The 57,671-nt window shown below is 53.9% G+C and carries 53 protein-coding genes and 1 riboswitch (2 of these 54 running past the window's edge); of the genes, 17 read left to right on the top strand and 36 right to left on the bottom strand.

The features are described 5' to 3' along the window. The 6 genes from ade to MHH82_RS30870 all read right to left on the bottom strand — a co-directional run. Positions 1-629, bottom strand: the beginning of a protein-coding gene (gene ade, locus MHH82_RS30845; protein WP_251501191.1) for an adenine deaminase. The gene continues 1,174 nt to the left of window position 1, outside the view; only the first 629 of its 1,803 coding nucleotides appear in the window; it begins with the start codon at positions 627-629; its stop codon lies beyond the left edge, outside the window. A gap of 350 nt (positions 630-979) precedes the next feature. After that, positions 980-1,081: riboswitch (purine riboswitch) on the bottom strand. 106 nt (positions 1,082-1,187) lie between these two features. Next, positions 1,188-1,766 (bottom strand): NAD(P)H-dependent oxidoreductase, encoded by a 579-nt coding sequence (locus MHH82_RS30850; RefSeq protein ID WP_036659300.1) that lies wholly within the window; start codon positions 1,764-1,766, stop codon positions 1,188-1,190. Positions 1,767-1,826: 60 nt separating this feature from the next. Beyond that, positions 1,827-2,417, bottom strand: a complete 591-nt coding sequence (locus tag MHH82_RS30855) for a TetR/AcrR family transcriptional regulator (protein ID WP_186326503.1) — start codon at positions 2,415-2,417, stop codon at positions 1,827-1,829. Positions 2,418-2,571: 154 nt separating this feature from the next. Then, positions 2,572-3,816, bottom strand: coding sequence for an MFS transporter (locus MHH82_RS30860; RefSeq protein WP_015737845.1), 1,245 nt, complete (start codon positions 3,814-3,816; stop codon positions 2,572-2,574). 128 nt (positions 3,817-3,944) lie between these two features. After that, positions 3,945-5,711, bottom strand: a complete 1,767-nt coding sequence (locus MHH82_RS30865) for a sensor histidine kinase (RefSeq protein WP_251501188.1) — start codon at positions 5,709-5,711, stop codon at positions 3,945-3,947. Continuing rightward, complete coding sequence (locus MHH82_RS30870; protein WP_015737847.1) at positions 5,708-6,427, bottom strand: response regulator transcription factor; 720 nt, start codon at positions 6,425-6,427, stop codon at positions 5,708-5,710. The genes MHH82_RS30865 and MHH82_RS30870 overlap by 4 nt, the downstream gene beginning before the upstream one ends. Positions 6,428-6,568: 141 nt before the next feature. Between MHH82_RS30870 and MHH82_RS30875 the strand changes: the two genes are divergently transcribed. Both MHH82_RS30875 and MHH82_RS30880 read left to right on the top strand, forming a co-directional pair. After that, positions 6,569-7,798 (top strand): DUF418 domain-containing protein, encoded by a 1,230-nt coding sequence (locus MHH82_RS30875; protein ID WP_340969333.1) that lies wholly within the window; start codon positions 6,569-6,571, stop codon positions 7,796-7,798. Positions 7,799-7,945: 147 nt separating this feature from the next. Continuing rightward, the gene (locus MHH82_RS30880) at positions 7,946-8,251 is read left to right on the top strand and encodes an antibiotic biosynthesis monooxygenase (protein WP_036659302.1); all 306 of its coding nucleotides are present in this window, start codon (positions 7,946-7,948) and stop codon (positions 8,249-8,251) included. A gap of 164 nt (positions 8,252-8,415) precedes the next feature. Here the strand turns inward: MHH82_RS30880 and MHH82_RS30885 are convergent, their stop codons facing one another. Beyond that, positions 8,416-8,874 (bottom strand): hypothetical protein, encoded by a 459-nt coding sequence (locus MHH82_RS30885; protein ID WP_340969335.1) that lies wholly within the window; start codon positions 8,872-8,874, stop codon positions 8,416-8,418. Positions 8,875-9,014: 140 nt separating this feature from the next. On the opposite strand from MHH82_RS30885, the gene MHH82_RS30890 reads away from it, so the two are divergent. Continuing rightward, positions 9,015-9,146, top strand: coding sequence for a DUF4023 domain-containing protein (locus MHH82_RS30890; protein WP_009590359.1), 132 nt, complete (start codon positions 9,015-9,017; stop codon positions 9,144-9,146). 99 nt (positions 9,147-9,245) lie between these two features. Here the strand turns inward: MHH82_RS30890 and MHH82_RS30895 are convergent, their stop codons facing one another. From MHH82_RS30895 to MHH82_RS30915, 5 genes are all read right to left on the bottom strand, one after another. After that, a complete protein-coding gene (locus MHH82_RS30895) occupies positions 9,246-9,587 on the bottom strand; it encodes a DUF1801 domain-containing protein (RefSeq protein ID WP_015737851.1) in 342 nt (113 codons plus the stop codon). An 89-nt stretch (positions 9,588-9,676) separates the two neighbouring features. Further along, positions 9,677-10,075 carry a VOC family protein gene (locus MHH82_RS30900; RefSeq protein WP_015737852.1) on the bottom strand — a complete coding sequence of 133 codons (399 nt, stop codon included), beginning with the start codon at positions 10,073-10,075 and terminating at the stop codon, positions 9,677-9,679. Between the two features lie 122 nt (positions 10,076-10,197). Then, positions 10,198-11,460, bottom strand: coding sequence for an RNA polymerase sigma factor (locus tag MHH82_RS30905; protein WP_340969338.1), 1,263 nt, complete (start codon positions 11,458-11,460; stop codon positions 10,198-10,200). Further along, positions 11,460-11,891: a YciI family protein gene (locus MHH82_RS30910; RefSeq protein ID WP_145039404.1), complete on the bottom strand. Its 432-nt coding sequence runs from the start codon at positions 11,889-11,891 to the stop codon at positions 11,460-11,462. The genes MHH82_RS30905 and MHH82_RS30910 overlap by 1 nt, the downstream gene beginning before the upstream one ends. 262 nt (positions 11,892-12,153) lie before the next feature. After that, positions 12,154-12,711, bottom strand: coding sequence for a CGNR zinc finger domain-containing protein (locus MHH82_RS30915; protein ID WP_015737855.1), 558 nt, complete (start codon positions 12,709-12,711; stop codon positions 12,154-12,156). A 191-nt stretch (positions 12,712-12,902) separates the two neighbouring features. Here MHH82_RS30915 and MHH82_RS30920 point away from each other — a divergent pair, with 191 nt between their 5' ends. After that, positions 12,903-14,072: an epoxide hydrolase family protein gene (locus MHH82_RS30920; RefSeq protein ID WP_340969341.1), complete on the top strand. Its 1,170-nt coding sequence runs from the start codon at positions 12,903-12,905 to the stop codon at positions 14,070-14,072. A gap of 83 nt (positions 14,073-14,155) precedes the next feature. Continuing rightward, positions 14,156-14,710, top strand: coding sequence for a DNA topology modulation protein FlaR (locus tag MHH82_RS30925; RefSeq protein ID WP_015737857.1), 555 nt, complete (start codon positions 14,156-14,158; stop codon positions 14,708-14,710). 17 nt (positions 14,711-14,727) lie between these two features. On the opposite strand, the gene cysK is transcribed toward MHH82_RS30925, so the two are convergent. Continuing rightward, the gene (cysK, locus tag MHH82_RS30930; RefSeq protein ID WP_036659312.1) at positions 14,728-15,642 is read right to left on the bottom strand and encodes a cysteine synthase A; all 915 of its coding nucleotides are present in this window, start codon (positions 15,640-15,642) and stop codon (positions 14,728-14,730) included. 364 nt (positions 15,643-16,006) lie between these two features. Here cysK and MHH82_RS30935 point away from each other — a divergent pair, with 364 nt between their 5' ends. Then, positions 16,007-16,858 carry a lipoate--protein ligase family protein gene (locus tag MHH82_RS30935; protein WP_051425262.1) on the top strand — a complete coding sequence of 284 codons (852 nt, stop codon included), beginning with the start codon at positions 16,007-16,009 and terminating at the stop codon, positions 16,856-16,858. Between the two features lie 148 nt (positions 16,859-17,006). Here the strand turns inward: MHH82_RS30935 and MHH82_RS30940 are convergent, their stop codons facing one another. After that, on the bottom strand, positions 17,007-17,156 hold the full coding sequence (locus MHH82_RS30940) for a hypothetical protein (RefSeq protein ID WP_340969344.1): 150 nt from the start codon (positions 17,154-17,156) through the stop codon (positions 17,007-17,009). A 595-nt stretch (positions 17,157-17,751) separates the two neighbouring features. Here MHH82_RS30940 and MHH82_RS30945 point away from each other — a divergent pair. The 5 genes from MHH82_RS30945 (at position 17,752) to MHH82_RS30965 (ending at position 25,028) form a co-directional block, all read left to right on the top strand. After that, positions 17,752-19,377 carry a PhoX family protein gene (locus MHH82_RS30945; protein ID WP_036659597.1) on the top strand — a complete coding sequence of 542 codons (1,626 nt, stop codon included), beginning with the start codon at positions 17,752-17,754 and terminating at the stop codon, positions 19,375-19,377. Between the two features lie 24 nt (positions 19,378-19,401). After that, positions 19,402-19,623, top strand: a complete 222-nt coding sequence (tatA, locus tag MHH82_RS30950) for a twin-arginine translocase TatA/TatE family subunit (protein WP_015737862.1) — start codon at positions 19,402-19,404, stop codon at positions 19,621-19,623. Next, positions 19,580-20,353 carry a twin-arginine translocase subunit TatC gene (gene tatC, locus MHH82_RS30955; RefSeq protein WP_340970210.1) on the top strand — a complete coding sequence of 258 codons (774 nt, stop codon included), beginning with the start codon at positions 19,580-19,582 and terminating at the stop codon, positions 20,351-20,353. Before tatA ends, tatC begins: the two co-directional genes overlap by 44 nt. A gap of 361 nt (positions 20,354-20,714) precedes the next feature. Next, a complete protein-coding gene (locus MHH82_RS30960; RefSeq protein ID WP_015737864.1) occupies positions 20,715-22,292 on the top strand; it encodes an amidase in 1,578 nt (525 codons plus the stop codon). Positions 22,293-22,730: 438 nt separating this feature from the next. After that, positions 22,731-25,028, top strand: a complete 2,298-nt coding sequence (locus tag MHH82_RS30965; RefSeq protein WP_015737865.1) for a helix-turn-helix domain-containing protein — start codon at positions 22,731-22,733, stop codon at positions 25,026-25,028. Between the two features lie 107 nt (positions 25,029-25,135). Here MHH82_RS30965 and MHH82_RS30970 read toward each other — a convergent pair whose 3' ends face one another. The 8 genes from MHH82_RS30970 to MHH82_RS31005 form a co-directional block, all read right to left on the bottom strand. Next, positions 25,136-26,182 (bottom strand): glycoside hydrolase family 18 protein, encoded by a 1,047-nt coding sequence (locus MHH82_RS30970; RefSeq protein WP_015737866.1) that lies wholly within the window; start codon positions 26,180-26,182, stop codon positions 25,136-25,138. Between the two features lie 21 nt (positions 26,183-26,203). After that, positions 26,204-28,822: a transglutaminase domain-containing protein gene (locus MHH82_RS30975; RefSeq protein WP_036659313.1), complete on the bottom strand. Its 2,619-nt coding sequence runs from the start codon at positions 28,820-28,822 to the stop codon at positions 26,204-26,206. Positions 28,823-28,829: 7 nt separating this feature from the next. After that, positions 28,830-29,855: a carbohydrate-binding family 9-like protein gene (locus MHH82_RS30980; RefSeq protein WP_340969349.1), complete on the bottom strand. Its 1,026-nt coding sequence runs from the start codon at positions 29,853-29,855 to the stop codon at positions 28,830-28,832. A gap of 65 nt (positions 29,856-29,920) precedes the next feature. Continuing rightward, positions 29,921-31,207 carry an alpha-L-fucosidase gene (locus MHH82_RS30985; protein WP_340969351.1) on the bottom strand — a complete coding sequence of 429 codons (1,287 nt, stop codon included), beginning with the start codon at positions 31,205-31,207 and terminating at the stop codon, positions 29,921-29,923. A gap of 64 nt (positions 31,208-31,271) precedes the next feature. Continuing rightward, on the bottom strand, positions 31,272-32,657 hold the full coding sequence (locus MHH82_RS30990; protein WP_340969353.1) for an alpha-L-fucosidase: 1,386 nt from the start codon (positions 32,655-32,657) through the stop codon (positions 31,272-31,274). A gap of 146 nt (positions 32,658-32,803) precedes the next feature. Further along, entirely contained in the window at positions 32,804-34,414 is a 1,611-nt protein-coding gene (locus tag MHH82_RS30995) for an extracellular solute-binding protein (RefSeq protein ID WP_015737871.1), read from the bottom strand. Positions 34,415-34,457: 43 nt separating this feature from the next. Beyond that, positions 34,458-35,366, bottom strand: a complete 909-nt coding sequence (locus tag MHH82_RS31000) for a carbohydrate ABC transporter permease (protein WP_015737872.1) — start codon at positions 35,364-35,366, stop codon at positions 34,458-34,460. 15 nt (positions 35,367-35,381) lie between these two features. Then, on the bottom strand, positions 35,382-36,353 hold the full coding sequence (locus MHH82_RS31005; protein WP_009593016.1) for an ABC transporter permease: 972 nt from the start codon (positions 36,351-36,353) through the stop codon (positions 35,382-35,384). A 422-nt stretch (positions 36,354-36,775) separates the two neighbouring features. On the opposite strand from MHH82_RS31005, the gene MHH82_RS31010 reads away from it, so the two are divergent. Next, on the top strand, positions 36,776-37,810 hold the full coding sequence (locus MHH82_RS31010; protein WP_015737874.1) for a glycoside hydrolase family 18 protein: 1,035 nt from the start codon (positions 36,776-36,778) through the stop codon (positions 37,808-37,810). Positions 37,811-38,206: 396 nt separating this feature from the next. Here MHH82_RS31010 and MHH82_RS31015 read toward each other — a convergent pair whose 3' ends face one another. Together MHH82_RS31015 and MHH82_RS31020 are read right to left on the bottom strand one after the other, a co-directional pair. Continuing rightward, a complete protein-coding gene (locus MHH82_RS31015) occupies positions 38,207-38,425 on the bottom strand; it encodes a DUF378 domain-containing protein (RefSeq protein ID WP_009593023.1) in 219 nt (72 codons plus the stop codon). A gap of 168 nt (positions 38,426-38,593) precedes the next feature. Beyond that, positions 38,594-39,490: a LysR family transcriptional regulator gene (locus tag MHH82_RS31020; RefSeq protein WP_036659317.1), complete on the bottom strand. Its 897-nt coding sequence runs from the start codon at positions 39,488-39,490 to the stop codon at positions 38,594-38,596. Positions 39,491-39,647: 157 nt separating this feature from the next. On the opposite strand from MHH82_RS31020, the gene MHH82_RS31025 reads away from it, so the two are divergent. Together MHH82_RS31025 and MHH82_RS31030 are read left to right on the top strand one after the other, a co-directional pair. Further along, positions 39,648-40,691 carry a YeiH family protein gene (locus MHH82_RS31025; protein WP_096775758.1) on the top strand — a complete coding sequence of 348 codons (1,044 nt, stop codon included), beginning with the start codon at positions 39,648-39,650 and terminating at the stop codon, positions 40,689-40,691. Positions 40,692-40,985: 294 nt separating this feature from the next. Then, positions 40,986-42,455 (top strand): alpha-amylase, encoded by a 1,470-nt coding sequence (locus MHH82_RS31030; RefSeq protein ID WP_036659320.1) that lies wholly within the window; start codon positions 40,986-40,988, stop codon positions 42,453-42,455. Between the two features lie 119 nt (positions 42,456-42,574). On the opposite strand, the gene MHH82_RS31035 is transcribed toward MHH82_RS31030, so the two are convergent. Continuing rightward, complete coding sequence (locus tag MHH82_RS31035) at positions 42,575-43,474, bottom strand: ABC transporter permease subunit (protein WP_015737878.1); 900 nt, start codon at positions 43,472-43,474, stop codon at positions 42,575-42,577. Positions 43,475-43,493: 19 nt separating this feature from the next. After that, positions 43,494-44,402 carry an ABC transporter permease subunit gene (locus MHH82_RS31040; RefSeq protein ID WP_036659323.1) on the bottom strand — a complete coding sequence of 303 codons (909 nt, stop codon included), beginning with the start codon at positions 44,400-44,402 and terminating at the stop codon, positions 43,494-43,496. A gap of 266 nt (positions 44,403-44,668) precedes the next feature. Here MHH82_RS31040 and MHH82_RS31045 point away from each other — a divergent pair, with 266 nt between their 5' ends. Beyond that, complete coding sequence (locus MHH82_RS31045) at positions 44,669-45,145, top strand: glutathione peroxidase (protein ID WP_009592987.1); 477 nt, start codon at positions 44,669-44,671, stop codon at positions 45,143-45,145. 185 nt (positions 45,146-45,330) lie between these two features. On the opposite strand, the gene MHH82_RS31050 is transcribed toward MHH82_RS31045, so the two are convergent. Then, entirely contained in the window at positions 45,331-47,307 is a 1,977-nt protein-coding gene (locus MHH82_RS31050; RefSeq protein ID WP_015737879.1) for a glycoside hydrolase family 127 protein, read from the bottom strand. A 139-nt stretch (positions 47,308-47,446) separates the two neighbouring features. Between MHH82_RS31050 and MHH82_RS31055 the strand changes: the two genes are divergently transcribed. Further along, positions 47,447-48,271 (top strand): helix-turn-helix transcriptional regulator, encoded by an 825-nt coding sequence (locus MHH82_RS31055; RefSeq protein ID WP_340969362.1) that lies wholly within the window; start codon positions 47,447-47,449, stop codon positions 48,269-48,271. A 185-nt stretch (positions 48,272-48,456) separates the two neighbouring features. On the opposite strand, the gene MHH82_RS31060 is transcribed toward MHH82_RS31055, so the two are convergent. From MHH82_RS31060 to MHH82_RS31075, 4 genes are all read right to left on the bottom strand, one after another. Next, entirely contained in the window at positions 48,457-48,858 is a 402-nt protein-coding gene (locus tag MHH82_RS31060) for a VOC family protein (protein WP_015737882.1), read from the bottom strand. A 29-nt stretch (positions 48,859-48,887) separates the two neighbouring features. Beyond that, the gene (locus MHH82_RS31065) at positions 48,888-49,385 is read right to left on the bottom strand and encodes an SRPBCC family protein (RefSeq protein WP_015737883.1); all 498 of its coding nucleotides are present in this window, start codon (positions 49,383-49,385) and stop codon (positions 48,888-48,890) included. 98 nt (positions 49,386-49,483) lie between these two features. After that, positions 49,484-49,849: an ArsR/SmtB family transcription factor gene (locus MHH82_RS31070; protein WP_340969366.1), complete on the bottom strand. Its 366-nt coding sequence runs from the start codon at positions 49,847-49,849 to the stop codon at positions 49,484-49,486. Positions 49,850-49,986: 137 nt separating this feature from the next. Next, positions 49,987-50,727: an HAD family hydrolase gene (locus MHH82_RS31075; RefSeq protein ID WP_340969368.1), complete on the bottom strand. Its 741-nt coding sequence runs from the start codon at positions 50,725-50,727 to the stop codon at positions 49,987-49,989. A gap of 212 nt (positions 50,728-50,939) precedes the next feature. Here MHH82_RS31075 and MHH82_RS31080 point away from each other — a divergent pair, with 212 nt between their 5' ends. Continuing rightward, on the top strand, positions 50,940-51,821 hold the full coding sequence (locus tag MHH82_RS31080; RefSeq protein ID WP_015737886.1) for a class I SAM-dependent methyltransferase: 882 nt from the start codon (positions 50,940-50,942) through the stop codon (positions 51,819-51,821). Positions 51,822-51,950: 129 nt separating this feature from the next. Here the strand turns inward: MHH82_RS31080 and MHH82_RS31085 are convergent, their stop codons facing one another. From MHH82_RS31085 to MHH82_RS31105, 5 genes are all read right to left on the bottom strand, one after another. Beyond that, the gene (locus MHH82_RS31085; protein ID WP_015737887.1) at positions 51,951-52,985 is read right to left on the bottom strand and encodes a CdaR family transcriptional regulator; all 1,035 of its coding nucleotides are present in this window, start codon (positions 52,983-52,985) and stop codon (positions 51,951-51,953) included. 186 nt (positions 52,986-53,171) lie between these two features. Then, the gene (locus MHH82_RS31090; RefSeq protein WP_145039427.1) at positions 53,172-54,320 is read right to left on the bottom strand and encodes a glycerate kinase family protein; all 1,149 of its coding nucleotides are present in this window, start codon (positions 54,318-54,320) and stop codon (positions 53,172-53,174) included. A gap of 47 nt (positions 54,321-54,367) precedes the next feature. After that, positions 54,368-55,663, bottom strand: coding sequence for a GntP family permease (locus MHH82_RS31095; RefSeq protein ID WP_036659327.1), 1,296 nt, complete (start codon positions 55,661-55,663; stop codon positions 54,368-54,370). Between the two features lie 208 nt (positions 55,664-55,871). Beyond that, on the bottom strand, positions 55,872-57,410 hold the full coding sequence (locus MHH82_RS31100) for a solute symporter family protein (protein ID WP_340969371.1): 1,539 nt from the start codon (positions 57,408-57,410) through the stop codon (positions 55,872-55,874). A gap of 136 nt (positions 57,411-57,546) precedes the next feature. Beyond that, a protein-coding gene (locus MHH82_RS31105; protein ID WP_015737891.1) for a solute symporter family protein crosses the window boundary here: on the bottom strand, positions 57,547-57,671 show its 3' end. 1,387 nt of this gene lie beyond the right edge of the window; only the last 125 of its 1,512 coding nucleotides appear in the window; its start codon lies beyond the right edge, outside the window; its stop codon occupies positions 57,547-57,549.

The following is a 57,671-nucleotide window of genomic DNA, read 5'->3' on the forward strand; positions in this document are numbered from 1 at the left end:
GTCTTGCCCGCACGCAGCGTGGCTTCGATCTCTCCGCTCATGGTCGGATCGCCGTATACGACGCCCGGGAAGTTCATCACTTCGCCAAGCCCCGCGACGCCGGGCCAGGTCAGCCCTTCCTCGATATCGGCTACGCCCAACTGCGCCCCGGCATCCTCCAGATCGAACGTCGCCGGTACGCAGGAAGGAATGGTGGTGAACACCTTCATCGGCAGCTGCTGCCCTTCCTCGTGCATCCAGCGCACGCCCTCCATGCCGAACACGTTGGCGATCTCATGGGGATCCATATAAACCCCGGTCGTTCCCGTAACGATGGCCGCTTTGGCAAACTCCGTTACGGTCAGCATCGTGCTCTCCACATGCATATGGCCGTCCAGCAGACCCGGCGAGATGAAGCGCCCATTCGCTTCGATCACCTGCGTCCCCTCTCCGATCGTATGATCGGCGCTGCCGATATAAGCGATGCGCCCGCACGCCATCGCCACGTCTATCCGTTCCTGAAGCTCGCCCGTAAACACATTGATCAGCGTGCCGTTTTTGATGACCAGATCGGCTGGCTCTTGTCCTAAAGCAACCTTCCCCAGCTGCCGGCTGACCTCGTATCGTTTCTGTCTCTGGATTGAACTCATGATGATTGCACGCTCCCCTTTTTTTAGATATCAGAAAGTATAAACTCGGAAGCTTGTGACTTCCTAATCTCGCAATAAAAACTTCTTCTTACTGCGGTCGTCGGTAGACGTTTTTCTTATAATGAACCTGTAAAAGCACAAAATCGATCTTGCGTAACACGCCAAACAACCCGGACAGCGTATCTGCCCGGGTTGCCTGCAACTATATCCATTGAGGAAGAGAAGTCCGCGCGGCAGCCATGCATTGCTAATAGTCTGCACATCACCCCATCCGTTAAAACGTGCTTAGATCCCATTTCAGGCGATCTTGCAGCCCGGCTTCGATGTTTATGCAAAGCCGGGCTTGGGGAGCGGATTCTCAACCTTCATGTAGTCAAGTCATTTACGGTAACCTGGTAGAAACGCCTGGGCCCTATTCCCCGGCATATACATCAAGATTTGATTTTGAACCATGACCCATTCAATTCTTTGGTCGTTTCATTTGTTGTATGAATTATAATCCTCCTGCCCGAGAAGTCAAGCCATTGGAAGGAACTGCACATCGCCCCTACTACCCGATCACGCCAATTTCCGTCCCATTCTCTGCACGCGCTCGAGCCATTGGCTTCTTGCCGTCTCGGGCATTTTGCGAAGCTGGGTAATGTTCGTGGCACGGACGGTGCCCACGCCGCAGAACTTCAGAATGGAATGCTTCATCATCTGATGTCCCGGCTGTCCGAGATAGAACCGGTAGTAAACGTACGGCGAATCCATCGTGACGATCAGACGAGCCGTCTTCCCTTTGAGCAGCTGCTCCGGCAAAGGCGAGTTCCGGCGGTACTTAAAGGCGAATCCGGGGAGAAAAACCCTATCGATGAACCCTTTGAGCAGCGCCGGCATGCCGCCCCACCAATTCGGGTACACAAACACCAGATGGTCCGCCCAGGCAATCAGCTCCTGTGCTTCTTGCAGATCGGGCTCGAGCGGTTGCTTGCCCTTATAACCGCCGGACAGGTTCAGGTCAAACTCCATCTCCGCAAGCACCAGCTGCCGCACCTCCGCACCGGATTCGGCCGCCCCTCTCGCATAGGCCTCTGCCAGCTGACGGCCATAGCTGTTTTCAATGGGATTGCCTTGGATGATTAAAATCTTTTTCATATGCGTCTTCCCCCTCATAATTTGGTTAACAATCACTAACCTGATGGCAAAAAGAAAAGGTCACGCCTGACCTTTTCCCAAACCGGTTAATGCCAATAAATGCGCCGTCACTTCAGATGCCAGCGGCGACAGCGGTTCTTCCAGCTCCCCCTGCATCGTGGAAATCGCAAGCTGACTGAATGCACCGATGATCAGCACAGCGGTTAACCGCGTATTCTGCGGCGGAATATCCCGCTGCAGCACCGCTTGCTCGAGTAGCTCCTCCAAAGCATCAAGCGGCTGCCGTCCCCTGCTCTTGACCACCTCCGTAAACAGCTCGTGATGCTGGGACAATAGCAGCAAGCCGTATTTATCTTCGTCATACGATTCCAATACGCGGGTTACGAGAGCCGATAGCCTCATTGCAAACGGTCCGGGCCGGGTAGCGTACTCATCCACCAAGCGCGTATAACTGCCGCAATATTCGTTGAACGCCTCCGCGGCAACGGCATCCTTATTCGTAAAATGCTTATAAATCGCCGCGTCCGTCACGCCTGCCGCCGCGCCGATCTCCTTCACCGATACGCCGTCCACGCCCTTCTCGGCAAAGAGCTTCATGGCTGCCTGCAAAATTTCCTTCTTCTTGCTGTCGAAATGAGGTTTCTTTTTCATGCTCATATCATAAGTGAACACTAACCAAATTGCAATAAGAGGCACAAAAAAGGCCCCCCAAGACTTAGGGCGCCTCTCTTCGTGCGTACTCTTTACGTTTCGTATATATCGCTAAAGACGCATGCCCGTCTTGGGCTTGGCCCTCCTATCCAAGCTAAACCCCCGCTTCGATGGGAGCGGCCTTTACCTTGTTGCTGTACAGCAGCATGAGCGGAATGCTGATGACAAATGCGCCGGCCACAAGCAGGAACGGTATTCTCGGATCGATGCCGTACGCCCAGCCGCCAATGATGCCGGAAGGCGAAATGACGATGAGGATGAGCACCTGGAGCAGCGCGAATATTTTGGCGCGGTTCTCGTCGTCGATGGCATTGGCCACCGCCGTCTCCAGATACGGATATGTCATCATCGTGCCGAATGCGGCAATGACGGTGCTCAGGCTCAGCACCAGCAGATCTCCTTGCGGTGCAAACACCAGCATGACATTGGACAATACCGAGATGACAAAGCCCCATACCATCGTCCGGTGCACGTGCCGCTCCCCGATCCGGGGCATGATCCACCGCATGAATATCAGCATAATGACGGAGGAGAAGGCTGGAAAAACGGAGATCAGGCCGCTGCCCAAATGCAAATATTCCACCATGAAGATGGAGACGTAGGTTGTCTTCACCGTCATCTGAAAATTAAACAGGATATAAACGCCGAAGATCATCAGCAGCAGCGGGTTTCCCAGCATGCTCTTCATCACCTGGACATAGTCGGACATCCCTTCCCGCAGGCCCATCGCCTTCGTTTCCTTCATTTTGCGGTATCCGATCTCCGTCTCCCTTGTCGCATAATGGCGTCCGATGAACTGGATCGTCATCAGGATGCAGGCAAGGACGAACATGATGCGCACCCCGGGCACAAGCGAGAAATGATACACCAGCAGCCCGCCGAGCGGTGCAAACAATCCGCCGACGACGCTAATCAGCTGCAGCAGCGTAAAGACATAGGTACGCTCCTTCGGCGCCGTATCCTCCACCAGCAAACAGTAAAAGGCGGTATGCGGCACCTTTTGAAAGCCGTTGATGACGGCGGCGATCACAAAAAACCAGAAGTTCTGGGAGACTGCCCAGAGCAGCGTGGCCACGCTCCAGCTCAGCACATCGAAGTAAAGGAGCGCTTTTTTTCGGCCCAAACGGTCCGTTAAATACCCGCTGAGAAACGAGGACAGCACCTGCACAAGCAGACCGATCGAGGTAATCCAGCCGATCCCCGTCTCGGTTACCCCCAGTTGGTACATGTAGATGGAGGTGTACGTCGTGAACATGCTGTAAGGGATTAGAAACAGCGGCTCGTAGACGAGACAGCCCCGCGCATTACCGGTCAATTGCCGAAACGAAGTTGAACCCATAATATCCTCCGGACATGAAGTATAATCGTTGCCTAGCCATTATAGCGCACCCGGGGCGGGAGCAGGAAAGGAAAGTTGCAGGATTTTTGAAGCGATTGGAAATCTGCGGATCCAAGCCCCAGGCTACGCTACCCGCGCGAACTCGGCCCCTCATCTTCTTGCGCCGCAGCCTCAGGCAAAAGAACGGTAATGGTGGTTCCCCTGCCCACCTCCGACCATACGCTTACACGGCCCCGATGCGCCTCGACAATCGCTTTCGCAATGCTCATCCCGAGTCCCGAGCCGTCCATGCTCTCTTCGGTATTCGTTCCCCGGTAGTAACGCTCGAACAGATTGCAGCGGGTCTCTTCATCCATCCCCACGCCTTGGTCCGCAACCACGATCGCCGCGCCGCGGGGACGCCTTTCCACCCGGACCTCAACATTTACCCCATCCGGATTATGCTTCACGGCATTCGTGATCAGGTTATCCATTAACCGCTGCAGCCACTTGGCATTGCCGTCGACGGGCAGCTCCTCCTCGCCGCCGATATAGTTGAAGTTGGCATCCAGCGTGGCATCGTTGACGTATTTCAGCACGCAGCGGCGCACCAGCTCATTCAGGTCAAGCCGGATCAGCTCTTGCGGCTGGATTTCGCTTCTCAGACGGAAGACGAGCGAGAAGTCATTGATCAGCTCCAGCATGTAGTCGCCTTTCTCCCGGATCACGGTTCCCATCTCCCGCAATTCTTCCTGGCTCCAATCCTGCGGCGCGCTCTCCAGCATATAACCGTAGCCCTGAATGGAGGATAACGGCGTGCGCAGGTCATGCGATATCCCGGACATCCATTCTTCCCGATTTCGATCGAGCCGCTCCCGTTCCCGTTCGGTTTCAGCCAGCTGCTCCGCCATTTTATAAAAGGAATGGATGACTTCCTTGTACAGCTTGTAGCGCATGCGCAGCTTTCCACTCTTGCGGAATACCCGCTTCCGGTCCTTCGGCGTCAGCACTTCCTCATAAGCTCCGCTGCCCATCCGCTCGAACCATCCGGTAAACAGCAGCAGCGGACGGCTGTACCGGTATCCATGCCATATCGCCACCCCAAGCGACAGCACAAGCACGCAGATCATCGTCCAGAGCGCCACGCGGATCAGCTCGTTCATCATTGGCCGTTTCTCCAGCGCCCCGTCCTGAGGCGTGTGATATACCCAGGTGTTGCCGCTGTCCGCATCGCGGTAAACCGCGATATGCGTGGAATACGTGCCCGGCTGCTCCTGCATGGTGATGATCTCCAGCGGGTGGTAGCTCGCCTTATTGTCGGAACCCGTCCCAATCGCTTGGACAACGCGTCCGTCCCGATCAATCACATGCAAATAACCGCCTAGATCGGCCAATTCGCGTCCCAGCTCGGCCTCATCCTCCGGTCTCACCTTTCCGCCGTCCTGAAAACGGGCAACCCATTCCCGAAGATGATCCGAGCTCTCATCGATGCGTCCGATCAGAAACAATAGCGGCTCCTCATAGGTCAGATCCATCTGCCAATCCATCGTGTACTCGCCGAGGCGGCGTTTCTCCTTGATCTCAAGCAAGGTGCTCACCGAGTACGCCAACGGAACATCCGAAGCCGTGTTGGTGGAGTGAATCACGTTTCCCTCCATATCCACCACCTGAAGCCACATATCCTTCTCCTGGAGCAGAAGCTTCCAATATTCCTCCAGCTGCACCTCGCCATTCTCCGTCACCGTCTCGGTCACGATGCTGTTCAAGACGCCTGTCGGAAAGTTGCGCTTGATCTCATCGTCGCTGATATGTTTGATCAGGAAGAATAAGAGCACGATTAGAAAGCAAAACATAAACGCCGAGAATGCAATTAATTGGTATGTAAAATGGAAGGCAAGCCTTCTGCGCAGCCTCATCGCGCTTTCTCCTTGATCAGCTTGTAGCCAAGTCCCCGGACCGTCAGCAGATACTGCGGGTTGCTCGGATCCTCCTCGATGCGCTCGCGGATGCGGCGGATATGCACCATGACGGTGTTGTCCTCGCCCATGCCGTCGATGCCCCACACCGCTTCGTACAGCTGCGACTTGGAGAATACGACCCCGGGATGCTTGCAAAAATACAGCAGCAGCTGAAAGACCTGCGCCGGACAAGGCACGGGCTCTCCCAGCACCGTCAGTTCGCCTGCGGATTCGTCGACTTTGAACCGGCCGAAATCCCATGCGCGCTGAATCGCCTGCTGCTCTGCCGCAGCAGCCGGTCCAAAGCCGCCCCGGCGCAGACGCGCCTTGATCCTTGCAGCGATCTCCAGCGGATTAAAGGGCTTGGTGACATAATCGTCCCCGCCCATCGCAAAACCGGTCAGCACATCCAGATCCGACGCCTTGGCAGTCAGGAACAGGATGTGCGGACTGCCATAGGAACGGATCTGCGGACAGAGGTCAAATCCCGTGCCGTCCGGCAGCATGACATCCAGCAGCACGATATCCGCTCCGTGCGCAGCGATTTCGCTGAGCGCTTCCTTGCAGCTGGAAGCCGTGTATATTCGGTTAAAGCCTTCCTTGCGCAGCACCATCTGCAGCATTTTCACAATGGAAGGTTCGTCGTCTACGATTAGAATTCGCGTTTGATCCATTTTATCCTCACCCGACATTTATGCTAGCACAGCAACCTTAACAGGAGTTAAACAAATGCTGGAAGTGTTAAGAAAAAGTTAGGATGCCGTTTCCGAGTTATTTCGTTTGGAGCTTTATACTTGGTGTCAGAGGTGATTGACATGAATTCAAATAAACGTTCGACCGCCGTGGATGCGATTCGCGGCTTGAGCTTGCTCGGCATCCTGATGGCCAATATGCTTATTTTCCAGTACGGCATGTTCGGCAAAGACGAGCTGCATTTCTTCCAGCCTTCCACGCTGGACCTGATCAGTCATGACATGCTCAAGGTGTTCATAGAGGGCAGCTTCATGCCTATCTTTACGTTCCTGTTCGGCTACAGCATGATCAAGATGCGGGAAAGCCTGATCGGCAAGGGGCTTAAATACGGACGCAGCTTCTTCCGCAGGTCGGTTCTTCTGATCGTACTCGGCCTGCTGCATTCCATATTCATCTGGGAAGGCGATATTCTGCTGTTCTATGGGGGGATCGGCCTCTTCCTGGTGCTGTTTGTGAAACGGAAGGCCAAAACGATTTTGATCTGGGGCATTCTCTTGCTCGCGCTGATGGCCGTCTTGGGGTACGGCTCCATGGAGCCTGCGGCAGGCGAAGCGGAGCGCATGGAGAACTATGTGAAGCAGTCCATCGAAGTCTACGGCAGCGGCACGTATAGCGAGATCCTAAACTTCCGGTCAACCGAGGAAATGCCCATCGACCTCCCGGACTGGCTGATGCTGCTGGTGATCCTGATTGCCCCTCTCATGAGCGCGCCGATGTTCCTGTTTGGCATGGTCGCCGCGAAACGCGGGCGCTTCCTCCATCCGTCCATGGAGATCAAGCTGTATTTAAGATGGTCGCTGCTCATTCCGGTCGGGCTTGGACTGAAAACCGCAGGCGTTATGCTCGAATCCACGAACAACTGGAGCGGCGTCCTGATGATGCTCGGCGGCCCCCTGCTCGCGCTGGGGTATCTCCACCTGTTCGCGTCCTTATACGCCTTCTCGTCCAAACAATCGGTGGTGATCCGGGCGTTCGAAGCGGTGGGGCGAATGTCGTTAACGAACTATCTGACGCAAAGCGTTGTATGCGTATTGATATTTTACGGTTTCGGATTGGGCATGTTCGGCAAACTCGGCGTGCTGCAGGGAGCGCTGCTGGCGATCCTCATCTATGCCGTACTGGCAACGGCCAGCCTGATCTGGTTGAAACGGTTCCGCAGCGGACCGGTTGAACGGCTGCTCCGTATAGGCACCTACTGGTCGTGGAGCGGAAGGGCAAAACCTAAAGCGGCCGCCCCGGCTTCCGCCGTACCTGCGGCAGAGCTCTCGGCTGAAGGTCCCCCCGCGACCTGAGTTTTCCTTCTCTTCGGGCATGAAGCCAGGGTTATCCCGGTACCCTGAGATGAAATCGGTTCTTTCGTTCATGTATAATGGACGTACAAGAAAGAACAAGACATGTCGGGAATTATTCCGCTCATAAACCGAAGGAGGATCACGTATATGCTGGTTGTTACAAACTCGATCAAGGTCAAACCGGGCTTCGGACAAGAAATCGCGCAGCGCTTCGCTGAAGCGAAGGGCGTTCAGGAGATTGAAGGATTCGTGCGGATGGAAGTATGGCATGAAGCCAAGGAAGGCGCAGAGGCCGAGGAACTGAAGATCTCTACGGTATGGGAAGACGAGGAGGCGTTCAAGCGCTGGACTTCCAGCGAATCGTTCCGGCAATCCCACGGTCAGGGCCGCAACGAGAATATTTTGGGTGCATCCTTGAACAAATACGAGCTGCTGATCAGTCACAAGAAGTAAGCGAGACGTTGGATCCGGCAGCCGGATTCAGGCTGTCTTTAGACCCCTGCGAACAAGATGCAGCCCGGGCATTGGCCCGGCTGGATCTTTTTTTTGCGCATAATTGACCGTTTGGCATCCATTCCGCAAGCTGACGATTCGCGGCAAAGCTCCCCACGGGGAAGTTATTCGTTAAACGTTAATCCCGGCAGCAATTCGGGGTTATGGGAGCGTCCCAGCTCCACCATGTACGCGTTCAGTTCGGGCAGCTCCGGGCCTGCCAATATATACGACTCCCCATCCACCTCAAACTCGCTCGCCACGCGAATCTGCTGCTCGCCCTGCACGACATCCATAAAGAACAGAAACCCCGGTTCCTCGTTACCCGCCATCCGTTTGGCTTGAAGGGTATCCACCCGCTTCATGATCGGCTCAATGTCCTGTTCCTGGTCGAGCACCATCCGCGTGCCATCCCCATACACGACTTGAATGGCTGTTACCTTCGCTGCGTCCAGCTTCATCAGTTTCTTGACCGAATACAGTCGTTGGTCCGCGGATCCGGTATCCTCGTTAATTCCGCTGCAGCCGGCGATACCCAGAACAACGAGCATTCCCACCATGATCAACACGAGTTTACTGGACATCCTTCATCCCCCCAATACGAAAATCTCACAATCCCTACCCGTTCCAGAGTCTTCAAAATCTTCAAATAGGATCACAACGAAATGGTTATATTAAGCACGATCAGGCAAGCAACATTCTATATGAAAGGAGTCTATATCCTATGGAAAGCACGCATGATTTCGTGGAAAAAATGAATGAGAACGCGGAGAAAGCCCGTCGCAACAAAGAGAATCACGGCAAAGGAACGCCAAGCGACAAGCTGCCAACCAAACAGCACGGCACCAAGAAATAGAATGACGTTTACCGCGATCCTCCTAGGATCGCGGCTTTAGATGCCGGGGCGCTCCTGCGGTACGGTTACTACCCGTGTCGCACCCCTACTACATATGGATTACAGGCCTACGGATGCCTGCTTCAGCAAGGAAGCCAGCGCTGCATAGTCGACCTGCTGCCCGGCCGATATTTTGATGGTCTTCCGCTCAGGCGGCCCCTCGAACAGCGTCTCGGGCCATTCCAGCCCTTCCGCATTGAAAATCGTAAAGCTCACGGCGCTCTTGGCGACGCTGATCACCGCCGCGTATTTTCCGTTTTTCAGAAAATGCGGCTTTTTATATTGAAGCCGTTCCGCGACGTCCGGGATCGTATTGTGCACGAGCTCCCGAAGCCGCTCGCTGACTTCGACCTTCCAGGTATCGCTGATGGCTGCCATGTAATCCGTTACCTCTTGATTCATCTTATTGGCTCCTTCTGTATCGTAGTATGGTATTTTTCAAATGGATATGGATTTCCGTTTCGGATTGCTGCTTCCGGGAGCTCTAGTACTCAAGCCCGATGAACCATCTGCCAGGTCATGCCGTACCGGTCTACCACTTCGCCGTAATAGGCTCCCCAAGGCTGCAGGGCAAAAGGATACTTCTCGGTCCCCCCGTCGCTGAGATTGCGATAAGCTGCGCGGGCTTCTTCCTCGTTATCGAACGTGATGGCCAGCCCCATGCTCGTGCTCTTGCCGGTTTCTTGAAAAGCGTCGGAGAGAATCAGCTGATTGCCGCCGGCCAGCGTTAACGACATATGCATGACTTTATCCTGATGGGCTTCCGGTATTCCCGGCATGTCTTTGAATGTAGTCAATAAACCGATCTCTCCGCCAATCGCCTGCATGTAGAATTCGGCCTGGCCTCTTGCATCCTCGGAAATAATAAAAGGTACCATTTGTGCTTGCATGTTCATCTTCCTCTCGGTTCGATTTTTTTGTTTTATATCTAAATGACGAACGGGATTTGACGTAATCGACATGAATTTCATATTTTTTTCGGAATTTTTTAAAAATTTTTCTGAAGCGCATCTTAAGAGCCTGCTGACAGGCATTCTGCCGCTCGGTCAAGGAGCAGCGCCCGCTCCCTCTGGTTATCCGTCAGCGATGCGGCCAGCTTGAACTCCGCGCCGGCTTCGTTCAGGCGACCCAGCTTAAAGAGCAAGTCACCCCTCACGCTCGGGAGAAGATGATACCCCTTCAAGGCAGGCTCGCTTCGCAAAACGTCCACGATCTCAAGCCCGATCTCCGGGCCGAAAGCCATGGAGAGGGCCACGGCCCGGTTCAATTCCACGATCGGCGAGGGAGAAACCTGCGCCAATGCCTCGTACAGCGCGGAGATCCGAATCCAGTCGGTCTCTGCGGCACTGGGCGCACCGGCATGACATGCGGAGATGGCTGCCTGAATAGCGTAAGGACCGGTCATTCCACCCAACCGCTCGATTCGCTCCAGAGCGGCAAAACCGCGCCGGATCAATAAATAATCCCATAATGCCCGATTCTGGTCCATGAGCAGCACAGGTTCGCCCTGCGCATTGACCCGTGACTTGAACCGGGAGGACTGAAATTCCATCAACGCGACCAATCCGTGCACCTCGGCCTCCGTCGGCGCGATCTCCGCCAGAACCCGTCCGATCCGAAGCGCTTCCTGGCACAGCAGCGGACGAATCCACTGGCTGCCTGATGAAGCGGCGTATCCCTCATTAAACATAAGGTAGATGACCTCGAGGACGGATGATAATCGCGGCTTCAGTTCGGTTCCCTGAGGAATCTCGAATGCAACCCGGGTCGCGGACAGCGTCCGTTTGGCACGAACGATTCGCTGCGCGATCGTCGGTTCCGGCACAAGATAAGCGCGGGCGATCTCCGATGTCGTCAATCCGCCGAGCAGACGCAGCGTCAGGGCTACGCGCGCCTCGGGGGACAGAACCGGATGGCAGGTCATAAAGATCAGCCGCAGAAGATCGTCGTTCACTTCTCCCGCCTCCGGCACCTCCATATCCGAATCCATTCGGGAATCCATTTCGCGTCCCAACAGCTCATACTTCCGATCGCGCACCTTATTCCGGCGCAGCAGGTCCAGCGCTTTGCGCTTTGCCGCGGTCATAAGCCATCCGCCGGGGTTATCCGGTATTCCGTCATTCGGCCACCGTTCCAGCGCGGCAATGAGCGCATCCTGAGCCAGATCCTCGGCGAGGCCGATGTCACGGACCATCCGGGTCAGGTAGGCAATGATTTTGGAAGATTCGATTCTCCAGATGGCCTCGATCGTACGATGGGTATCGGCCGCCGACATTACGGATTCTGCCTTTGGATGTGTTCGCGCATTTCAAATTGTTTGGCCTGCGCTTCCGGGTCCTGCGTTAACTCTGTCGGTTCGAATACCTGACGGAGCTCGATCTGCCCCGCGCCGAAGCCGTGCGGATCGGGCATGCGTTTGGCCCACTCGATCGCCTCTTCCCTCGTTTTCACTTCGATCAAGGTGTACCCCGCGATCAGTTCCTTCGCTTCCGTAAAGGGACCATCGGTGATTTTCGGCTTGCCTCCCGGCTCCGGATAAGAAATCCGGATGGCGCCCGAGCTTGGATGGAGCCCATCCGCAGCAAGCAGCACGCCGGCCCTCGCCAGCTCCATGTTGTACCTCATCATGGCATCCAATTGCTCTGCGCTTGGCAGCACGCCGGCCTCGGAATCCTCGGTTGCTTTCACGATCATCATAAATCTCATGTTTCTTCCCCTCCTGGTTATCGTTGCTTTCGCTTAAATTTTTCGTCCTATGTTTAACCAACGAATAGAGTTTCCCCTAATCGACAAACGCTTCACATTTTTCAATAAAAAAAATAATAAGTAACAACCATTTCGTTATTGGACCGTGTATTCCTGTTGAAAACGTTCGGCTCCACGAAAAAAAGACCGATCAAGACAAACGCTTGATTGGTCGATGGAGGGGCGATGATCCTTATCCAAGCCCGTTCCTATGGCAGGCAGTTCATCCCATGGACTTCGCCCGCTCCCGATACGTCTTATTTTTTGCCCGATTGCCGCAGGCCTTCATTGAGCACCACTTGCCCGTTCCCGGCCTGGAGCGGTCAACGAATACCCACTGGCAATCCGCGGCTGTGCACACTCTCAATCTGTTCCACACGTTGTTCTCACGAAGCCGGAATACCAGAATCAGCAGCCGGGCCAAGCCCCCTCTTCCTTGTGCATCCACTGGCTCAATGGCGTCAGAGGCTTCACTGAAGCGATAGGCGAACCGGAATCGGCCGGCTGCACGGTTTAACGCTTGAAAGCCGGCTTCCTTATGGTCATGTATATTATTCGGAATGGCTGCCCTTAAGCCGCCACGCAGATCGCGGGCCAAAGCCAGATCCTCTTCGGATATGGTGTCCCGTTTCAGAATAAAGCCGTTTTTTAACAGCCATGTACGCAGATCGTCCGCGGTAGAAAGCAGCTCCAAACCCGGGTCCCCCTCATACCGCATCCGTTTATCATGGGTGTTGATAAAATCGGCGATGATTTCGAGCTGCTCAAATTCATTTCCCACAACAAACAAACCTCCTATTGATTTCCCTATAACAAACCAGTAAAGTGTATTTATCGGTTAGCTAACCATTTATAATATTTTAATGGTCATCACATTAAAAGAAAGCACCCCTGCTCCATTTTTATCTATTCTGCTGCAAGTCTGCTGGTATCAGTATACCAGACTCCCATTCTTCCTAAGAGGTGAAGCGAATGAATATCCAACCGTTTTCTTTTCAAATCGAGTCCGCTGCCATCGACGATTTATATCGGCGCCTGGACATGACCCGGTGGCCTGACGAAATCCCCGGCGGAAATTGGAATTATGGCATCCCCCTTGATTTCATGAAGGACATGGTCGCCTACTGGAGGCATGAATTCGATTGGGGAGCCTTCCGGCGCTCCATTCAGGCTTATCCGAATTATATCGCCCAAATCGATGGAATCGATATTCACTTTATACATATCAAAGGCAGCGGCGAACACTCCGTCCCGCTCCTCATTGCTCATGGTTGGCCGAGCTCCTTCTATGAAATGCTGGAACTTATCCCATATCTTATGAATCCTGGGCAATTCGGCGGTCATGCGGAAATTTCCTTTGACGTTGTCATACCGTCTATCCCGGGCCATGGGTTCTCCGGCATTCCTCTGCGTCCGGGCTTTGAGGACCGTCAGGCCGGGGAACTGCTCATGAAATTAATGACAGGGCTTGGTTATGAACGATTCGGCGCACATGGCTACGATATCGGTGCCAGCATCCTCGGACTTATGTGTCTTGACCATCCCGACCGGTTCATCGGCTATCATACCACCTCGCCTGGGAACCCAAGTCCCTATGCGGATTCGTCTTCCACGCTGTCCGACGAGGAGACCGCGTTCCTCGAATATCAGAAGCAATGGGAACGCGAGGAGGGCGCTTACGCCCATATCCTGGGCACACGTCCGCAGACCGCGGCCTATGGTTTGCATGATTCGCCCGTAGCGCTGGCCGCGTTCATTCTGGAAAAATGGCACTACTGGACCTCTCCCGAGGATGATAACGTCTTGCAGCATTTCAGCAAGGAGCAGCTCATGGCCAACGTCTCCATTTACTGGCTGACCCAGAACATCAATGCCTCGAACCGTTATTATTATGAAGGCAAGCATACGAGATGGCCGGGGCCCGAAGAGTTTTCGCCTGTACCGCACGGAGTCACCTTAACCGCTCAGCGGAATGAGCGTCCGCCCCGGACATTCGTGGAGCGGATATTTCCGAATGTGATCCACTGGAAGGACCTGAATGCGGGTGGGCATTTCATTGCCGCGGAACAACCCTCCTGGATTGCCGAGCAAATCACAGCCTTCTTCAAGCAGATTTGCGATACGCCGCAGGAGGCACTATAATTTTACGACTAACGAAACAAGGACATCCCCGCTCCGGTACCGAAATGATTAACTACCATTTCTCATGAATGCGGTGATCTCTTATGGACACTAAGATCCCGAACCGGATCCATATTATCGGCTCCGTCGGCAGCGGCAAGACAACGCTTGCCCGGAAGCTGTCCGCCCAGTTTAATCTCCCTTATTACGAGCTCGACAATGTCTTATGGGAGCGGGCCCAGCCGGACGATATCAGGAGGAGTGAGGCGGATCGGGACGCGCTATTGCTAAGCATCGTGAACACGAATGGCTGGATCATCGAGGGCGCTCATCTGAAATGGGTCAGCCCCAGCTTCCGCCATGCGGATCTCATCGTTTTTCTGAACCCGTCCTACTCCACCATAACCTACCGGATCATCACAAGGTTCATCAAGCAACGACTGCGACTTGAACAAGCGCACTATACTCCTACTTGGGACATGCTCAAAAAAATGTTCGATTGGAGCGCCTCCTATCAGCGGGAGGGCAGATATCAGATCCAGGACACGCTTGCGGATTATCCCGGCAAAGTGGTCGTCGTGAGGAGCCATGAACAACTCATGCAGGAGCTTAAGCAGCGGATGCCCTCCATAGAACACCAAGAAAGGACCTCCGGTTAACCGGAGGTCCTTCCCGCTTAGAAAATATCCATGCTGAGATACCGTTCTCCCGTATCCGGGGCAATGCAGACAACCCGCTTCCCTTCCCCCAGCCGCTTCGCTACGCGAAGGGCCGCGAATACCGATGCGCCGGAGGATGGGCCTACCAGTATTCCTTCCTTGCGGGCCAAATTCCGAGCGGTCTGCAATGCATCCTCGTCGGCGATCTGGATAATCTCGTCATATACGCTTGTATTCAGGATCTTTGGTACGAAGCCCGGGCTTGTGCCCACGAGCTTGTGCGGTCCCGGCTGTCCGCCGGAGAGCACAGGCGAGCCCTGCGGCTCGACCACCGCGATATGGAGGTTCGGCAAAGACTTCCTCAGCTCTTCCCCGGTTCCGGTTACGGTGCCGCCCGTTCCCGCCGTCGCCACGAAGGCGTCCAGCCGCCCTTCCATCTGTTCCATTATTTCCGGTGCTGTCGTCACCCTGTGAATGTCCGGGTTGGCCGCATTCTCGAACTGCTGCGGAATGAAGCTGCCCGGAATCTGCTCCCTAAGCTCGAGCGCCTTGGCAATCGAGCCCGGCATGCGTTCGCTGCTCGGTGTCAGCACGACCTCCGCACCGTAGGCCTTCAAGATATTAATCCGTTCCTTGGACATGTTGTCCGGCATAATCAAGATGGCCCGATAGCCCTTGGCGGCTGCAATCATCGCCAAGCCGATGCCGGTATTCCCGCTCGTCGGCTCGATAATGGTGCCCCCCGGTTGGAGCAGGCCCTGCTCCTCCGCGGTATGAATCAGATTGTAGGCCGCACGGTCCTTCACGCTGCCGGAAGGATTGAATCTCTCAAGCTTTACATAGACGTCGGCTGATCCTACTGGCACTAGCCGCCGAAGTTTCACCATTGGCGTCTGGCCGATCATATCAACCACACTATTATAGATCTCCATGATGTTGATCTTCTCCTTTTATATATGAAGTGAAGTCATTCTCCGTTATACCATATGACTCATAAAGACAATAAGCTTACTCGGATTATAACAAAAACGTTGATCGACGTACATTCGCAGATGACAGACTGCGGTTAGATGAAGTTTTTCTTGCGATATCAGGAAGAACATGCTTTTGAAGTTTATACGCTCTGATATCTAAACAAAAACGTTGATCGACGTACATTCGCAGATGACAGACCGCGGTTAGATGAAGTTTTTCTTGCGATATCAGGAAGAACATGAATTTATGGTATGCTGTTCATGGAACAAGATTTGATCGGGCTTTACTTTACCCTTTCCCTATTAAGGAGGCGCAACAAGCGTGAACATTCCGCTGATACTACCAGAAGACCAACCCGTCCTGCTGCTTGACCGGACCGATAATTTAGCGCATCAGGACGTGCTGTATCATTTTGCGCTGGACGAGCTTTTATGCAGGCTGACCGGAGAAGGCCGGCCCGCAATCTGCCATCTGTGGCGGCATCCGCGCGCCTTTGTCATGGGCGTGCGCGACAGCCGCCTGCCCCAGGCGCTGCAAGGGGAGGCCCACCTTCGTTACCTCGGCTATGACACCGCCGTTCGCCATTCGGGCGGTGCCGCGGTACCCTTGGACGCGGGCGTGGTGAACCTCTCCCTCATCCTCCCCTTTGCCTCCGCCGGACCGGCGCCTGATTTCCATCAGGACTTTGAAATTATGGTGGAGCTGATCCGGGAAGCCCTCCACGGTACGGGCCAAAACGTCGATACCGGCGAAATTGCCGGCGCTTTCTGCCCCGGTACGTTTGATCTCAGCATCGGCGGCCTCAAATTTTGCGGCATTGCACAGCGGCGGCAGCGGAGAGCCTTCATTATCCAGGCTTTTATCATTGCCGAAGGTTCGGGCAGCGAACGCGCCCGGCTGGTTCGTTCCTTCTATGATATCGCAGCTGAGGGAGCCGATCCCAAGCATTATCCTCTAGTAGAAGCTGACAGCACCGCGAGCCTCGAGGAACTGACCAACATCGGCATCGGCTTCGACGCGGTGCGTCAATTCACCGCAGCCGTTAAAGGGGTCATTCGAGGATGGCAGGCAGGCAAGGATTTTGCCGAAGCGGCTTCCAGGTTTACGATGCCTGGGGCCGAGGATATCCGCATTATGGCTGATCAGATGCGTCAGCGGTATAACCTTAATTAAACATAATAAAGAACCATATAAGCTGATTAATCAGTCTATATGGTTCTTTATACTGAAAGGGGAACCCCTTTCTTACTATATCTTGATCCGCACTAAGTGTGGATCCTCCGTCCTTAAAACGTTGCACCAGTCCAACACAAGCCCGTACCTATAACTCCGCTTGTATTGCAGTACTGCCGGAAGCACGCAACAGTTCTTGCAGTTCTTGCAGTTCTTGCAGTTCTTGCAGTTCTTGCAGTTCTTGCAGTTCTTGCAGTTCTTGCAGTTCTTGCAGATATCCAAAGAGACGAATAAACAAACTAATGGACACTAGATCCGTTATTTCGAAAAAAAAGCAACTTTCCCCGTACTTCCGGACTCAGAATCCGCTATCTACTATAAATACCACGATTAACAGCCATATTCTATGTAATAACGGATCTGGTGTCCTCATTTAACCCCAAACCAACCAATCGAGACGTAATAGCGGAACCTCTGTCCTCAAATCATTACAACAGTCAACACGCTCATGCAGCGCCTGGTATTCCGCGGACAAACAAACCTCGCCCTATCGATACAATACGTCCATCAATCCATTCGCGTCCTTCGATTCATTCTATCCGTTCGACACAGTAGGTTAATCGTTACAAATCGGTCGGACGGTCGGTCGACCCACACAATCCATCAATTTAATCCATCAATTCACCCTAAAGCCCAAATAACTGAATCTGTTCATTTTGGCACCATCAACTGGTAGTTAGGCCAAGTTATTAAAGCTAGAATCGTGCACCATACCTAATTTACTTCATTTTTACATTTCCACCATTCACCGATGATATTCCCATAACATTTCCCCTATAAACTTGTCCTGATGGCAATTTATACATTAGGGGTGGATAAGCTTGAATAAAACGATGGATCGCAAAACGTTTCTGTCTTATCTGGGTACGGGCGCAACCGCATTGGCAGCCGCTTCCGCTGGCTTAGGCGTATTGGAAGGAAAAGCCTCCGCCATGTCCGGAACCGCAAATCATCTGTTCGGATTCAAAACGAATCGGGTCAGCGGCTACTTCGAGCCAATCGAACCAACCAAAGCAGACCAGCTCGTCCTGCCTAAAAATTTTAAATATGATGTCATTGCGGCATTCGACGACGTAATCAATCCGGCTGGCGAAAAATTCGGCTCCGGCTGCGATTACAACGCATTTTTCCCGCTCAAGGGCTCCAATGTCCGCGGCCTCCTGGTCAACAATCATGAGTATTCCACCATCTTCTCGATCGGACCTGTGAAGGACGGGAAAATGACGGCGGATCAAATCCATAAAAACCTGTATTACCAAGGCATGTCGGTCATTGAGGTATACCGCGACGAGAAGGGCGTATGGAAAATGGACACCACCTCCACCCATGCCCGCCGCATCAACGGCTTCAGCAAATTCGACATCACCGGTCCGGCCAAGGGCATCCCTGCGCTGAAAGGCGCCACGACGGCGACCGGCACGTTTGCCAACTGCTCCGGCGGCGTAACGCTGTGGAACACGGTTTTGTCCTGCGAAGAGAATTTCGAAGACACGGCGGCAGTCTCGAACCTGCCGGATACGCACTACGGCTGGGTCGTCGAGGTGGACCCGTTCGATAAATCCTTCTTGAAGAAGCACACCGCCCTCGGCAGATTCAATCATGAGAACACCGCCATGGGCCTTGCCGCAGACGGCCGGGTCGTTGTCTATATGGGCGACGACAAGAAGGATGCCTGCGTCTATAAATTCATCAGCAAGCACAAATACGATAAGAGCAAAGGGCGCGCCAACTCTGCGCTTCTGGAAGACGGAACCCTGTACGTTGCCAACCTGAAATCGGGTAAGTGGCAGCCGGTCACCCTTGAAGCCGTAGCCAAGGCCACTGCAGAAGATAAAGAGCTCCAGGCCAAATTCAAGTCCCAAGGCGATGTGGTGACTTACTGTCAGGAAGCTGCCCGTCTTGTCGGCGGAACGCCGACGGACCGTCCGGAAGACATCGAAATCTCGCCGTTCGACAACACCGTGTTTGTCTGCCATACGAACAACGACAATCACGGCAACATCCACGGTCACATCACGCGTATCTTTGAAGCGGGCAACGATCTGGCCGCCATGGAGTTCGACTTTGAGATCTTTGCTGCCGGCGGACGCCAATCCGGCTTCAGCTCGCCGGACAACCTGGCGTTCGACTCGAACGGCGACCTGTGGGTCGTGACGGACATCTCCAGCAGCAGCCAGAACAAAGGCGTTCATAAATCCTTTATGAACAACGGACTGTTCGTGATTCCAACCAGCGGGCCGGAACAAGGAGTTGCGCTGCAATTCGCTTCCGGACCGGTAGAGTCCGAGCTTACAGGTCCTTTCTTCACTCCCGACGAGCAGACGCTCTTCCTGTCCGTTCAACACCCGGGCGAGAATACGGAAGACCTCAGCAAACCAACCAGTACATGGCCTCACCGCTCCGGCGAAAAGATGGCACGCTGCGCGGTCGTGGCGATTAGCGGCTTCAAACTGGAATAATACCAATCGAAAGGAGCGAGGATCATGCCGTTTGGCAACATTGGAATCGGTGGTTTAATTCTTATTTTGATTATCGCACTCATCATATTCGGTCCCTCCAAGCTTCCCGAGCTCGGTCGCGCTTTCGGGCGAACCTTAAGCGAATTTAAGGGCGCAACCCGCGGCTTAATGAACGGAGACGACGAGAATGGGAAAAAAGACGATGCTCCGCAGACTGCTGCAGCGGTCGATAAGCAGCACAGCTAATCCGAACGACCAAAGCGCGATCGAACATCTGGAAGAAATGCGGAAGCGCCTGATCCGCACGTTGATTGCGTTTCTGGTCGCGATGGTGGCCGCCTTCATCTACGTCGAGAAGATCTATCACTGGCTGGTACGCGGGATGGACGAGCAGCTCGTTCTGCTCGGTCCCTCCGAAGTGATGTGGGTGTATATGATCATTGCAGGCGTGGTGGCCGTCACCGTCACGCTTCCCATTGCCGCTTACCAAATATGGCGGTTCGTGCAGCCGGCGCTGCCGGACGGAACCCACCGCTCCGCCATGCTGCTCATTCCCGTCATCAGCGTGTTATTCATTACCGGCATCTGCTTCGGATACTTCGTGCTGTTCCCGATGGTGCTGCAGTTCATGCAGCGCATGGCCGAAGGGGCCTTCCAAACGATGTATACCGCGCAAAAATACTTCACGTTCATGATTCATATGACCGTACCGTTCGGATTTCTGTTCGAAATGCCCGCCATCGTCGTTTTTCTGACGAAGCTCGGCATCGTGAATCCGCACCGGCTGGCCAAGATGCGCAAATCAGCCTACTTCCTGCTCTGCATCGTGGCCGTGACCATTACGCCGCCAGATATCATGTCCGATCTGATCGTGATCGTCCCGCTGTTCCTGCTGTACGAAATCAGCGTTTCGATTTCCAGATTCATCTATCGCAAGCAGCTGCAGCTCACTCAAGCGGAGGGCAGCGCAACCTAATTCCACGTCCGTTTCCCCCGAAGTTGGACGGAACCTTCAAGAACCCGTGACTATACAGCCTAAGCAAGCAGGTTGTCTAGTCACGGGTTTTATTATGTGTAAGATTATCTTACATTATTTTTTATCGGAATCTCATAAAATGATTGACACCTTCAAAAAAAACCATTAACTTTACTAATTAACAAAGAATCCAACACCACTTCGTCATTAAATGTTATGAATCAGGAGGTGAAATGTTCTAAATCACTTAGAGATTGTCATATTCATGTTATTAATACTTACATTATTGCAGTTCAGTTCCTTGATAGTCTCTAAGATCGCATGGGAGATGCGAAAAAACGACGAATGGGGGAAATGATGAATGATGAAAAAACAAACCAAGATATTCAAACGCGTGTTGTCCATGGCACTCCTGCTTGGATTGGCCATGAACAGCATAACCGCTGCGGCAGCTGAACGGTTTCCCTATGAGGAAATTACATTGAAGGAGCTTGAGAAGGGTTACGCGGAAGGAACGTTCAAAACCGAAGAGGTTGTGAAGGCCTACCTCGACCGGATCGGCATCTATGAATCCAATTACAATGCGTTTACCATGATGAATGCGGGCGCGCTTCAGGAAGCCCGCGAGGCTGACCGGCGCCGGGCGGCCGGCGAGAAGCTCGGCCCCCTTGCAGGTGTGCCGATTGTCATCAAGGAAGCCGTCGACGTCGCCGGCTTCCCGTCCACCTTCGGCTGGGGCCCGCTCAGCAAAGAGCTCGGCGGAATCGAGCTGATTCCGGAGAAGGACGCCCCCGTCGTTGCCCGCTTGAAGGCGGCCGGCGCCATTATACTGGGCAAGACCAATATCCCGGCATTCAGCTCCGACGGTACGCGCGCCAGCTCCAGCTGGGCCGGCGACACCTATAACGCCATCGACCGGAAGCTGGTCCCGGGCGCCAGCAGCTCCGGAACGGCGATGTCCATATCAGGCAACTTTGCCGTGCTCGGCATTGCCGAAGAAACCGGCGGATCGATCCAGAATCCGGCGGCTGCCCAAGCGCTGGTCGGCATCAAGCCAACCTTCGGATTGGTGCCGAATGCCGGGGTCGTGCCTCTCGCCGGAAGCACCAGAGACGTTGTCGGCCCGCATGCCCGTACGGTTCACGACGCCGCCGTCATGCTGGACGTCATCGCAGGCTACACGGCCGAGGATGCCAAGACCGTTGCATCGATCGGCAACATTCCCAAGAAAGGCTACACCTCCAAGCTGAATCCGTTGGCCCTCAAGAACAAACGCATCGGTCTCTATGGCCCGGGGTGGCTTGGCGAAGAGCTGACGGCGGAGACCCAGAAACTATATGACCGGGCCGTGAAGGAACTGGAGGGTCAGGGAGCCATCGTGGTTACCGATCCGTTCGCCGATTCGGAATTCGCCGAATTCGCCAAGTCGTCAGGCTCCATCGGCATTGAATCGATCGTGTACGATATGGAGCAGTATCTGAAGCGCCTGGGTCCGAATGCCGCCATTCAGTCGGTGGATGAACTGATCGTGAAGACGGGCGAGACCCCATCGGCGCTCGCCAGGTACCCGGAAGCCTTGAAAAATCCTGGCTCCGTCCCTGATCTCTCGAAATTCACGGAAATCAGAACGAAGTATCTCCATATTTTTAACGACGTGCTGGATCAACACAAGCTGGATGCACTCGTCTTCCCTCAGATGTATAAGGAAACGCCGCTGCTTCACAGCGAGGACAAAATCGCCGACACTACCGTTCCCGAGATCAACATCGCGGGCGTTCCTCTCGTCACGGTGCCGGCTGGATATTATAAGAGCGGTTCTCCATTCTCCATCGCCTTTGTCGGCAAAATGTGGAGCGAAGCCGACTTGCTCGGCATGGCCTACGACTACGAGCAGGCAACGAAGCATCGCGTCGCCCCAACGCTTGTCGCCAAGCCTTAATACCTGCCTGATCAGCCTAGTCCAAATCAACCGGAGCCGCAGCGGCTCCGGTTTTTTCAAGCAACGTAGGCAATGATAAGACATGCGCGTCCATAGAAGCCCGGCAACGGCCTATAAGTACCCATTACCTTCGTTATTTACATTGCGATTTTGAAATTTTGCATGTCTCCAATTAATTTTAGTAATGATCCATTGATTTATTAGTCAAGTTCTCCTAGTATTTTCATTAGGAACATCCGGCGGCTAATCATGAAAGCCATAGCCTTGCCTTTATTTATGATAGCGCTATCAGACGGCGCAAAAGGTCAAACGTCTATCGACGTACCTTCGCAGATGATAGACTTATGCCCAGAGGAGATTTTCTTGCGATTATCGAATGGTTCAGCTCTGCTGTAAACTTATCATTCCATAATCTTAAAATACCGGGAGGTTGCAGATATGAAATGGAATCACTTCAAGTCCAAGCTTCTGCTTAAATACACACTGTCCTACATATCCATTTTCCTGATACCTCTTGTTATATTAACCATCATCATTTACCACAATGCCGTGGATACGCTCCGTTCCGAGATCGAGCAGACCAACGTCAATCAGCTGACCCAGGCCAAAACCGTCATCGATGAGCGCATGAAGGAACTGCAGGACATCGCGTTTCGAATTGCCTACGACGAGCAACTGACCCGCTATTGGACCCACCATCCGTACTACAGCCGGGAATCCATCGGGGCCTTGGTCAAATACAAAGCCACTAGCTCCATCATCGATGAACTGTTCCTCTTCTTCCGCGGAGATAACAGCATTTACTCGTCCCAGGGCTTCGAGAACCTAAACGTATTTACCGACCGCTACAAATTCAACAGCTGGAACGAAACGGAGATGGTCCGGGATTTAAACTCCGTCCAAATCCCGACCATGCGTCCGGCGGAACAAGTCGTGCAAGGGACCAAAACCCAGAATTCCATGCTGGCATACCTTGTGCCGATCGCACCCAACAATACGCCGGCTCACGGCACCGTCATGTATTTCATCCACGAATCGAATCTGACGGGATTGATCGACTCCATCCTCAGCGATTATCATGGGATGACTTATATTTTCGATAATTACGGACAAGTGCTGGCCGCCAATTACAAAGGCGAGACCATTACCGAGCAGGAGGTCAACGCGCTGTTCTCGCTTGAGCCGGGAACGCACAGCCTTTCGTTGAACCAAGAGCCCCATTCGGTTGTATCCGTCAAATCCGACACGGGCTGGACTTATGTCACCGCGATGCCAAGCAACCAATTTTTCGGCCGCATCGTGCATATCCGCACTTTTATCGTTCTGGTATTCTCCTTCGTGGTGATGATGGGCACCATTCTGGCGATCATGCTGGCTCGCAGGCAATACCATCCGATTTCGGATTTGATGGAGTTCATTCGCTTGAAGAATGATCCCGAACCGTCCACTCCCAGCAACGAGCTGGAATGGATCAAGAAGACGCTGCATGATTACAGCCAGCGCGTCGACCTTCAAGAGCCCTATGCCCGAAATCATATACTGCTCATGCTGCTGAAGCACGGCCACACCGGGGAATTCCCCGCCGAGTATACGGAGAAGCTGGGCATCCGCTTCAGCCGATCCCACTATTTTGTCGTGACCATGGGCTGGGAGTCGCATGCCCTTCCCATCGGCGACAATCCGGAACGGCGGCCTGTCATGCAGCTGATGAACGATGTGGAGCTGACCGCTTTTTCCGCCTATGCTTATGGCGTGGAGCTGCCGCAGCCCGATCAGCTGGCCCTCATCGTCGGATTCGATGCGGAAACCGGCCATGAAGCGAGCCTTAACGCACGCATGGAGCCCATCGCCCTGGCGCTGCAATCGATCGCGGCCGAGCACACGGGCGTATCTCCCGCGATCGGGGTAGGCAACCGCTACAGCTATCCGGAACAGCTGAATCAGTCCTTCATCGAGGCAACGACCGCGCTGGAAGCATCCATGCTGCATGGACAGGGGAGCAGCACCTTCTTTAACGCTCTTTCAGGCTCCGGTGCGCAGGATTCCTCCTTCTGGGTCCCTAAGGATGTGCTGCTGAAACTGGTACAAAGCTTGAAGCAGGGCAGCTACGACGTGGCGGTTCAGATGGTATCCACCGCATTGAATAACCTGAAGGCGGAAATGCCGTCCGTACCGCTGCTGCGCTGCATATGCTTTGATATCCTGAACACGATGCTGAAGACGGCTTCGGAGCTGGGCATCCATCATGTGGTTAATCAGCTGCCGCGCGTTACTTCCTATGACTCGCTGGAGGATTTGGAGAAGAAGCTGGCAGGCCTCGCCGCCGAAATCTGCGCCCATGTCGAGGCGAAGAGCGAGACGGAAGAAAGCTCCCTGATGGACGAAATCGTCGCTTACATCGATGGCAATTTCACGGATTATGACCTGAGTCTCGGCACGATTTCGTCCAAGTTCTCCATCTCCTCGTCGTATTTCAGCCGCTCCTTCAAAGAGAAGATCGGCATGAACTTTACCCAGTACATCTGGCAGAAGCGGATGGACGAGGTCATCCGGCAGCTGCTGCACACATCCGACCCGTTAAAGGATATCATTACGCGGGTCGGTTACCTGGATACACCGAACTTCATCCGCAAATTCAAGAAAGAGACGGGTTACACGCCGGGCCAATACCGCAAAATGCACAGTCCCAACGCCGCCGATTCCACGGACGATGACGACGATGAGTGCATCGGGTAACGGTTTCGCCGGATAAATGAAAACCTCCCTTGGGCCCTAGGGTCCAAGGGAGGTTTTCGTATGTTTTAAGGCGTTATCAGCCAGCCGTCGCGCAGCGGCGGCATCTTCTATTTCCCGGCCGGGATGCTCTGAAGTCCTTGATGCATGGCCGTCAGCAGGCGACGGGTCGGGTCGCATCCGTATTCCCAGAACATGATCCCGGCCAAGCCTTGCTCCTTCACGTATTGGCATTTGCACCGAATCGATTCCTCATCGTCATAAGAAATCAGGCTGGAGCCGTTAAACAGATACGGCGCACAAGCCTCCTCATCCCAATAACGGATGTAGCCGTTCTTGTTGATGTACTCGGCAGCCAGCTCCGCGAACGCCGGACCATAACCGCCCGTGCTGCCGGCCATTTGGTGAAGGCCGTTGTTCCGGTCCGGCACTTCATTCCATACGCGCGAATAAAATGCGGCACCGATGACAATCTTCTCCTTCGGAACGCCGGCTTGGACGAACAGGTTCACGGAAGCATCCGTGCTGATTCGGAACAGATCGCCGGTGGGCGTGTACAGATTCGTATGATGTCCGGTCAGGATCTGAAACCCGCCGCGCATGTCATAGGTCATCAACTGGACAAAATCCAGGTACTTCTGCACCTCCGCCATCTCCGTGCCGTCTACATAGTACTGGTCGGCCCCCGCAGCTATCGTAAGCAGGTAGTGACGCCCGTCTTGCGAGCCCTTGGCATCAAGAGCCTCCCGGATCGTCTTGAGCAGAAGGGTAAAATTCCGTTTATCGTCCGGACTTGACGCTATGCCGGCCTCCCCGTAGCAAGGATATTCCCAGTCCAGATCGATCCCGTCAAAAGGGTATTCCTCCAGCACCCGTATGGCGGATGCGGCCATGCGTTCCCTTCCCCCCTCAGTTGAGGCGGCTTCCGAGAAACCGCCCGCACTCCAGCCGCCAACGGACAGCAGCACCGTAAGATCGGGGTGATCCCGTTTGATGTTCCGGACAACCTCGCCATTCTTCAGATGCTCGGTCGTGATCTCATCGTTTTTGACATGGCCGAAGGCCACGTTCAGATGCGTCAATTTCGTCAAATCCTCATGCGTCATGTCGGGAAGAGCCGAATCGACGGCGTATCCCGCCGCAATGTACTTCGTCATTACACTTCACTCCGATCCATTCTAGGGTTGTGATATCGCGGCTGCAATTTGCAGCGCTTCTTTCCCGGTGCCGATCTTGTATCCCGAAGCCGCATAACGGATCTGGTCCTGGCCGTCCAGGACGAACAAATGAGGGTAACCGGCTTCATGCGCGGCAGGATCCGGGATGAAGCCCGATAAGGAAGCATAACCGGAATCCCGCAAGAATACCGTGCGTGCCGGCAGCTTGGGATAGCCGGCCGGATCAAAGGAAGCCGTCCATTCCGCATCTCCGATTGCCAGCACAATCGGCAATCCCAGCTTGTCGAGCGGCTCAGCCAACTCGCTCAGCTCGCGAAGCAGATGCTTGGTCGGCTCCCGCTCCGGTTCGATCCAGGCAGCGATGGCTCCCTCTGATCCCAACAGCCCCTTCAGAACGGCCCCGGTTCCATCCAGCCGGGTCAAAACGCCGCCCGTCTCGAGCTTGCCCAGCACGGGAATGTCGACCGCCGTTTCCCGATACGTCAGCGCTACCGCTACGGTATCATCCGCTCGCACGGTAAAGTACGTAAAGCGCACGCTTACCGTTCCGTCCTTCAGCCGGACGCCCGAAGTCAAGCGGTAAGAACCCGGCTCCACCTCATACGGCCCATCGTAAACATCGGTCATGCCATAAGGGTATACCAGCGTCTTGTACACGCCTTCTTCCAAGCGGGCGAAGGTAAAATTCTCGGCATAGGATGCGGCTGGCGCGTCCTTCGAAACCTCCGTATCCCTGAGGAGCTGCAGCATCCCCCAGCTCGATCCCTCCTGGTTCCGATGGGAAGCCAGACGGAATACGGCATCTTCCCAACCGCCATCACCTAGGTACTGCGGCTTCTGCTCGCTCGGATGCAGCCGGGCAGGAATTCCCAGACTGCGGCATACCGCCACGAACAGGATATCCAGCGACTGCTGGTCTCCCTTCATCAGGCTGTACGTGCCGGCCGGATTCCCCTTGCCCTTCAAGTTGGGAAGATCTTCATGATACGCATAGCCTTGCTCCAAATGACCGGCAAGCTTCGATGGACTTTCCCTGAACGCTTCTGCCTCCGCGGCCGTAAAGGCATGGTCGAATACGCGTCGATACGGAACCAGCATTTCATAAGAGACCCGCGGGCACAGGATGTACTTCACGAAGGTATCCTCATCCCACGATCCGCGCCGGGAGATCGCGCCCATCAGATGATCATCCAGCGTTTGCCGGAAGGTATCAATCAAATCCTTTTCGTTCAGCGACTCCAGCAGCCGCAGCGGCCACTCGCCATATTCGCCCGATCGCTCCTCCAGGAAAGCGGCGATTTCGCGGCTGTTGCCCCTGGCCTTTTGCAGAACGCCCCACACCCGTTCGGGTGGCAGCCCTAGCGTCTTGGCCACCGCGAATGCCTTTTCCTCGCTCAGGAATGTCCCCTCGTAGTCGGTCCGGATCTTTGACCCTTCCTCCAGACGGCGATTATGAGCCCGGATCATCTCTTCCGGCAGCGCCGACGCGGCATCTCCTTCTCCTTCGGGCGGAGGAACCATATCGAAATCCACGATTCCTGCCGGCTGTTCGGATGAAGCAAGCACTAGCTCAATACGTTCGTTATCGTGGGCCTTATATAAGATTTCGCTCCACTTGCCTTCGCTGACCGCTCGAATCAAGAGATCGCCATAACCCGTCTTAAAGGAGGCCACTCCCCGTTCATCCGTCCTGATCTCGGCAATGGGATAAAATTCGGCCATATTGTACAGCTCAAACCGCACGCTTGCACCGGATACGGGCTCTCCCTGCTCGTTCCTCACGATCACGTCAAGGGTGCGAGCCGGCGCATAGTTCTCCAGCAAATTGATTTCCGTAAATCCCTTCTCATTCAGGGTAATATCCTCCGGCCCCGGGTAATCGGCAAAAATTCGCGTATTGATCAGCATGGCCCTGCGCGCCGGCGGACTGAACCACCCTTGGTTCAACCGAGCTTCCGGTTCGCATGCCCCGATGTAATACCACTGGCCGTCCGCCCATGCTTCCACCCAGGCATGATTGCTGTCGCAATGGGCCCAGCGCGGCGTATACACCTGACGCGCGGGAATGCCGATGCTTCGCAGCGCGGCCACCGCCAGCGTAGACTCCTCGCCGCAGCGTCCGCGCGCATTCCGGATCATCGTCAGCGGCGAAATCGTTCGCAGATCGCTGCCGATGTAGGTGGCCTTCTCATGACACCAGTAATTGGTCTCCAGAATGGCGTCTGCCATCGATAACCGCGCCGTCCGTTCGGCCAGCTCGTTGTAAAGGATACCGCGGAAATCCTCAATATTTTCCGTATTGACCCGATATGGAAGCACAAAATGCAGGAACAGATGATCCGGCACACGCTCGCCCCAAGGCACGCGCTTACGGATGTCCAAGGCTTGGCGCACATGGTTTAAGAACAATGCACCATCGTAGTCGGCCAAGTCGTTCACCGGCATATAAGCAAACAAATATTTCAAAGCCCAAGTCTCTTCTTCCGTCAGTTCCTGCTCAAATACGTGAAACAGCTGATCCTTGCGGGCCTCCGCAAAAACGATTTTCTCCTGAAACTTCTGCTCGATCCGCTCCAGCGTTTGCGAATCCAGCGAGAACACCATGGTTTGGCTGGTCATCCTCCGCTCACTCCCTCCATAGCTTTCCGTCTTCCCGAATGCAGATCAGAGCCGTGCCGTCGGAAGAAGGCGCGCTCATCTGGAACAGGCTGCGGGTCGTTTCAATCACGGGTTGGATGCTCCACGAATCCTCGCCCATGAGCTCCTTCATTTCCCGCGCAAATTCACCGTGGGCTTCATAGTGATTACGCTGCCGGTAATAGAGCCTGCGCAGCTCCCATTTGATCCGCTCGTCTTCCGGAAGCGTGAACGCTTGATGCCCCTCCTCGCCGTCGGCGAATACGACATAACCCCACAGCTCCGGGTAATGCATATTGATGATGCCCATGGGCGACCATACCCAGTTGTCCTCGGGGAAAGGCTTGCCTGTCTCCGGATTCACCACCTTGCGATACTCCCCATCTTGCACTTCGGTCTGCCATTCGACGCGCGAGAAGTTGACGCGCCAGAACTCGCCCGGCAACGGCGGGCGGCCGTCTTCGGCGCATTCCTTCAGACTGGCCCAAGGAATCGCCACCTCCACGCTCCATTTCCGGTTATCGGCGCCAGGTCGGTTCAGCTCCCCATCGATAAACACCGCCGTCTTGAGACCGCTGATATCCCAGCCGTTGACCGGCGGCCCGCCATCCCGGTACGGTTTCACCAGCAGCAGATCCCATACCGTATTCAGTGCATTGATCTCGAATTCGTAATATTGATGGCTGTCCCCGTCCGGATCAATGAATATTTCAAAGTCATTATCATAGAAAATAACCGAATCGCGTTCCGTCAAGGTCGCCCAAATCTGATCCTCGATCAGTTCGGCGAGAAAATAAAAATAGTCGTCATCCCACAGCATTTTGACCCGGGTCCGTTTGGCCGGCTTCGGGCGAAGATCCCCTTCGATATCAACGAAATCGTCGGTCCATTCCGCCGCATCCCAAAAAGCCTTGTCCACGCGGCCGTCCAGCACGAGCGGCTGTCCCGCACGCCTGCATATGTAATGCTTGGGAGCATACTCTATCCTCGGCTCCGGCACTCCACTTCTGTTCATGTCATTCTCTCCGCTTCGTGAGGGAGGCTAAGCGCCTATCAAGCGTTTGTCTCCCCGTGATATGGTTAGTTATGGGTGACGACGGCTCCCGAGCCGCCATACATCTCCAGCTCTTCGTCAAACTCCAGCTTAAGGACCGTCACCTGCTCATGCGTATCTTCCGGCGTCATTTTGATCCACGTCGTCCCCGGGATGTTGAACCAAGGCACGCCTCCATGGATTTCATGTTCAAGCTCTTTGCCCGAGTGCAGCACGGTAATTTTCTTGATCGGATTGCACAGTCCCTTGATGCACACATTCTCCTTCGGGTCGTCATAGACAAATAAATACAATGTCTTTCGATCCTCGGAGATCGTGCTTCCTCCCAGATAATAGCGGGTCATAATGCCTTCGCCCGTTCCGAATACGGCCTCCTCATGAGTTCGGATCCAAGCTCCCAGCCCAAGCAGAATGTCCTCCTGCCTAGGATCGATGGTGCCGTCCTCGCGGGGACCGATATCCAAGAGCATATTGCCCCCCATGGAGATGCAGTCGCAGAACATCCGAATGATCTGGTTCAATGATTTGTATTTATGGTCTGTAGGCACGTAGCCCCATGAGGTGTTGATCGTGGTGCAGAATTCCCACGGTCCCTCCGGTCTCGTGATCGGAATGCCCTGCTCAGGCGTTTTATAATCGCCGTGGCCCTGAAGCCGCGAGTTGATGATGATATCCGGATTGAAGGATTGCAGATAATGCTTGAACTCCGGCAGATTCCACTGCTCGGCGCTGCGTTCCCAATCGCCGTCGAACCACAGCAGATCCACCTTCCCGTAATTCGTCAGGATCTCCCGCAGCTGTTTGTTGTTGAACTCCAGGAATTTCTGCCACTTCTCCTGATCCTGAACGCCGTCCACGGGGCTGGTGTGCGGGTTGACGCCGCTGAGATCCTCCGGTACCCTGCCTCCTTCGAACACGCTCGGATAATCCGGATGCGACCAATCGATCAGAGAGAAATACATGCCCAGGTGAATCCCCTTCTCCCTGATCGCTTCCGCATACTCCCGCACGATGTCCCGATTGGCCGGCGTCCGCTTGACCACGTTGAGATCGCTGTACTGCGTATCCCACAGGGCAACGCCGTCATGGTGCTTCGTGGTCAGCACGGCATACCGGGCACCGGACTTCTCGATCAAGTCCGCCCATTTCTCCGCATTGAATTTCGACGCCGTAAAGCCGTCCAGCTGCTTCATGTACTCGTCGTACGTGATCCTCCCGTTATAGAAGGACCAGGATTCCGAGACCCCGTCCACGGCATAGATGCCGTAGTGAATGAAGATCCCCAGCTTGGCTTCTTCGAACCATTTCTGCATATCTGTCCACACCTCTTCTTGAAGTCGTTATAACATTAGAGAAATCGTTTATGCAGCCCGCCTCTTAACGAAACCGCAATACATGCGCGATCGGCGCCAGCCCCTGACGCTCCTGATCCGGAAGTCGGACCGCGACGCCATCGTCCGTGCGGCGATAATCCAGCGCCTCCTGACCCCCGACCAGATCTATGCGGCCGAACGCCGTCTGAATCGGAATGAACAGCTCCTCAGGAACGGCTTCTTGCTCATTTCGATACAGATAGATGGCGTAGGTCGTATCGCCTTTTTGGGTAAACTGGACCGCGCCGGAGGAATACGGCTCACAGACACGAGTCCCATAGATGGCCTCTCCGTAGACTTTCAGCCACTCTCCCATACCCTTCATTCGTGAAATGGCCGTCTCGGGCAGCCTTCCGTCCGGCTGCGGGCCCACATTGAGCGCTAGATTTCCGCCTTTGGCCACGATTTCGGCCAGCAGGTGAATAAGCTGGCGCACCGTTTTGTAACGATCCTCGTAGCGGAAGGAGAAGGAGGTTCCCATCGTGATGCAGCTCTCCCAAGGCACATGAAGGGCACGCTCAGGAAGGGTCTGCTCCGGCGTGATCAGATTCTCGTAAGGCCCGCCGACCGTGCGGTCCGCCGAAAGAAGCCAAGGCTGAATCTCACGCGCCTTCTCTACCACTTCGCCCAATCGGATATTCTGGTCCCGGTAATCGTTCACCCAGCCTGCATCCAGCCACAGCACATCGATGCGGCCGTAACGGGTCATCAGTTCCATGATCTGCTCATGGGTAAACTGGACGAACTGTTCCCACAGCCAAGGATATTTCTTCGGATCGTAGCTTGGGCCGCGAGAAGTGAAGCTCCCCGCTTCCATTCCCGGCGCCCAGTAGTATGGGGTATGCCAATCGGCCTTGGAGAAATAGGCGGAGATGCCGAGCCCCTTGGCACGGAAGGCATCGAACAGCTCCTTCGTGATATCGGCGTGTTTATGCCTATGGAACGGACATTCCGGTCCCGTAACGCGATAATCGGTCGTATGCGTATCCCACATGCAGAATCCGTCATGATGCTTGGTGGTAAAGTTCAAATATTTGAAGCCGTTATCGGCTGCCAGGTCAGCCCACAGATCAGGCTGAAAGCGAAGCGGGTTGAACGTCTTGTTCAAATCGAAATACTGCCGTTTAAGCTCCTCCGCATCGATGTCCCAGTCAATGCCGTCACGTGACCAGTCCGCGTCTTTATCGCTCAGCGCCCACGATTCAACAAGGCCCAGCTGGGAATACGGCCCCCAGTGCATCATCAGGCCCAGCTTCTGGTCCTTGAACCATTCCAATCGCTCCAGAAGCAGCGGATCCTCCGGCTTGACCCATTTGTCCTCACTGCTGAAATTGTGCACGCCCTGCTCCACTACCGCTTGCTCTTCCTCAACCAGCTTGTTCTCCGACATGGTGTACCTCCAATAGTCATTTGTGATAACGATATCTTTGAAGATCATTAGAAAGGGCTTTGCCTGCCCTTTAAAAACAATAGCCAACCCCCGGTCATGAAGCGACCGGGATACGTTGGCTCTTTGTTTTTCATATATGCATCTGATTATTGCTCAGCGTTCCAGCGATCATATGCGCCTTGGTAAAGCTCGACGAGACGGTCGCTGCCCATTTTCTTGACTTGCGCGACGTATTTATCCCAATTCTCAAGCGGCTCTTGGCCTGTTACGAATTTGGCTTCCATCTGTTTCACGTACGTTTCCAAATCGGACAACAGCGCAGTTGCTTCACTCTGCTCCTCATTCGTCAAGTAGACGTTAGGGAACGGCGATTTGCCGATCGGCACCAGTTTCTCTTGATTCTGCTGATCGATCCACTCATCGAATTCGGTGCGTAGACCTTTCGCAACATCCGGATCATTGACGCCAGGTGTCAAAATACCGTAGTTCGGCGTGATTTTGCCGCGATACTCCTCACGATCGCCGCCGCCCGGCACTGGGAGCCATTCTTTCACGCGGTTTGCCTCATCCTTGAATTTCCACAGGGTGCCTTCCGGTCCTTGGTTAAACAGCGTGGCGCCCTCATAGCTGTACAGGTAATCGATCCAGCGCATGGTCGCTTCCGGAGCCGGGTTGCTGCTCGAAATGGCGAATGTGCCTCTTGCCGACATACCAGGGTGCATGCCGTATACCGGAGAGTCGGCGATTTCACTCTTCACCGGCGTCATGAGCGGATGCTCGCTGCTAGGCTCGCCGCCGAGCGTGAAGTACGCATGGTAGTCGTTAAACAGAGCCAGCTGATTGTTTTCTCCCTTGGCTTTTTTCTGATCGCCTGTTTGCGAGAAGGTTTCATGATCCAGCAGTTCTTCCTTCCACAGACGGTTCATGAACGTCAGATAGCCTTTGTAGCCTTCTTCCTGATAAGGGTAGTGTACTTTCCCATCCTTGTCGGAATAGATTCCTTCGTTGTACATGCCCCAGAAGCCGAAGAAGTACATACGCAGGTCATCGAGCTTGACGGAAGTCAGCGGAATCTCGTCTTTCTTTCCGTTTCCGTTAGGATCTTCTTCCTTGACGCGTTTCAAGAATGTATATAATTCCTCAGTAGTCTTTGGCTCGGACACGTTTAGCGCTTTTAGGAACTTGCCGTTGTACCACATCGGGCCTCTGTACCATACGGCAGCCTTGTCAACGAACGGCAGGGCGTAGATATGTCCGTCCGGGGTCGTGAAGGATTTGCGGACATCCGGGTTTTCGTCAAAAATCTTTTTGATGTTCGGTGCATAGCCTTCGTCAATGTACTTCTCCAGCGGAATGAGGATACCTTGGCTGCCGTAAGTTACCTGCTCAGCCGGCTTCAGATCCGCCGCATAGAACATATCGGGCAAATCTCCGCTCGCAAACACCAGATTTTTCTTCGTTTCAAAGCTGTCAATCGGAGAAAGCTGATATTCCAGCTTGATGCCTGACAATTTCTCCATCTCTTGTAGTACGGGCATCGTATTCCAATCGGCTACACCGGCATCCTGTGACATGACCGTCAGAGTGATCGGCTCATCCACAATCGGGAAACCTTCCTTCTTTACCCCTTCCGTGCTGGCTGTCCCGGACGGTGCTGTAGCAGCGCCATCTCCTTTAGGTGAACCACAGGCTGCAAGCATTGTTGCTGAGAGGGTGAGGCAGAGTAAAATAGATGATGCCTTGCGAAGCTTTTTCATGACAACAACTCCCCTTTTTTGGTGTGGATTGTATGGTTTAAGATCAGCCCTTAACGGAACCAATCATAACACCCTGCACAAAGTAACGCTGAAGGAACGGATAAACAGCAATAACCGGAAGTGTCGCAACGATAATGACCGCATATTTGACCAGTGCGGCAATTTCCGCTTTGGAATTCATCGCTGCTGCGGATGAGGCGTCAATCGCCCCTCCGCCCTGTGCCGCCATCTCCTGAAGCACCAGGATTTGACGCAGGAAGAGCTGCAGCGGATACTTCGCCGCATCGTTCAGATAAATCATGGCACTGAAGTAACTGTTCCAATGTCCGACGCCGTAGAAAAGTGCCATGACGGCAATAATCGGCATCGAGAGCGGCAATACGATTTTGACGAATAACCGGAAGTTCGTACAGCCGTCGATATGGGCCGCTTCCTGAAGCTCCTTCGGAATGGTCGATTGGAAGAACGTCCGGGACACAATTATATTCCATATGGACGCAGCTCCCGGCAGTATAAGAGCCCACATGCTGTTGACCATGCCAAGATCTTTAACGAGCAGGTAACTCGGAATCAGTCCCCCACCGAAAAACATCGTAACCAGGAACACCGCCATAAAAAATCCTCTGCCCACAAAATCCGAGCGACTGAGCGCATAGGCTGCAGGCAGCGTGACAATCAGATTCACGATCGTACCTATCACTGTATAAATAATCGTGTTCTTATAGCCAATCCAAATGTTGGCATTCTCGAACACCCTGGCATATCCATCAAAAGTTATCCCTTTCGGAATCAGCCACATTTCACCTGAGCTTACGTACTTCGGATCACTGATAGAGGCGCTGACAATGTACAGCAGCGGGTACAGTACGATGATCAGTGCAATCGTCAAATAGATGTAGTTGCATAGCAGGAATAATTTATCCCCCTTGCTTTCCCTTACCGTGGATGACATATGTTATTCCCCCTTCTACCACAGGCTGTTTTCGCTGGTGCGACGAGCGATTTGGTTCACCGCTATCAGCAGAATCGCATTAATGACCGAATTGAACAATCCGACAGCGGTAGAGAAGCTGTACTGTGCGTCAACCAGACCAGAGCGATAAACGAAAGTCGAGATGACATCGGAAGAGCTCATATTCAGCGGGTTCTGCAGGAGCAGGATTTTCTCGAATCCGACGCCCAAAATGCTGCCCATGTTCAGGATCAACAGGATGGTGATCGTAGGTACGATCGCCGGAATATTGATGTGCAGAATGCGCTTGAACCTGCTCGCACCGTCCACGACGGCTGCCTCGTGCAGCTGCGGATCGACACCCGATAATGCGGCCAGATAGATGATGGTACCCCAGCCCGCACTCTGCCATACGCCGGACAACACGTATACGGTCTTAAACCAGGCAGGGTCCGTCAAGAATTGCGGCGGCTGAAAGCCCAGCATTTCCACAAAATTTACGATCATGCCGGACGAAGGCGACAAGAAGGTAATGATCATACCGGACATAACAACGACTGAAATAAAATGCGGCGCATACGTGACGGTCTGTACCGTACGCTTGAAGAATGAATCCTTCACTTCATTGAAGGCCAATGCCAGAATGATGGGCAGCGGAAACCCTATGGCCAGCTCATACAAGCTGATGCTCAAGGTATTCCAGAGCAAGTCCCAGAAGTAATAAGAGTTAAAGAAGCGTTCGAAATGGTCGAATCCGACCCACGGACTTCCCGTTATTCCCAGCGTCGGGATGAAGTTTTTGAAGGCGATTTGGATCCCGTACATCGGGCCATAATGGAAAATGACAAAATACAGAAATGCCGGAGCGATAAACAAATACAGCTCCCAGTTTCGAATCATCCTCCTCCATAATGTATTTTTTTTACGATTCGGAATCGTATTCACCGATAAGTTTGGCGACAGGGCGGACTTACCACTTTGCTGCATCGGTTTCTCCCTCCTTCTCTAATGAAAAATCCGGCCATTTTTTTCGGAAAAGCACCCCTGTTCAATGGATAAGAAAGAGCCTTCCTGACCACTCCTTAGCGTGCGGCTTTCGCCAGCCTCAGAATTGTTAACGCTTACATCCCAAGTGTATGGATCGCGGCATCATCCGTAAATATGTCATTTTCAATTGTCCGGTTGTAACGGCTCCATCCATTGGTATGACGGGCTTTTCACGTCCTTCCCAGTCTTGTCATTGTCGTTTTCGGGCAGGAAAACATGTGGTTTTTGACCCCTCCCCCTACGATAAATTGTCATCTTCGTTAACGGGATGATCCTTGACAGATGTCATATCTGACCGTAAGTTGGAAAAATAAACCGTAAAAGCAAAACTGACATATTCTAAAAGAAATGAGGTATTACGCATGCAGCCATCATCCTGGATTTTAGCCGGCTACGCAGGGCGCAAAGTCTTATCCGAGATCACGGCCGAAGATGCCCGGCGGCTCACTCATTTGAACATCGCTTTTGCCCATATCCAAGAAGACAAGATTACGTATACCGACACGAACACCATTCACGAGATCCAACGCTTGAAAGCCGTCAATCCCGAATTAACCATACTGTTGTCCGTTGGCGGCTGGGGCTCCGACGGATTCTCGAAAGCGGCAGCCACGTCCGAAGGTAGACAAAGCGTGTGCGAATCGGCGATCAAGCTGCTGCAAGAGTTTCCCTTCGACGGCATTGACCTGGACTGGGAGTATCCATGCTACTCGATCGCCGGAACGGCGGCATCGCCAAACGACAAGGAGAACTTTACGCTGCTGCTGAAGGAGCTCCGGGAATCGCTGGATCAGTACGGGCGGGGCAAGACACACTATCTGTTGACCATCGCGGCCGGAGCCGATCAATATTATATCGACGGCACCGAAATCAATGACATCCACCCCTATCTCGACTTCATTCAGCTGATGACGTACGACATGCGCGGCGGATTCCAGACGCTGACGGGCCACCATACCAACCTGTACACCTCCACCGGCGATCTGTTCCGAATCAGCGTCGACGCATCCGTCCGTCTGTTTACCCTAGCCGGTGTGCCGCACGAAAAAATCGTGATCGGGGCCGCATTCTACTCCAGGAAGTGGAACGATGTGCCGGACGTGAACAACGGATACCTCCAGGTCGCTCCCTCCCCCGGAGGTTACGGCCCGACCTATACCCAGCTCGCTGCCGAGTATTTTAGCAATCCTTCCTATAAGAGGTACTGGGACGACGAAGCCAAAGCGCCTTATTTATTCGACGGCAGCAGCTTCATCACATACGATGACGCCGAATCCCTGACCCATAAATGCAAATACATACAGGAGCAGGGGCTGGCCGGCATCATGTTCTGGGAATACAGCTGCGATGCGACGCACAGCCTGGTGGATGCCTTGTACAAAGCATTGCGTTCTTAAGCGGGACTGAGCTAGCACGAGCTGCAGCAGATTCACTCCCTTCATCATGTCTTAGAAAAGCTGATGATAGATGAGCCACACGTTAATTTATATAACATGCAGTTGACTTCATCTTCTTGCGCTGCAATGACTTGGCTTCATTCTATGGGTTCCTTCCGGATCCCGTAAATATGTCGTTTTTATCTATAACTATAGAGCACGAAAACCCTTATTTATACTGGAAAATTCATACTGCATATGTTGAATTTGCACCTCACATAAGCATGCCGCCACACGGACAGTTTCAAAGTTTTGGACATTAAAAAAAGCCGGTCCCCAATGGGGACCGGCTTTTTGGCTTATGCAAACCCAGGCATTTCTTGTCATTCGCGTTATGTTTATGTCATTAAATATAACCTACTTAGCTGTTGAACGGTCGTCATTCGTAACGTCACCGAAGAAGCGGATCGAGTACAGTGCACACAGTCCGACAATCGTATAGATGATGCGGGAGCCTACAGAGCTCTGCCCACCAAACAATGCAGCGACCAGGTCGTATTGAAACAGACCCACGAGCAGCCAGTTGATGCCTCCGATAATCAATAACAGCAATGCGATGGTATTAAATGTTCTCATCGTTTAACCCTCCTTACGCCCTTTTTTTCACGTCATTTCTTATATGGTTTATTCAATAGATTATGGTAACTATTTTTAACCAACAATTGCATTTATAATCATGACCGGACAAAAAAACATCCCTAAGCGGGATGTCCTTGATACTCGATTCGAAATCGCCTTCTTCCCCTACACTTCCTTAGGAAACCCGCGCTGTTGACGCAGAAGCTCCAGAAAGATCTCAACGGCCTTGGTGTGATACGGCGTTTTCTGCGTAACCCATGAGAACTGGCGCGCCACCGGCTTGCCATCCGGTACCAGCATATGCAGCGTTCCAAGTCGAATCTCTTTGCGCACCGCCCACCTCGACAACAGCGTAACGCCAAGGCCTGCCTCCACGGATTCCTTGATCAGCTGGGTGCTTCCGAACTCCACGATATGCTTAGGATGAACATGATACCGGGAGAACATCCGCTCCGTTGCCTCGCGGGTGCCCGAACCGGCTTCCCTGACAATCCAGGTCTCATCCGCCAGCTCGGACAGCGGTACCTCCTGCAGATGGTCGTACCGCCCGTCACGGGGGACCATCACCACCATTTCATCCTCCGCGAAAGCCTCGATAAGCAGCTTCTCATCCTGATAGTCGCCCTCGACGATCCCGATATCCGCCTCATGTCGCAATATCATCTCCGCCACCTCCTTGGTGTTCCCGATCGTAATCGACGGGCGGATCAAGGGATAACGCTCCCTCATATAAGCGATCAAATGCGGCAGCATGTACTCCCCGAAGGTATAGCTGGAGCCGATGGACAGATGGCCGCTTGCCCGATGCATCAAATCGTCCACAAGGGCGTTCATGCGGGTGTACAGGCCCAAAATGTCCTTCGCATGATGGTATACGATCTCTCCCGCTTTCGTAAGCCGGACGTATTTATTGGTTCTCTCCAGCAGCTTGGTGCCAACGGAACGCTCCAACGCCTGGATATACTGGCTTACCGCCGGCTGTGTCATAAGCAGTTCCTCGGCCGCGCGGGTAAAATTCCCCTTGTCTACGACGGCTACGAATACTTCCAGTGCTTGATCCACGCTTTTAGCCCCCTTCGTTCCAGATCCATATTTGGTTATGCGTTATATTACCATAATAAATTACTTATGATGATCATCATAATGATTTATTTTTCTTATTCTAAGCAATGGGATACGATGGGTTCAGACCAACCGAACGAATCGGAGGTTATGTCTTATGGCTGAACCCGCATATTCCAAATCTCAAGAGCATGTCCATCGTCTGGTTCGATGGACGCAGCATTCGCTGCCCGCCACTGCTGGCGGCGTAGCCTTTACCTTTGTCATCGCCCTTATCGGTTACGGATTAGCCAGCGTGCCGGGCCTTGGCTATCTTGGCCAGCTTGCCTGGGCAATTCTGATCGCCGCTGTATACCGGCAGCTCCGCGGTTACCCGGAGAGACTGCGCATCGGGATCCAATTCACGGCCAAGCGTCTGCTGCGCCTAGCGATCATTCTATATGGCTTAAAGCTGAATATCGGCGTCGTATTCCAGCAAGGCTTGGGTTTAATGCTGAGAGATGTCATCAGCGTCGTGTTTGCGATCGGGCTTACGCTGCTGATTGCCAAATGGCTGAAGGCCGATATGTCCCTATCCCTTCTGCTCGGGATTGGAACTGGCGTATGCGGCGCGGCGGCCATCGCCGCCGTGTCCCCGATCGTGAAAGCCAAGGAAAAGGACACCGCGCTTGGAGCAGGGCTTATCGCCTTTCTTGGAACCATCGTCGCGATCGGTTATACCCTCGTCCAGCCGCTGCTTCCCTTATCGGATACCCAATACGGCATCTGGTCGGGCGTAAGTCTTCATGAGATCGCCCATGTGGCACTCGCAGCCGCTCCGGCAGGCGAAGATGCTCTTGCGATCAGTCTGCTTGCCAAGCTTGGCCGCGTATTTCTGCTCGTGCCGCTCAGCATCGTGCTAATGGTCTGGATGAAGCGGACCGGACGTTTGCAGAGCCAAACGCGGATGGAGTTTCCCTGGTTTCTGCTTGGCTTCATCGCAGCGAGCTTGCTGGGAAGCTGGGAATTTACCGGACAACCGATCATTCCCCTGCCGATCAAGGATACGATATCCCAGGCAGCCTCCTTCATCCTTGCCATGGCGATGGTGGGACTTGGCCTGAATGTCCACTTGAAGGACATACGCGGCGCCTGGCGGCCGCTGCTGGCCATGGCCATCACCACCGTGCTGCTGATCCTGCTGACTTATGCCATGGCATAAGCAATCAGGTGCCGGCCCAGTGCCCGAAACGAAAAGCCATTCCCTGCTCGCGGGGGATGGCTTTTTGGCGGTGAAAGCCTTCAATCCCTTTCCATCCTCCGGGCGATGGATTGAAGCCGTTTCTGGCCCCCGCCAACCTGAAGGGCCCCGTCTTTTTCTTTCCATTTTTGGGCAAAACTAAAAGGGCGGGATCTGCCCATTTCGGGGGGACGGTTTAGCTCCCCCGCTTTCTTGGGTATTTGAGCTTAGTATGCACTCATCATGCAGAGCGATCAGGATAGAGGAGATGGAAGTATGCAGCGAAATCATACGATTATGCAGTTCTTCGAATGGCATGTGGCCGCCGACGGATCGCATTGGAAGCGGCTCAAGAACGCAGCGCCGGAGCTGAGCAAGGCGGGGATCGACGCGGTTTGGATTCCTCCGGTGACAAAGGCATCGTCCGCCGAGGACAATGGTTACGGCGTTTACGACCTGTATGATCTGGGGGAATTCGATCAGAAGGGAACGGTTCGCACGAAGTACGGAACCAAGCAGGAATTGATCGATGCCATTGCGGCCTGCCAGAAGAACGGGATCGCGGTCTATGTGGATCTGGTGATGAACCATAAGGCGGGCGCCGATGAGACCGAACGTTTCCGGGTGGTGCAGGTCGACGAGATGGATCGGACCAAGGATATATCGAAGCCGTTCGAGATCGAGGGATGGACCAAATTCACGTTCCCCGGCCGGGGGGACCAATACTCTGCCTTCCAATGGAATTTCACTCATTTCAACGGGACCGATTACGACGAAATCAACAAACGTTCCGGCATTTACCGCATCGTCGGCGAGAATAAATCGTGGAGCGATAAGGTGGACCATGAATTCGGCAATTACGACTACCTGATGTTTGCCAACATTGATTACAGCCATCCGGATGTGCGCAAGGAAATGATTGCATGGGGGAAATGGCTGGTGGATACGCTGCAATGCAGCGGATTCCGGCTGGATGCGATCAAACACATCAATCATGATTTCATCAAAGAATTTGCGACCGCCATGAAAAAAAAGCGCGGCGATGATTTTTACATCGTGGGGGAGTTCTGGAACCCCGAGCTTCAGGACTGCCGGAATTTCCTGGATACGGTGGATTATAAAATCGATCTGTTCGACGTGTCTCTTCACTATAAACTCCAAGCAGCTTCGAAAGCCGGGCGTTCCTTCGATCTACGGACGATTTTCGACGATACGCTCGTGCAATCGCATCCGATGAATGCCGTCACGTTTGTGGACAATCACGACTCGCAGCCGCAGGAATCGCTGGAATCCTGGGTGGAGGATTGGTTCAAGCAGAGCGCTTATGCGTTGATCCTGCTGCGGAAGGACGGTTATCCTTCGGTCTTCTACGGCGATTATTACGGAATCGGCGGCGAGAACCCCATTCCCGGCAAACGGGAAGCGATTGATCCGCTGCTCTACGCCAGGGCGAATCGGGCGTACGGCGAGCAGGATGATTATTTTGACCACCCGAATACGATAGGCTGGGTCCGCCGCGGCATTCCGGAAATCGAATGTTCCGGCTGCGCGGTGGTCATCGCCAACGGCGAAGCCGGGGATAAGCGAATGTTTGTCGGCGAGCATCGCGCCGGAGAGGTATGGGTGGATCTGACCCGCACCCGGAAGGATCGCGTAACGATCGGCGAGGACGGCTTCGGGCTGTTCCCGGTGAACGGCGGCAGCGTGTCCGTATGGGCTCACCCGGATATCCCCGTAGAAGCGTGACAAACCGCATTCGGCATGGACATAAAAAGACCGGAAGAAATCGGCTTCGGCAGAAGCTTGCCTCCTTATGGGAAGCACCTGCATAAGCTTTCATTCTTCCGGTTTTTTTGCGTTAACATTCAGCCCTTGACCTGAAAACGGCGGCGCAGACCCTCGCCTAACAGGTTGAACGTGATGATCAGCAGCATCATGGCAAATGCCGGATAGACCACGAATTGGAACTTCCCAAGCCAGATGTCTGCCCGATGCTTGGACAGAATCGTTGCCCAGTTATAACCCGTCTCCACGAATTCCATGACGTAATAATTAACTTCCTTCCACTCATGACCAAGGAAGATGTTCACGATCGCAAGCTGGCCGAGCAGGAGCATGACCTTTCCCATATCCAAACAGAAGTTGACGATCACTTCGGGGAACATGACCGGGATATAGTAATTCTTCGTCAACGTCCTCGTGCGAAGACCTAAAGCGGTTCCGGCCTCCATATAGGGCTCGCTTGCCATCTTATGGGCCTGCTGCTGAATCGTGATGGCCACCCGCCCGGCTTCGACGCTAGCCAGAATCAGAATGGCCCAGCCCATCCGCTGCTGGGAGAAGAGAAAGAACGGAAGCGCAAGCAGCAGCGCGGATGCAAAGACCGGCGGCAAATAGGAGCACAACTGGTTCCAAAAGGTGATCAGCCGGTGGGTGAACCCCTTTTTCTTGCGGGCAATCAATCCCAGGGGCACCCCGATCGCATATCGGACAGCCGTAATCGCGAGCACCAGCAGGATCGTATCCTTGGCGGTCACAACCAGCTTGCTCAGGTTATCGACCCCTCGCTTGTCCGATCCAAGCCAATTCTTCGAGGAAGGCTTATAGGGCGGAAGGGTCAGCTTCTGCTTCCCGTCCTTCATGACCCATCTGGAGGGTTCCTTCTTCAAATCCTTATCAATGAAGGGCATATAAGGCCCCGCCAGCATAACGAAAACAAAGAAAGCAAGCAAAATACTGCCTATCCATAAAGGGAAATTCTTCAAGACGGCTCACCTCGTATCTTTATCGTGGATCAAAGTACTTGCGTGCCGAATGACTAATCCATTGGACGATCATGAACAGCACCATGAAGGAAAATGCGATATAAATAATGACACCCGGTTCATAATTGCCGCCGGTGCCGCTGAACGTATTGAAATCCAGTGCCAGAAACAATCTCCACGCCGCCCCTGGATAGTTGCGGTAATATTCCACCACGAGCAGGTTGGACAAGATGAAGACAAGCAGGCCCGGAAGATGGGTCAGGATGGTCGCGATGCCGTTGCGCAGCATATGTTTGTAGACAACCTTTCGGTCGCTGAGTCCTTTGGCTCTAGCCAGCAGTATGTACATCTTGCCTTCCTGTGCGAGCAGCGAGGCCGACGTGATTCGGGCAATGAAGAAAATCGGGTAAATCGAGACAAGCAGCGAAGGCAGCACGAAGGCCTCCCAGCCGTCAACCGCAAAATAACGGATGGCCGGAACATGCTTAATGAGCACCCACTGGGCGATCAGCATCAGGAAAAAATCCGGAATGGACTGGAACAGCCATGTCGTCCAGTGCCCCAGCGCGCTAAATTTGGTCTTGGACAATTTGTAGTCCAGGACTCCCTTCAGAATGCCGAACACGAATCCTATGAATAAAGCGGATACAATAACGAGCAGGCTTTTGCCGACGGCTCCGAAAGCGGCCGCTTCCGAAGACTGGCCGTTATATCGCGATTCCCCCAGCGTACCGTTCTGAATCGCCGCTGCAAAATAATCCCGGATATGCGTTACATACTCACCCAGATCAAAGGAATAATTTGTCACCCATAAATTGCTGTCCAGCGACAGATTCAGATCCCTTGGAACCAGGACGATGAGGACGATGAACATAAAAGCCAGCAGGCTGGTCACCGTCGTTTTGAGCATTTGCGTTTTTAATCTCATACCGTCCTCCCACACATGATTTCAGTAGTACCCCTCTTGGTTCATTCGATAAAGCACTTATTCTACTACTATCATACATCTCCTAAATAAGTCCAGATGAAAATACAAAATTTTACTTTTGATACTTCCGCATCAGGTATTGAAATTCATATATGGCCATGTACCCGCTCGCATAAACCCTGGATGTCGCCGTATCAAATTGCAATCCGCAGTAAAAGGATATACTCTGAACTTAATACATCTCATTGGAGGAGGTTTCTACGGCGATGTCGATCTATGAATATGAAGTAAAAACGATACGCGGCGAATCCCAAACGCTGGAATCTTATAAAGGGGACGTCATGCTGATCGTCAATACGGCGACCAAATGCGGCTTTGCCCCTCAATTCGACGGTCTGGAGAAGCTGCACCAAACCTACCGCGACCAGGGATTGGCCGTTCTCGGCTTCCCCAGCAGCCAATTCATGAATCAAGAGCTGGAGGAGGATGCCGCGATCGAAGAGGCCTGCAAGCTTAATCACGGCGTCACCTTCCCGCTGTTTTCCAAGATCGATGTGAACGGCACGAACGCTCATCCGCTTTACAAATATCTGACCAGCGAAGCCCCCGGCGCACTGGGCATCAAAGCGATCAAATGGAACTTCACCAAATTTCTGGTGGACCGCAGCGGCAAGGTGATCAAGCGCTTTGCACCGACGGACACTCCGGAGAAGATGGAAGAGGATATCAAGAAGCTGTTGTAAACCGATGCAGGACAGGATCCATTCTCCGTTTGCTTGTCACCTAAAAAAGGGCTTGCCCGAGGTCCATCGACCTTGGGCAAGCCCTTTATGTTATGATGCTTGGCATCATCACGGGTATGATATGCAGCATTTTCCGGCTGTGCTTCCAATCTACTCTATCCGGATGGGCCGCCAGTACCCCATCCTTATACCGTGCGCGGCAGCTCGCGCACCCAGACGGCCATTTCATTCTCGCCGCGGTTGCCCCATAAATAATACGGAATGGCCTTCAATGATACGGGAAGCATCTTTTGGGGAGAAGAACGATACAGCTGCTCATCGCCCCAATCGTCAGACTTTTCACGCCACCCTTCCCCTTCAATGACAACCGCTCCGCCGAGTAGATTCGGATCAAATCGCGAACGAAGCTTCGGATCGCCCGCAAGCGATAGCGAGGATACAGGCACTCCATGATCGACGCTTTCCAGGCAGTATACGAGCGGCCCGCGCTGAATCGCGGCCTTGCCGGCATTCCCCCGTATATTCGGATTGGCTCTGACCTGATGGATCTCCATGGAGAATGCCAACTCCACGGTGTCTCCCGGCGCCCATACTCTCTTCACGCAGGCATAGCCGTCTTGAGTAATATCCTCCACGTTCATTTCTTGCCCGTTCACGCGCAAGCCGGCTTTGCCGCGCGACCAATCCGGAATGCGAAGCGCCACCGTCCACTCGACAGCCTGTTCAGGCTGAAGCGTAAACGTAACGTCCCCGTCCCAAGGCAGCGTGCTGTTCTGCATTACCTTCACAGGCACGTCCCCGAACCGCACCTCCGCTTCGCCGCCGATGTACAGATGGGCATACAGCGTATCGTCATTCATTGTATACACGTATTCGCCCAGCGATGACAGAAGCCTTGCCACGTTAGGCGGGCAGCAGGCGCAGGCGAACCACCCCGGCCGAACCGGCTTCACATGGGCCTTGCCCGGATTATGGCGGCAGGCCGCAGGCCATACCTCTAGCGGGTTTACATAGAAGAAATGCCGCCCGTCCTGAGCCATGCTGCCAATGACCGTGTTAAACAGCGCGCGCTCCATCACGTCCGCATACTCCGATTTGGGCGACAGCTGCAGCATGCGCTGGGCAAAAAAGATCAGCCCAATGGATGCGCAGGTTTCCGAGTAAACGGTATCGTTCGGCAGATCATAATCCGTCGTAAACGCCTCGCCGTGATGAGTGGACCCGATCCCTCCGGTAATGTACATCTGTTTATGGACCATGTTGCGCCACAAAGTATCGCAAGCCTCAAGCAGAGCCGGGTCCTTCGTTCTGGCGGCCAGATCCGCCATCGCCGTGTACATATATACGGCCCGGACCGAGTGCCCGACGGCCTCCTTCTGCTCCCTAACGGGCAGATGGCTCTGATGATAAGCCAAATGCGGGGCGTGCAGCACCGAGCGATAGAAGGATTTCTTCCCGCGCTGTTCCCACTCCTGAAGGAAGAAGTGGGGTTCCGTCCCGCGCTCATCGATAAAATATTGGCTCAGGCTCAAATATCTCGGCTCTTGAGTCACCTCATACAATTTCACCAGGGCCAGCTCAATCTCCTGATGGCCGTCAAACCCATGGATTTTCCCATCTTCGGGTCCAAAAACGGTATCGATATGATCCGCCAAGCGGCACACCACGTCCAGCAGTTTCCGCTTGCCCGTCGCCCTGTAGTGAGCAACTCCGGCTTCAATCATATGACCGGCGCAGTACAGCTCATGACAGTCCGTCAGATTGGTCCAGCGTTTCTCCGGCTCCTTCACCGTAAAATACGTATTCAGATAGCCATCCGGCTGCTGGGCGTCGGCAACCAGATCAATCAGTTCATCCACCTGTTCTTCCAGCTTCGGATCCCGATGAGTGGCCAGCGAATAAGCCGCAGCCTCAAGCCATTTGGCGACATCGCTGTCCTGAAACACCATGCCCCCGTATTCACCCTCGTCCCTGCCGGCAGCGATGCGAAAATTGGATACGCCATGGCTCGGCTCAATGCCCGGAATTCGATCATGGAGGGCCTCGTATTGGTAGGGAATCACCACTTCCCTTACCAGTTCTATGTAACTCGACCAGAAGGGGTCGGTCAGTTTCACTTGCTTAAGAGGCACGGCAGCTGAACGCGTAGTAAGAGTCATCATCTCGGATATACACTCCTTTTGGGGTTCGAATAGGATAAAGCCTCGACACTTCCCATTCTACGATCTATGATAGGATGAAAACGATAACAGAATCGACCTAATTTCTTATACGATTTCACACTTCCTTGGAGGTGTTACCATGTCGGAACAAAGCGTGCTTTCCTTCACCTCTCTGCCGCTGCCCTACTTCCTTGAATCCGGTAAAACGCACTACATGCCGGGCGAATCGCATCCGAACCGGAGAAACCTTGGCGTCTTCGACCTCATCCTCGTTCAACGCGGCTGCTTGTTTCTGGGCGAGGAGAACCTGCAGTGGGCACTACGTGCCGGGGATATGGCCGTATTGATGCCGGACGCGCACCACTACGCTGTGCAAGAGTGCCGGGAGGAAACCTCCTTTTATTGGCTGCATTTTCAATCGGCGGCAACGAGCACAACCGATCATGCGTCGATCTCACACAATATCAAGCTGCCCAAGCAAGGACATATCCCTTATCCGGAGCAAGCCTATCAGCTGTTCGATTCCTTGCACCTTCAGGCTACGGAGCCGAGATCTACGGCGTTTTGGCGCGAACAGACCCTGTTTATCGAGCTGCTGGAGCTGCTGGATCCGTCGCGGTCCGATCAGGAGCAATCGCGGGTACGCAAAGTCGCGGAGCAAGTGGAATCCTATATCAAAATGCATTACCGCGAGCCCATCAGCAACGCACGTTTATCGTCTGACCTGCATTTCCACTACAATTACCTGACGCGCTGCATGAAGGCCTCGCACGGCTTGACGCCAACGGAATACCTGCTGCAGTACCGCCTGGACCAGGCGAAGCGGCTGCTTCTGACCACCCAGTGGTCCATGGCCCGGATCGCGGAGCATGTGGGATTTCAATACCCGCCCTATTTCTCCCGCCGCTTCTCCGCCCGTTTCGGCCTGTCGCCGCTGCAATTCCGAAAGCAGTACACGGAATAAGCAGCATACGCAGCGGCATGGGATTTGCGGCTGCGCATTGCTATATTCTTCCGTTGGGCTGGCGGTGAGGGAGAGCACGGCTCTTGATCGAGAGCATCAAGCTGCGCAATGCCTTCCTTGCAGCGCAGCGCAAAAAGGGACAGGCCCCTTCCGGGCCCGTCCCTAGATGAATCAACTGCTAAAGGTTACGCTTCGCTTGGCAGATTAAGCTGCCAGGATACGCCGAACTTGTCCGCGATCCAGCCGAACTTTTGGCTGAATCCATAGTTGTCCAGCGGCATCATCGCACCTCCGCCATCGACCAAAGCACCGTACACCTTCTCTATCTCGGCTTCGGATTCGCAAGTCAGATAGATGGAGAAGGAAGGCGTGAACGTAAACTCATGCTTCACGTTGCTGTCGATGCACATGAACGTTTGTCCCTTCAACGAAAAGACCGCATGCATGACGCTTCCCTCGGCTCCCGGCTGATTGGGTCCATAACGGGTAATGCTGATGATTTCGGAATCCTCAATAATGGAAATGTAATGGTTCATAGCTTCTTCCGCGTTGCCCTGAAACATTAAAAACGGGGTCACACTCTTCATCGATAACACACGCTCCCTTATTCATCGGTTTAAGATGGGTAGTTTATCGTTCCTGTCTCTAACAGCTGCTTCAGCCCCTCAAACATATAACCCCAGCCATGCTCGGTTTGGTCATGGTATTCGGTCAGCGCTTTTTCAATATCCTCTGCGGTCCAGTCTTCCTCATGAGGGACAACGATCTCCTGGGAGAACGTCATTTCGCACCCCGCGTCTACGGCTTTGAACTCCACCGTAATGCGGTCCACGGTGTCGCTGAACTGGGGCATCTTGAAGGTGAGCACCAGCTTGCGCGGCCGGTCTATGACCAGATACTCTCCAATGGCCCGGTACTCCTTGCCTTCCCTCACGTCAACAATCTCCCAGCTTCCGCCCACGCGCGGATCGTTGCGGGCGATTTTGTTCGTTGTTTCCATCGTAAACAACCATTTCCTCATCATGTCGGGATTTAACCAGGCATCAAATACTCTTTCCGGTGCTGCCTCAAATTGGCGTTTCATGATCAGCGTGGTAGTGGAGGCGTTATCCAATGTTAATCATCCTTCTCTTATCAAAAGTGGTATTGCGTTTATTTCCCTACGTTACTCATCCTTGTCCAGGATGTTCAGCGGTATTCCTAAGGATTCTTCTAGTGCTCCTCCCTCTTCGCTTTGTTCAGCTCGCGTTCAAGCGCATCAAATTGCCGGTTCCAGAATCGTTCGTAGAATTGCAGCCATTCCATCGCTCTTGACATGACGTTCGGATTCAGACGACAGGTATGCGTCCGTCCATGGATGGACCGTTCGAGCAGGCCGGAGCGCTCCAGTACCTTGATATGCTTGGAGGCTGCCGCAAGCGACATGTCAAACGGTTCAGCCAGCTCAGATACCGTCCGTTCCTGCGATGCGATCATGCGCACCATCTCTCTTCGGGTCGGGTCAGCCAGAGCATGGAAGATGTGATCCAGTTGTTCTTCATTATTTTGTTCAACCATATGGTTAACTATAATGGGCAAATTTCATAAAGTCAACCATTCGGTTGAATATAGAACCAAAAAAGCCAAGCCCTTCGTTTAAAGAGCCTGACCATAGCCTTTCGAATAATGCGGCAGCAGCCCGCTTGGGCAGCGGATCAGGGGGACTGCCCATTTTGTTATCCGATAATCTCTTCCAGCAGCCGCTCGAGCTCTTCGTAACTCGCAACGGTATGCTGCGGCCGCTGCTCCGATTCCGGCCCGACGCTCCGGTGATTGAACCAAATTACATGCCAGCCCGCAGCCAGGGCTCCGACCACGTCATTGCGCCATGAGTCCCCGACGTAATAAGAGTTCTCCGGCTTCGTCCCGGTCTGCCTGTTCACATGGTGGAAGATCCGCGGATCGGGCTTGTCCCAGCCGACGGCACCGGATACGAATAGCCGATCCTCCGGTATCAGGCCGCCCAGCTTCATCGCCGCGATTTTGTTCATCTGATGTTCGGCCGGGCCATTGGTAATCAGGCCTACGACATGCCCGGCATCCGCCAGTTTCATCAGAAGCTCCCGGGCGCCCTCAAACATCGTGATGTTATACTGCAGGTCCAGATACGTCTGCTGTACCGCTTCGGCCTCCTCAAGAGTCAGTCGCACGCCGAATTCGGCCAACGCTAACTGGAACCGGCGTCTGCGCATATCCTCGACCGCATCCCCGTAAGCTGCCGTTCCGGCTCCTCCCAGCTCGACGGACAGCTTGTCGCTGTAATAGCGCATCCGATGGTAGGCGGCCTCATAAGGAAACGTCTCATCGGGACTGACAATCTCCTGCACGGCCTCGCGAAAAGGCGCCAGATGGTCATACAATGTATCATCCACATCGAAGAAGATCCCCTTCGGTGCTGTTGGTGTCTTCATGTTCATCCCTCTTCCTCATTCGATTCCTCTATTGTACCCGCATCGGCACTACCCGGGTCAAGCCCGTCTGTCAATAAGTTCCTTTCCTATGATATGATGGCATTACAGCGGCAGAAAACGGCGATTGGAGCCTTCGTCCGTAATTGTGCAAGCCAAGAAAGCACCTTTTGTTATGCCTGATGCCTGATTCATGTACCCGGATAAGGAGATGAGTAACGATGACCAAGGATATGACCGAAGTGTGGAGCAAGGATTTTGTTCCCGAGGGAAACCGTGCCAGCAACGTGGATCGTTTTACCGGCTTTGAGGATACCTACGACCAGCATCGCCCTGAAGCCCCCCAGGAGGTTGTCGCCCTGCTGACAGGCTATTTGGAACGCAAGCCCTCTGTCGTCGTCGACTTGGGATGCGGAACGGGGCTTTCCTCCTTTGCATGGAAAGACGCTGCGGATCAAGTCATCGGGGTTGAGCCGAATGATGATATGCGCGGCAAAGCCGTCGCCAAATTGCAAACGCTGGAACAGGAAGCACGCAGCAGCGGCGCGGATATCGCCGACATCAAGTTCGTCTCGGGCTATTCCAACCAATTGGCGCTTAAGGATCAGTCCGCCGACATCATCACCTGTTCCCAATCCTTTCACTGGATGGACCCGGCCAGCACATTGAAGGAGGTCTCCCGCGTTCTGCGTGACGAAGGGATATTCGCGGTATATGATTGCGATTGGCCGCCGAGCCTGACCTGGAGAGTGGAGCAAGCCTATCATGGGCTGATTGAACGGGCAGAGGCCATCATCGACGACCATGTGGAGCCTCAGGAGCAGGCCTATAAAGGAAATAAGAACGAGCATCTGAAGCATATAAGGGAAAGCGGACTGTTCCGGTTCTCCAAAGAGATCGTGTTCCACCATATGGAGCCGTTCACCGCCGACCGGTATACCGGCCTCGCCGTCAGTCAAGGCGGCATCCAGACCGTATTCAAGCTGAAACCAAACGAATTGAACGACAACATCGCGCAGTTCCATGCGCTGGTCGAGGAGCATTTCCAGGGGCGGACGCTTCCCGTGATGCTCAGCTACCGCATGCGGCTTGGCATTAAATAAACAGAAGGGGCAGCCCAAGGTCTATCGACGCTTGGAACTGCCCTTTTGAACGTGAAGAACGAAGAATACGGGGCGGTAATCATCCACAAAAGATTGTGGAGGTAAAAGCCGCCCATGCTTGAGCAGCCATCACCTTCTCCACATCAACCCGCACAGCAATTCAAACAGATCCAGCACATGGCGCGGATTTTTGCCAGTCAGCTGCTTGATCCGGTTTAAGCGGTAGTTCAAGGTGTTCCGGTGAATGTTGAGTCTTTTGACCGTGCTGTTATGATCACCGTTCTCGGCAATGTAGACCTGAAGCGTCTCTATCAGATCCAGCTTGTCTCCGCCCTGCTCCAGCAACGGATACAGCGAGGCATGAGCATCATCCGAAATATGGGACAGGCCGATCAGAAACCTTAAATCCTTATAAAAATTCACCTTGCGATGGGGATCGATGTTCATTCCCAGCTCCAGGGCGGATACCGCCTGCTCCAGCGAGGTAGAAGCGAGTTCCTCCTGCTCCCCGATCCCCATGCGAAGGACTTCGTCCAGGTCGATCAGCCTGTCCAGAAGACTCCCGAATCTTAAGACATCCGTCATGAAAAATACGGTTTTGTCATTCTCCAAGTTCCAGCTTTGGGGGTACGCTTGCTGCAAATGGCGGAACGCCTTTTCGCCCATCGAGCTCTGCACTAACAGCACCCGGCATTTGCGTGTCAGGTCAAGCCCATAGGCTTCAGCACGCTCCATAAAAGGCTCATCATAAGGAGCCTTGCGATAGGATAGCTCATGATAGAACTTCTCCCGGTTTTGACGTTGGTTTAACATCGCCTTGTTCTGACGCTCCTGCTCGATCAATAACACAACGGTCACCTGGAGCAAATTGCTGAGCGGTCTCACCTCATCCGGATGACCTGTAATGCCAACAACGCCGATCACCTCATCATCCACCACAATGGGTTCGTTCACACCGGGCTTCATGCCGCCGCCGGCTTCATAAACCTCATAGATCCGTCCGGTTTGTATGGCTTTCTGTGCACCTGTGTGCAGCGTGCCGAGCCGCGCGGGGTCCCCGCTGCCCATAATGATTCCGTTCTCATCCATCACGTTAATGTTGTAAGGAATGACGCGCATCATTTCTCTTGCGATATTTTCCGCCAAAGGTCGTGATAGTTTCATGCATGATGCCCCTCCTAACATGCCTGTCATGTGTTACCAATATGATGACATTGTAGACTCCATAGGAAAAAAAATCTTTTCCTATAGTGTGCACATCCGGCTGCCGATGAATATCCCGCCCGCAGAGAAAAAAGAAGCCGCCCCCGGCAGGTCAGCTCCCTTGCATCCTCTTTAAGAAGTGTATGATTACTTGTTCAAAGAAGCCATGAGACGGACGATATTCTCGGATGTTCTCTCCACGTTCTGCACGCCGTTCGCCAGCGCCTCCGACAGCGTGGCAGCACCCGGCATGATGCCGAAAATCGCGTCCATTCCTTGATCATACAGCACATCGATCCCGTCACCAACCCGGCCGGCCAGAGCAACGACAGGCTTGCCATGCTTCTTCGCCACCCTCGCGACACCCAGCGGAGTTTTGCCATACTGCGTCTGGAAGTCCATCCCGCCTTCGCCGGTCCACACCATATCCGCCTGGCGCACTTTCTCTTCAAGTCCCGTATAGTCAACGACCATATCGATCCCTTTCTTCAGCGTCCCGTTCAGGAAGACCATCAGCCCGCCGCCAAGACCACCGGCCGCGCCGGCGCCTGGATAGTCTATGATATCCTTGCCCAGCTGCTGCTTCATTACCCCGGCGTAATTCCGGAGATTTCTGTCCAGCTGCTCGATCATCTCCGGCGTAGCGCCCTTCTGCGGTCCGAATACATGAGAGGCTCCCGTTTCGCCGCAGAGCGGGTTGGTCACGTCGCAGGCCACTTCGACCTCGACATCCTGAAGCCGCGGATCAAAGCCGCTTAAGTCCAAGCGCGCAAGACGACCCAGCTCCCCTCCGCCAAAAGCAAGCTCCTTCCCTTCCGCATCCAGCAGCTTGCCGCCGAGCGCCTGAACCACCCCGGCACCGCCGTCATTCGTCGCGCTGCCGCCGATCCCGATCAGCAGCCGGCTTACGCCGTGGTCAAGGCAAGCCTTGATCAGCTCGCCCGTCCCGTAGGTGGTGGTCACCAGCGGATTCCGCTGTGCGATCGGGACCAGATGAATTCCGCTGGCGCTGGCCATTTCCAGTACCCCGGTGCTGCCATCGCCTGAAATGCCGTAGGATGCCTCCACCTGATCGCCCAACGGACCCGTCACGGTGACGGTATGGACCGTACCGCCCGTAGCATCCACAAGGGATTGCATCGTACCTTCACCGCCGTCAGCCATGGGCACATGGATACACGTCACATTCGGGTTTCCCTTCTTGATGCCGCGTTCCATCGCTTCGCAGACTTCCTTTGCGGTCATGCTCTCTTTAAATGAATCGGGCGCGAGTACAATAACATAATCCTGCTTCATGGTATCCCCTGCCTATCCTTATATTTTTCACTCCACAGTACGATCTCTTAAAATATAAATCCGTACAATATCGTAGCGACAATGGCCATGGTCAATCCGACAATGCTTTCGTAAGGAATCAGCTTCATCCGTTCTTTAATGCTCATCTTCACCGATTCCGCGGTGACGTGGAAGAAGTTTCCGTGCGGCAAATGGTCAATGACCGTTGCCCCGGTGTGGACCATAACGGCTGCGGCGAGCGGTGCCGTTCCCATGGACAGGATGGCTTCACCAAACGAACCTGCGGCCACAATGGACGCCGTCGATGTGGATGCGGTTGCCGCTCCCATCAGAATACCGGCGAGAGGCGCCAGGAACGTACCCGATACGCCCAAGACCTCAATGCCCTGCACCACAACGGCACTCAGATCGGATTTGGAGATAATTCCGGCAATGGCGCCGGCACCGATCAGGATAATCGCCGTACCCGTCATTTTATTCAGACCGGAGGTGGTATAGGCAATGATGTTCTTCGTCTGCCGCATGGCAATCAAACCGATGATGCCGGCAACCGGCAGAATGATCATGGAGTCAATCTTGATGGCCTGAAGAGCTTCGATGCCCAGTATGCTGCCCACCGGGTTCAGTGCGAGCAAGACAATGGCTACGACAGGGGCAACCATTGCCCGCCCGAAGCTCGGCTTGTCCTTCCTGCCCATTTCCTCCGTCACTTGATCGCTATCCGACACCATGACCCCTTTGTTCGTCAGCATCTTGGCCACGATGATCGTGACAATCAATCCGGCAACGGCCGGCAAAAAACCGTTAATCATGACTTGGGCAAGGTCGACGTCGAATCCCTTGGCTACAGCAATCGTATTCGGGTTCGGGGAGATGATGTTTCCCGCTTTGCCTCCCCCGACAAGCGCGAGCAGCAGGGCGGTTTTGGAAATGCCGATCTTCTTGCCGACGGACAAGGCAATCGGTGCCACGATAATAATGGCAACGGTAATGAATACCCCGACCGCCGTAATGATCATCGTTGCCAGAGCGATGGATAGAAGCGCTTTCTTCTCGCCCAGCTTGGCAACAATCGTCTCGGCAATGCGTTCGGCGGCCCCCGATTCGATCAAGATCCCGGCCAGCACGCCTGCGGCCAAGACCCGAACGACAGCCCCCATGACACTGTTAGTGCCCTCGATAATATACTGCACGGTCAGATCAATGGTAGCTCCGCCCAGCAGGCCTCCAATGACAGCGCCTCCAAACAAGGCATAGACCGGATTCACCTTTCTAAAAATCAAGACAATAGCGATAATCAGTCCGACAACGGCTCCGCCCCAATGTATAACTGTCCCATCCATGTTGTGAATGCCTCCTTAAGCAATATAGCTTGTGAACAATGATGTAATCATGCCTTATGAAACTATGATTGCGCTTACAGGATACAGTATAACCGGAATGTCGCATTCAATCCTATTGACGCCATAACGGTATTTATTGTGCACATGCACAATGAATGGTACAGGGAAACTAGCGTGGCCCAAACTAAAATTCATATGTAATTAGCAGTTATCCCCATTCGCGGGAACGGTTTTCACCCGGCGCGACATGGGCAACGGCCTGCATATGCTCGAAATGGCCGCTCGAACCCCGTTTACGCGATAGCAGGGTGCCGACGATGCCGCCGGCAAACCCAATCGGAATGGAGACGATGCCCGGATGCTTAAGCGGGAAGATTGCTTCCGCTCGAATCCAGCCTGCCACTGGGTCCATTACATTGGGCCCGACAGCCATGAGCAGCAAAGAAGACGAGAGGCCGGCCGTAATGCTCGATAAGGCGCCTTGCGTATTAAATTTCCGCCAAAATAGCGTGAACAGCAGCACCGGCAGGTTAGCCGAGGCGGCAACCGCGAAAGCAAACGACACGAGGAACGCCACATTCAGTGTCTGTGCCCCGAGCGCTAGCACGATCGAAGCCGCGCCAACGACGATGGCCGAAAGCTTGGCCACCCTCATCTGCTGCGCCTCGGTCGCCCGTCCGCTGCGGAAGATGCTGCTGTAGACGTCATGGGCAAACGCCGAGGAGGCCGTGAGCACAAGCCCGGAGATCACGGCCAGTATCGTTGCGAAGGCAACGGCGGATACGAAGGCCATTAAGAATTCGCCGCCCAGCTCGCTTGCGAGCAGCGGGGCCGCCAGCTCTACCCGCTCGGACAATATGGACCAATCAACAAAGGCAGCCGCTCCAAAGCCAAGAAAAATCGTCATGGCGTAAAAAACGCCGATCGTAAACGTCGCCGTTCTGACCGAAGCACGGACCGTACGCGGGTCCCTTACCGTGTAAAAGCGCGCAATAATATGCGGCAGTCCCGCTGTCCCTAACACCAGCGCCATATTAAACGACAGCATGTCCAGCGGGTGGTCAAACATGTTGCCCGCCATTAGAAACCGCTCCTGTAATGGGGTCGCCCTCTTCATGGATTCGAATAAACCGAGCAGATCCCAATCGAACCTTGCCAGCACGATGAGGCTCACGATAAAGGTGCTGCTCACCAGCAAAATGGATTTGACGATCTGCACCCAGGAAGTCGCGAGCATGCCGCCAATCGTGACGTAGACGGTCATTAAGCCGCCGACCAGCACGATGGCGAGCGACGTCTCCAGCCCGAACAGCAAATGGACGAGCCACCCGGCGCCGACGAGCTGGGCGATCATATAGAAGATGGTGATCATCATGTTATTGACGGCGATGCATCCGCGCAGCCGTTTCTCGCCGAACCGGACCGCCACCGCATCCGCCATCGTATATCTGCCCAGGTTATGAAGGGGCTCGGCTATGATGTACTGCACGATCACATAGGAGGCAAGGAAGCCGATCGAATAGAAAAAGCCGTCGAAGCCGTACACCGCAATGGAGCCCGCGATGCCAAGGAAAGACGCCGCGCTCATATAGTCGCCGGAAATGGCTAAGCCGTTTTGCAGCCCGCTCAGGCGATTGCCCGCTGCATAGAAATCGTTCGTGCTTGTTGTTCGCTTGGCGGCATAATACGTAATCATTAACGTGCCGACCACAATCGCCAGAAAAAAAACGATGCCGGATATGTTCACTTGCCTGCCTCCTTCCGCCATGGCCCCAAAATGTTGTTGCTTTTTATTTTACGATAGAATGGCAAAAAAAGGGCGACTCCCTTCGCTGTTAACCAGCGGAGTTCACCCTTTTTTTCATAAGAAGCCGTTGTTGGGTTTACGCGCCCGTATTCGCTTTGACCAGCACTTCGGCATACTTCGCCTCATCCTTGGAAGAGGAGAGCAGCGTGCCGACATAGGCTGCCAGGAAGCCAAGCGGAATGGAGACGATGCCCGGGTTGC

Source organism: Bacillus sp. FSL K6-6540, assembly GCF_038007545.1.

Coding starts and splice junctions, on each gene's coding strand:
- MHH82_RS30850 (WP_036659300.1), bottom strand. CDS start 1,766: ATGAAAAAGATTTTAATCATCCAAGGCAATCCCATTGAAAACAGCTAT.
- MHH82_RS30855 (WP_186326503.1), bottom strand. CDS start 2,417: ATGAAAAAGAAACCTCATTTCGACAGCAAGAAGAAGGAAATTTTGCAG.
- MHH82_RS30860 (WP_015737845.1), bottom strand. CDS start 3,816: ATGGGTTCAACTTCGTTTCGGCAATTGACCGGTAATGCGCGGGGCTGT.
- MHH82_RS30865 (WP_251501188.1), bottom strand. CDS start 5,711: ATGAGGCTGCGCAGAAGGCTTGCCTTCCATTTTACATACCAATTAATT.
- MHH82_RS30870 (WP_015737847.1), bottom strand. CDS start 6,427: ATGGATCAAACGCGAATTCTAATCGTAGACGACGAACCTTCCATTGTG.
- MHH82_RS30875 (WP_340969333.1), top strand. CDS start 6,569: ATGAATTCAAATAAACGTTCGACCGCCGTGGATGCGATTCGCGGCTTG.
- MHH82_RS30880 (WP_036659302.1), top strand. CDS start 7,946: ATGCTGGTTGTTACAAACTCGATCAAGGTCAAACCGGGCTTCGGACAA.
- MHH82_RS30885 (WP_340969335.1), bottom strand. CDS start 8,874: ATGTCCAGTAAACTCGTGTTGATCATGGTGGGAATGCTCGTTGTTCTG.
- MHH82_RS30890 (WP_009590359.1), top strand. CDS start 9,015: ATGGAAAGCACGCATGATTTCGTGGAAAAAATGAATGAGAACGCGGAG.
- MHH82_RS30895 (WP_015737851.1), bottom strand. CDS start 9,587: ATGAATCAAGAGGTAACGGATTACATGGCAGCCATCAGCGATACCTGG.
- MHH82_RS30900 (WP_015737852.1), bottom strand. CDS start 10,075: ATGCAAGCACAAATGGTACCTTTTATTATTTCCGAGGATGCAAGAGGC.
- MHH82_RS30905 (WP_340969338.1), bottom strand. CDS start 11,460: ATGTCGGCGGCCGATACCCATCGTACGATCGAGGCCATCTGGAGAATC.
- MHH82_RS30910 (WP_145039404.1), bottom strand. CDS start 11,891: ATGAGATTTATGATGATCGTGAAAGCAACCGAGGATTCCGAGGCCGGC.
- MHH82_RS30920 (WP_340969341.1), top strand. CDS start 12,903: ATGAATATCCAACCGTTTTCTTTTCAAATCGAGTCCGCTGCCATCGAC.
- MHH82_RS30925 (WP_015737857.1), top strand. CDS start 14,156: ATGGACACTAAGATCCCGAACCGGATCCATATTATCGGCTCCGTCGGC.
- cysK (WP_036659312.1), bottom strand. CDS start 15,642: ATGGAGATCTATAATAGTGTGGTTGATATGATCGGCCAGACGCCAATG.
- MHH82_RS30945 (WP_036659597.1), top strand. CDS start 17,752: ATGGATCGCAAAACGTTTCTGTCTTATCTGGGTACGGGCGCAACCGCA.
- tatA (WP_015737862.1), top strand. CDS start 19,402: ATGCCGTTTGGCAACATTGGAATCGGTGGTTTAATTCTTATTTTGATT.
- tatC (WP_340970210.1), top strand. CDS start 19,580: ATGCTCCGCAGACTGCTGCAGCGGTCGATAAGCAGCACAGCTAATCCG.
- MHH82_RS30960 (WP_015737864.1), top strand. CDS start 20,715: ATGATGAAAAAACAAACCAAGATATTCAAACGCGTGTTGTCCATGGCA.
- MHH82_RS30965 (WP_015737865.1), top strand. CDS start 22,731: ATGAAATGGAATCACTTCAAGTCCAAGCTTCTGCTTAAATACACACTG.
- MHH82_RS30970 (WP_015737866.1), bottom strand. CDS start 26,182: ATGACGAAGTACATTGCGGCGGGATACGCCGTCGATTCGGCTCTTCCC.
- MHH82_RS30975 (WP_036659313.1), bottom strand. CDS start 28,822: ATGACCAGCCAAACCATGGTGTTCTCGCTGGATTCGCAAACGCTGGAG.
- MHH82_RS30980 (WP_340969349.1), bottom strand. CDS start 29,855: ATGAACAGAAGTGGAGTGCCGGAGCCGAGGATAGAGTATGCTCCCAAG.
- MHH82_RS30985 (WP_340969351.1), bottom strand. CDS start 31,207: ATGCAGAAATGGTTCGAAGAAGCCAAGCTGGGGATCTTCATTCACTAC.
- MHH82_RS30990 (WP_340969353.1), bottom strand. CDS start 32,657: ATGTCGGAGAACAAGCTGGTTGAGGAAGAGCAAGCGGTAGTGGAGCAG.
- MHH82_RS30995 (WP_015737871.1), bottom strand. CDS start 34,414: ATGAAAAAGCTTCGCAAGGCATCATCTATTTTACTCTGCCTCACCCTC.
- MHH82_RS31000 (WP_015737872.1), bottom strand. CDS start 35,366: ATGTCATCCACGGTAAGGGAAAGCAAGGGGGATAAATTATTCCTGCTA.
- MHH82_RS31005 (WP_009593016.1), bottom strand. CDS start 36,353: ATGCAGCAAAGTGGTAAGTCCGCCCTGTCGCCAAACTTATCGGTGAAT.
- MHH82_RS31010 (WP_015737874.1), top strand. CDS start 36,776: ATGCAGCCATCATCCTGGATTTTAGCCGGCTACGCAGGGCGCAAAGTC.
- MHH82_RS31015 (WP_009593023.1), bottom strand. CDS start 38,425: ATGAGAACATTTAATACCATCGCATTGCTGTTATTGATTATCGGAGGC.
- MHH82_RS31025 (WP_096775758.1), top strand. CDS start 39,648: ATGGCTGAACCCGCATATTCCAAATCTCAAGAGCATGTCCATCGTCTG.
- MHH82_RS31030 (WP_036659320.1), top strand. CDS start 40,986: ATGCAGCGAAATCATACGATTATGCAGTTCTTCGAATGGCATGTGGCC.
- MHH82_RS31040 (WP_036659323.1), bottom strand. CDS start 44,402: ATGAGATTAAAAACGCAAATGCTCAAAACGACGGTGACCAGCCTGCTG.
- MHH82_RS31045 (WP_009592987.1), top strand. CDS start 44,669: ATGTCGATCTATGAATATGAAGTAAAAACGATACGCGGCGAATCCCAA.
- MHH82_RS31050 (WP_015737879.1), bottom strand. CDS start 47,307: ATGATGACTCTTACTACGCGTTCAGCTGCCGTGCCTCTTAAGCAAGTG.
- MHH82_RS31055 (WP_340969362.1), top strand. CDS start 47,447: ATGTCGGAACAAAGCGTGCTTTCCTTCACCTCTCTGCCGCTGCCCTAC.
- MHH82_RS31060 (WP_015737882.1), bottom strand. CDS start 48,858: ATGAAGAGTGTGACCCCGTTTTTAATGTTTCAGGGCAACGCGGAAGAA.
- MHH82_RS31075 (WP_340969368.1), bottom strand. CDS start 50,727: ATGAACATGAAGACACCAACAGCACCGAAGGGGATCTTCTTCGATGTG.
- MHH82_RS31080 (WP_015737886.1), top strand. CDS start 50,940: ATGACCAAGGATATGACCGAAGTGTGGAGCAAGGATTTTGTTCCCGAG.
- MHH82_RS31085 (WP_015737887.1), bottom strand. CDS start 52,985: ATGAAACTATCACGACCTTTGGCGGAAAATATCGCAAGAGAAATGATG.
- MHH82_RS31090 (WP_145039427.1), bottom strand. CDS start 54,320: ATGAAGCAGGATTATGTTATTGTACTCGCGCCCGATTCATTTAAAGAG.
- MHH82_RS31095 (WP_036659327.1), bottom strand. CDS start 55,663: ATGGATGGGACAGTTATACATTGGGGCGGAGCCGTTGTCGGACTGATT.